This is a genomic window from Vibrio sp. MACH09, from assembly GCF_033238805.1.
In the GTDB taxonomy this organism is placed as follows: Bacteria; Pseudomonadota; Gammaproteobacteria; order Enterobacterales; family Vibrionaceae; genus Vibrio.
Genome location: NZ_BSFZ01000001.1, coordinates 2,997,882 through 3,055,408 on the forward strand (window position 1 = coordinate 2,997,882; position 57,527 = coordinate 3,055,408).

65 protein-coding genes (2 of these 65 cut by a window edge) are annotated in these 57,527 nt (G+C 43.3%); 16 read left to right on the plus strand and 49 right to left on the minus strand.

Annotated features, from left to right (window positions below):
• The 31 genes from secY to fkpA all read right to left on the minus strand — a co-directional run.
• Positions 1-1,089: the 5' portion of a preprotein translocase subunit SecY gene (secY, locus tag CHJ_RS13410; RefSeq protein WP_171754179.1), read on the minus strand. 246 nt of this gene lie to the left of the window's left edge; the window shows 1,089 of its 1,335 coding nt (coding positions 1-1,089); it begins with the start codon at positions 1,087-1,089; its stop codon lies beyond the left edge, outside the window.
• Between the two features lie 20 nt (positions 1,090-1,109).
• Positions 1,110-1,544 carry a 50S ribosomal protein L15 gene (gene rplO, locus CHJ_RS13415; protein ID WP_137358609.1) on the minus strand — a complete coding sequence of 145 codons (435 nt, stop codon included), beginning with the start codon at positions 1,542-1,544 and terminating at the stop codon, positions 1,110-1,112.
• Positions 1,545-1,549: 5 nt separating this feature from the next.
• Entirely contained in the window at positions 1,550-1,726 is a 177-nt protein-coding gene (rpmD, locus tag CHJ_RS13420; RefSeq protein WP_171754178.1) for a 50S ribosomal protein L30, read from the minus strand.
• Between the two features lie 7 nt (positions 1,727-1,733).
• Positions 1,734-2,237: a 30S ribosomal protein S5 gene (gene rpsE / locus CHJ_RS13425; RefSeq protein WP_171754177.1), complete on the minus strand. Its 504-nt coding sequence runs from the start codon at positions 2,235-2,237 to the stop codon at positions 1,734-1,736.
• Between the two features lie 15 nt (positions 2,238-2,252).
• Positions 2,253-2,606, minus strand: coding sequence for a 50S ribosomal protein L18 (gene rplR / locus CHJ_RS13430; protein WP_171754176.1), 354 nt, complete (start codon positions 2,604-2,606; stop codon positions 2,253-2,255).
• A 9-nt stretch (positions 2,607-2,615) separates the two neighbouring features.
• Positions 2,616-3,149 (minus strand): 50S ribosomal protein L6, encoded by a 534-nt coding sequence (gene rplF, locus CHJ_RS13435; RefSeq protein ID WP_171754175.1) that lies wholly within the window; start codon positions 3,147-3,149, stop codon positions 2,616-2,618.
• A gap of 10 nt (positions 3,150-3,159) precedes the next feature.
• On the minus strand, positions 3,160-3,552 hold the full coding sequence (gene rpsH / locus CHJ_RS13440) for a 30S ribosomal protein S8 (protein ID WP_171754174.1): 393 nt from the start codon (positions 3,550-3,552) through the stop codon (positions 3,160-3,162).
• A 29-nt stretch (positions 3,553-3,581) separates the two neighbouring features.
• Positions 3,582-3,887 (minus strand): 30S ribosomal protein S14, encoded by a 306-nt coding sequence (rpsN, locus tag CHJ_RS13445; protein ID WP_038228838.1) that lies wholly within the window; start codon positions 3,885-3,887, stop codon positions 3,582-3,584.
• A 17-nt stretch (positions 3,888-3,904) separates the two neighbouring features.
• Complete coding sequence (gene rplE, locus CHJ_RS13450; protein ID WP_317917913.1) at positions 3,905-4,444, minus strand: 50S ribosomal protein L5; 540 nt, start codon at positions 4,442-4,444, stop codon at positions 3,905-3,907.
• 23 nt (positions 4,445-4,467) lie between these two features.
• A complete protein-coding gene (rplX, locus tag CHJ_RS13455; protein WP_171754172.1) occupies positions 4,468-4,785 on the minus strand; it encodes a 50S ribosomal protein L24 in 318 nt (105 codons plus the stop codon).
• A gap of 13 nt (positions 4,786-4,798) precedes the next feature.
• Complete coding sequence (gene rplN, locus CHJ_RS13460; RefSeq protein WP_017029093.1) at positions 4,799-5,170, minus strand: 50S ribosomal protein L14; 372 nt, start codon at positions 5,168-5,170, stop codon at positions 4,799-4,801.
• Between the two features lie 168 nt (positions 5,171-5,338).
• Positions 5,339-5,593, minus strand: coding sequence for a 30S ribosomal protein S17 (gene rpsQ / locus CHJ_RS13465; RefSeq protein ID WP_171754171.1), 255 nt, complete (start codon positions 5,591-5,593; stop codon positions 5,339-5,341).
• Positions 5,593-5,784 (minus strand): 50S ribosomal protein L29, encoded by a 192-nt coding sequence (gene rpmC, locus CHJ_RS13470; protein ID WP_021019650.1) that lies wholly within the window; start codon positions 5,782-5,784, stop codon positions 5,593-5,595. Before rpmC ends, rpsQ begins: the two co-directional genes overlap by 1 nt.
• Positions 5,784-6,194 (minus strand): 50S ribosomal protein L16, encoded by a 411-nt coding sequence (gene rplP, locus CHJ_RS13475; RefSeq protein ID WP_084888990.1) that lies wholly within the window; start codon positions 6,192-6,194, stop codon positions 5,784-5,786. Before rplP ends, rpmC begins: the two co-directional genes overlap by 1 nt.
• An 11-nt stretch (positions 6,195-6,205) precedes the next feature.
• The gene (rpsC, locus tag CHJ_RS13480) at positions 6,206-6,904 is read right to left on the minus strand and encodes a 30S ribosomal protein S3 (RefSeq protein ID WP_023402469.1); all 699 of its coding nucleotides are present in this window, start codon (positions 6,902-6,904) and stop codon (positions 6,206-6,208) included.
• An 18-nt stretch (positions 6,905-6,922) separates the two neighbouring features.
• A complete protein-coding gene (gene rplV / locus CHJ_RS13485) occupies positions 6,923-7,255 on the minus strand; it encodes a 50S ribosomal protein L22 (protein ID WP_026026743.1) in 333 nt (110 codons plus the stop codon).
• Between the two features lie 10 nt (positions 7,256-7,265).
• Positions 7,266-7,544: a 30S ribosomal protein S19 gene (rpsS, locus tag CHJ_RS13490; protein WP_001138114.1), complete on the minus strand. Its 279-nt coding sequence runs from the start codon at positions 7,542-7,544 to the stop codon at positions 7,266-7,268.
• A 19-nt stretch (positions 7,545-7,563) separates the two neighbouring features.
• Positions 7,564-8,388, minus strand: coding sequence for a 50S ribosomal protein L2 (rplB, locus tag CHJ_RS13495; RefSeq protein ID WP_171754170.1), 825 nt, complete (start codon positions 8,386-8,388; stop codon positions 7,564-7,566).
• 15 nt (positions 8,389-8,403) lie between these two features.
• Positions 8,404-8,706, minus strand: coding sequence for a 50S ribosomal protein L23 (rplW, locus tag CHJ_RS13500; protein ID WP_171754169.1), 303 nt, complete (start codon positions 8,704-8,706; stop codon positions 8,404-8,406).
• The gene (gene rplD / locus CHJ_RS13505) at positions 8,703-9,305 is read right to left on the minus strand and encodes a 50S ribosomal protein L4 (RefSeq protein WP_171754168.1); all 603 of its coding nucleotides are present in this window, start codon (positions 9,303-9,305) and stop codon (positions 8,703-8,705) included. Before rplD ends, rplW begins: the two co-directional genes overlap by 4 nt.
• Positions 9,306-9,321: 16 nt before the next feature.
• Positions 9,322-9,951 carry a 50S ribosomal protein L3 gene (gene rplC / locus CHJ_RS13510; protein WP_171754167.1) on the minus strand — a complete coding sequence of 210 codons (630 nt, stop codon included), beginning with the start codon at positions 9,949-9,951 and terminating at the stop codon, positions 9,322-9,324.
• A gap of 14 nt (positions 9,952-9,965) precedes the next feature.
• Positions 9,966-10,277, minus strand: coding sequence for a 30S ribosomal protein S10 (rpsJ, locus tag CHJ_RS13515; protein ID WP_031495630.1), 312 nt, complete (start codon positions 10,275-10,277; stop codon positions 9,966-9,968).
• Positions 10,278-10,724: 447 nt separating this feature from the next.
• Positions 10,725-11,909 carry an elongation factor Tu gene (tuf, locus tag CHJ_RS13520; RefSeq protein ID WP_317917914.1) on the minus strand — a complete coding sequence of 395 codons (1,185 nt, stop codon included), beginning with the start codon at positions 11,907-11,909 and terminating at the stop codon, positions 10,725-10,727.
• A 143-nt stretch (positions 11,910-12,052) separates the two neighbouring features.
• Positions 12,053-14,149, minus strand: a complete 2,097-nt coding sequence (gene fusA, locus CHJ_RS13525; protein ID WP_171752719.1) for an elongation factor G — start codon at positions 14,147-14,149, stop codon at positions 12,053-12,055.
• A gap of 150 nt (positions 14,150-14,299) precedes the next feature.
• The gene (gene rpsG, locus CHJ_RS13530) at positions 14,300-14,770 is read right to left on the minus strand and encodes a 30S ribosomal protein S7 (protein ID WP_045957025.1); all 471 of its coding nucleotides are present in this window, start codon (positions 14,768-14,770) and stop codon (positions 14,300-14,302) included.
• 112 nt (positions 14,771-14,882) lie between these two features.
• The gene (gene rpsL / locus CHJ_RS13535; RefSeq protein WP_004399892.1) at positions 14,883-15,257 is read right to left on the minus strand and encodes a 30S ribosomal protein S12; all 375 of its coding nucleotides are present in this window, start codon (positions 15,255-15,257) and stop codon (positions 14,883-14,885) included.
• 203 nt (positions 15,258-15,460) lie between these two features.
• Entirely contained in the window at positions 15,461-15,742 is a 282-nt protein-coding gene (gene tusB, locus CHJ_RS13540) for a sulfurtransferase complex subunit TusB (protein WP_317917915.1), read from the minus strand.
• Positions 15,743-15,755: 13 nt separating this feature from the next.
• Positions 15,756-16,112 carry a sulfurtransferase complex subunit TusC gene (gene tusC, locus CHJ_RS13545; protein WP_317917916.1) on the minus strand — a complete coding sequence of 119 codons (357 nt, stop codon included), beginning with the start codon at positions 16,110-16,112 and terminating at the stop codon, positions 15,756-15,758.
• The gene (gene tusD / locus CHJ_RS13550; RefSeq protein ID WP_317917917.1) at positions 16,109-16,501 is read right to left on the minus strand and encodes a sulfurtransferase complex subunit TusD; all 393 of its coding nucleotides are present in this window, start codon (positions 16,499-16,501) and stop codon (positions 16,109-16,111) included. The genes tusC and tusD overlap by 4 nt, the downstream gene beginning before the upstream one ends.
• On the minus strand, positions 16,498-17,202 hold the full coding sequence (locus CHJ_RS13555; protein ID WP_216613363.1) for a transcriptional regulator: 705 nt from the start codon (positions 17,200-17,202) through the stop codon (positions 16,498-16,500). Before CHJ_RS13555 ends, tusD begins: the two co-directional genes overlap by 4 nt.
• A gap of 171 nt (positions 17,203-17,373) precedes the next feature.
• On the minus strand, positions 17,374-18,159 hold the full coding sequence (fkpA, locus tag CHJ_RS13560; protein WP_171752724.1) for an FKBP-type peptidyl-prolyl cis-trans isomerase: 786 nt from the start codon (positions 18,157-18,159) through the stop codon (positions 17,374-17,376).
• 133 nt (positions 18,160-18,292) lie between these two features.
• Between fkpA and CHJ_RS13565 the strand changes: the two genes are divergently transcribed.
• The gene (locus CHJ_RS13565; RefSeq protein WP_171752725.1) at positions 18,293-19,270 is read left to right on the plus strand and encodes a WD40 repeat domain-containing protein; all 978 of its coding nucleotides are present in this window, start codon (positions 18,293-18,295) and stop codon (positions 19,268-19,270) included.
• On the plus strand, positions 19,270-19,497 hold the full coding sequence (locus CHJ_RS13570) for a SlyX family protein (protein WP_171752726.1): 228 nt from the start codon (positions 19,270-19,272) through the stop codon (positions 19,495-19,497). The genes CHJ_RS13565 and CHJ_RS13570 overlap by 1 nt, the downstream gene beginning before the upstream one ends.
• A gap of 90 nt (positions 19,498-19,587) precedes the next feature.
• On the opposite strand, the gene CHJ_RS13575 is transcribed toward CHJ_RS13570, so the two are convergent.
• The 5 genes from CHJ_RS13575 to kefG form a co-directional block, all read right to left on the minus strand.
• Entirely contained in the window at positions 19,588-20,532 is a 945-nt protein-coding gene (locus CHJ_RS13575) for an isoaspartyl peptidase/L-asparaginase family protein (protein WP_317917918.1), read from the minus strand.
• Between the two features lie 89 nt (positions 20,533-20,621).
• Positions 20,622-21,218 carry a peptidylprolyl isomerase gene (gene slyD / locus CHJ_RS13580; protein ID WP_317917919.1) on the minus strand — a complete coding sequence of 199 codons (597 nt, stop codon included), beginning with the start codon at positions 21,216-21,218 and terminating at the stop codon, positions 20,622-20,624.
• Positions 21,219-21,329: 111 nt separating this feature from the next.
• Positions 21,330-21,530, minus strand: a complete 201-nt coding sequence (locus CHJ_RS13585; protein ID WP_317917920.1) for a YheV family putative zinc ribbon protein — start codon at positions 21,528-21,530, stop codon at positions 21,330-21,332.
• Between the two features lie 42 nt (positions 21,531-21,572).
• Positions 21,573-23,369, minus strand: a complete 1,797-nt coding sequence (gene kefB / locus CHJ_RS13590) for a glutathione-regulated potassium-efflux system protein KefB (protein WP_171752730.1) — start codon at positions 23,367-23,369, stop codon at positions 21,573-21,575.
• Complete coding sequence (kefG, locus tag CHJ_RS13595) at positions 23,353-23,934, minus strand: glutathione-regulated potassium-efflux system ancillary protein KefG (RefSeq protein ID WP_171752731.1); 582 nt, start codon at positions 23,932-23,934, stop codon at positions 23,353-23,355. Before kefG ends, kefB begins: the two co-directional genes overlap by 17 nt.
• A 239-nt stretch (positions 23,935-24,173) precedes the next feature.
• Between kefG and CHJ_RS13600 the strand changes: the two genes are divergently transcribed.
• Both CHJ_RS13600 and CHJ_RS13605 read left to right on the plus strand, forming a co-directional pair.
• On the plus strand, positions 24,174-26,078 hold the full coding sequence (locus CHJ_RS13600; RefSeq protein WP_317917921.1) for an ABC transporter ATP-binding protein: 1,905 nt from the start codon (positions 24,174-24,176) through the stop codon (positions 26,076-26,078).
• A 14-nt stretch (positions 26,079-26,092) separates the two neighbouring features.
• Positions 26,093-26,566, plus strand: a complete 474-nt coding sequence (locus CHJ_RS13605) for a TIGR02444 family protein (protein WP_317917922.1) — start codon at positions 26,093-26,095, stop codon at positions 26,564-26,566.
• 49 nt (positions 26,567-26,615) lie between these two features.
• Here the strand turns inward: CHJ_RS13605 and CHJ_RS13610 are convergent, their stop codons facing one another.
• Positions 26,616-27,212 carry a LysE family translocator gene (locus CHJ_RS13610; protein ID WP_171752734.1) on the minus strand — a complete coding sequence of 199 codons (597 nt, stop codon included), beginning with the start codon at positions 27,210-27,212 and terminating at the stop codon, positions 26,616-26,618.
• A 127-nt stretch (positions 27,213-27,339) separates the two neighbouring features.
• On the opposite strand from CHJ_RS13610, the gene CHJ_RS13615 reads away from it, so the two are divergent.
• From CHJ_RS13615 to crp, 5 genes are all read left to right on the plus strand, one after another.
• The gene (locus tag CHJ_RS13615; protein WP_171752735.1) at positions 27,340-28,725 is read left to right on the plus strand and encodes a PLP-dependent aminotransferase family protein; all 1,386 of its coding nucleotides are present in this window, start codon (positions 27,340-27,342) and stop codon (positions 28,723-28,725) included.
• Positions 28,722-29,705 carry a hydrolase gene (locus CHJ_RS13620; protein ID WP_317917923.1) on the plus strand — a complete coding sequence of 328 codons (984 nt, stop codon included), beginning with the start codon at positions 28,722-28,724 and terminating at the stop codon, positions 29,703-29,705. The genes CHJ_RS13615 and CHJ_RS13620 overlap by 4 nt, the downstream gene beginning before the upstream one ends.
• Positions 29,702-29,914: a YheU family protein gene (locus CHJ_RS13625; protein WP_171752737.1), complete on the plus strand. Its 213-nt coding sequence runs from the start codon at positions 29,702-29,704 to the stop codon at positions 29,912-29,914. The genes CHJ_RS13620 and CHJ_RS13625 overlap by 4 nt, the downstream gene beginning before the upstream one ends.
• 69 nt (positions 29,915-29,983) lie before the next feature.
• Complete coding sequence (locus CHJ_RS13630; RefSeq protein WP_317917924.1) at positions 29,984-30,853, plus strand: phosphoribulokinase; 870 nt, start codon at positions 29,984-29,986, stop codon at positions 30,851-30,853.
• A gap of 246 nt (positions 30,854-31,099) precedes the next feature.
• Complete coding sequence (gene crp, locus CHJ_RS13635) at positions 31,100-31,732, plus strand: cAMP-activated global transcriptional regulator CRP (RefSeq protein WP_171752739.1); 633 nt, start codon at positions 31,100-31,102, stop codon at positions 31,730-31,732.
• Between the two features lie 473 nt (positions 31,733-32,205).
• Here the strand turns inward: crp and groL are convergent, their stop codons facing one another.
• Positions 32,206-33,852, minus strand: coding sequence for a chaperonin GroEL (gene groL / locus CHJ_RS13640; protein ID WP_171752740.1), 1,647 nt, complete (start codon positions 33,850-33,852; stop codon positions 32,206-32,208).
• Positions 33,853-33,924: 72 nt separating this feature from the next.
• Entirely contained in the window at positions 33,925-34,215 is a 291-nt protein-coding gene (locus CHJ_RS13645; RefSeq protein WP_171752741.1) for a co-chaperone GroES, read from the minus strand.
• Between the two features lie 213 nt (positions 34,216-34,428).
• On the opposite strand from CHJ_RS13645, the gene CHJ_RS13650 reads away from it, so the two are divergent.
• Positions 34,429-34,680, plus strand: a complete 252-nt coding sequence (locus tag CHJ_RS13650) for a DUF3624 domain-containing protein (RefSeq protein ID WP_171752742.1) — start codon at positions 34,429-34,431, stop codon at positions 34,678-34,680.
• Between the two features lie 45 nt (positions 34,681-34,725).
• Here the strand turns inward: CHJ_RS13650 and CHJ_RS13655 are convergent, their stop codons facing one another.
• The 5 genes from CHJ_RS13655 to argC all read right to left on the minus strand — a co-directional run bounded on the left by CHJ_RS13655 (position 34,726) and on the right by argC (position 41,605).
• On the minus strand, positions 34,726-36,210 hold the full coding sequence (locus tag CHJ_RS13655; RefSeq protein WP_317917925.1) for an alkaline phosphatase: 1,485 nt from the start codon (positions 36,208-36,210) through the stop codon (positions 34,726-34,728).
• 322 nt (positions 36,211-36,532) lie between these two features.
• Entirely contained in the window at positions 36,533-38,401 is a 1,869-nt protein-coding gene (gene argH / locus CHJ_RS13660; protein WP_317917926.1) for an argininosuccinate lyase, read from the minus strand.
• Positions 38,402-38,495: 94 nt separating this feature from the next.
• A complete protein-coding gene (locus CHJ_RS13665; protein ID WP_171752744.1) occupies positions 38,496-39,707 on the minus strand; it encodes an argininosuccinate synthase in 1,212 nt (403 codons plus the stop codon).
• 96 nt (positions 39,708-39,803) lie between these two features.
• On the minus strand, positions 39,804-40,592 hold the full coding sequence (gene argB / locus CHJ_RS13670; protein ID WP_171752745.1) for an acetylglutamate kinase: 789 nt from the start codon (positions 40,590-40,592) through the stop codon (positions 39,804-39,806).
• 8 nt (positions 40,593-40,600) lie between these two features.
• Positions 40,601-41,605 carry an N-acetyl-gamma-glutamyl-phosphate reductase gene (gene argC / locus CHJ_RS13675; RefSeq protein ID WP_317917927.1) on the minus strand — a complete coding sequence of 335 codons (1,005 nt, stop codon included), beginning with the start codon at positions 41,603-41,605 and terminating at the stop codon, positions 40,601-40,603.
• Positions 41,606-41,761: 156 nt separating this feature from the next.
• Between argC and argE the strand changes: the two genes are divergently transcribed.
• From argE to CHJ_RS13690, 3 genes are all read left to right on the plus strand, one after another.
• Positions 41,762-42,895 (plus strand): acetylornithine deacetylase, encoded by a 1,134-nt coding sequence (gene argE / locus CHJ_RS13680; RefSeq protein WP_171752747.1) that lies wholly within the window; start codon positions 41,762-41,764, stop codon positions 42,893-42,895.
• 235 nt (positions 42,896-43,130) lie between these two features.
• A complete protein-coding gene (gene ppc / locus CHJ_RS13685) occupies positions 43,131-45,764 on the plus strand; it encodes a phosphoenolpyruvate carboxylase (protein WP_171752748.1) in 2,634 nt (877 codons plus the stop codon).
• Between the two features lie 445 nt (positions 45,765-46,209).
• Complete coding sequence (locus CHJ_RS13690; protein WP_171752749.1) at positions 46,210-46,749, plus strand: PadR family transcriptional regulator; 540 nt, start codon at positions 46,210-46,212, stop codon at positions 46,747-46,749.
• Positions 46,750-46,876: 127 nt separating this feature from the next.
• Here CHJ_RS13690 and metF read toward each other — a convergent pair whose 3' ends face one another.
• The 3 genes from metF to CHJ_RS13705 form a co-directional block, all read right to left on the minus strand.
• Positions 46,877-47,764, minus strand: coding sequence for a methylenetetrahydrofolate reductase (metF, locus tag CHJ_RS13695; protein WP_171752750.1), 888 nt, complete (start codon positions 47,762-47,764; stop codon positions 46,877-46,879).
• Positions 47,765-47,950: 186 nt separating this feature from the next.
• A complete protein-coding gene (locus CHJ_RS13700) occupies positions 47,951-50,356 on the minus strand; it encodes a bifunctional aspartate kinase/homoserine dehydrogenase II (protein ID WP_317917928.1) in 2,406 nt (801 codons plus the stop codon).
• A complete protein-coding gene (locus CHJ_RS13705; protein ID WP_317917929.1) occupies positions 50,357-51,523 on the minus strand; it encodes an O-succinylhomoserine (thiol)-lyase in 1,167 nt (388 codons plus the stop codon).
• Positions 51,524-51,781: 258 nt separating this feature from the next.
• On the opposite strand from CHJ_RS13705, the gene metJ reads away from it, so the two are divergent.
• On the plus strand, positions 51,782-52,102 hold the full coding sequence (gene metJ, locus CHJ_RS13710) for a met regulon transcriptional regulator MetJ (RefSeq protein ID WP_171752753.1): 321 nt from the start codon (positions 51,782-51,784) through the stop codon (positions 52,100-52,102).
• A 51-nt stretch (positions 52,103-52,153) separates the two neighbouring features.
• Here metJ and CHJ_RS13715 read toward each other — a convergent pair whose 3' ends face one another.
• Positions 52,154-53,413, minus strand: coding sequence for a malic enzyme-like NAD(P)-binding protein (locus tag CHJ_RS13715; RefSeq protein WP_171752754.1), 1,260 nt, complete (start codon positions 53,411-53,413; stop codon positions 52,154-52,156).
• A gap of 231 nt (positions 53,414-53,644) precedes the next feature.
• Positions 53,645-53,863: a 50S ribosomal protein L31 gene (gene rpmE / locus CHJ_RS13720; protein WP_171752755.1), complete on the minus strand. Its 219-nt coding sequence runs from the start codon at positions 53,861-53,863 to the stop codon at positions 53,645-53,647.
• Positions 53,864-54,157: 294 nt separating this feature from the next.
• On the opposite strand from rpmE, the gene priA reads away from it, so the two are divergent.
• A complete protein-coding gene (gene priA / locus CHJ_RS13725) occupies positions 54,158-56,359 on the plus strand; it encodes a primosomal protein N' (RefSeq protein WP_317917930.1) in 2,202 nt (733 codons plus the stop codon).
• 182 nt (positions 56,360-56,541) lie between these two features.
• On the plus strand, positions 56,542-57,527 hold the 5' portion of the coding sequence (gene cytR / locus CHJ_RS13730; protein ID WP_171752757.1) for a DNA-binding transcriptional regulator CytR. Its footprint extends 19 nt past the window's final position; the window shows 986 of its 1,005 coding nt (coding positions 1-986); it begins with the start codon at positions 56,542-56,544; its stop codon lies off the right edge, out of view.

Genomic DNA, 57,527 nt, shown 5'->3' on the forward strand with positions numbered 1-57,527 from the left:
TGTCTGCTCACCTGGGCGGATGCCGGGTACGAACGCACCAGACTTCTTCAAGTTATCTGCTGTTTCACGCGGGTTAAATACTAACGCCGTGTAGAAGAAACAGAAGAATATAATCGCTGCTGCATAAAGCATAACGTACAGAGGCTGACCTGGGCTAAGAGCCAAAGACACATCAGTTAACCAACCGAATGTGCTGCTCTCACCGTTCTGACCAAACCATTGTGCGATTGTTCCTGGGAACAAAATAATACTTGATGCAAAAATTGCAGGTATTACACCAGCCATGTTTATCTTAAGTGGCAAGTGCGTACTTTGTGCTGCAAATACTTTACGACCTTGTTGACGCTTCGCATAGTTAACGACGATACGACGTTGACCACGCTCCATGAAAACAACGAAATAAATTACAGCAAAAGATAAAACCCCAATTAACAACAGAAGAAGTACGTGCAATTCACCTTGACGCGCTTGCTCAATTGTCTGTCCAACTGCCGATGGCAGTCCAGCCACGATACCCGAGAATATAATTATCGAGATACCGTTGCCAATTCCGCGCTCTGTAATTTGTTCACCTAACCACATCAAAAACATGGTGCCGGTTACTAAACTAACGGTAGCAAGCAGGGTAAACATGGTTTGGTCGATAACGACCAGATTGTCGACCATGTTTGGTAAACCTGTTGAAATACCAATCGCTTGGAATGTAGCTAACACAAGCGTGCCGTAGCGTGTATATTGGCTAATCTTACGACGCCCTGCTTCACCCTCTTTCTTGAGTTCAGCTAACGCTGGATGAACTACAGTTAGCAACTGGATAACAATTGACGCCGAAATATACGGCATGATACCCAGTGCTAATATAGATGCACGCTCTAGAGCACCACCAGAGAACATGTTAAACATCTCTATGATAGTGCCTTTTTGCTGTTCGAACATATTGGCAAGTACAGCTGCGTCAATACCAGGTAGCGGTACAAAAGAACCTGCTCTGAATACTAATAACGCTATTACTACGAATAGTAAACGCGACTTTAGCTCAGCCAAGCCGCTCTGAGTACTACGAAAATCTTGTCCTGGTTTCTTAGCCATCTGTACCTCGTTTCTCGAGATTATTCCTCGATTTTACCGCCTGCAGCTTCGATTGCAGCTTTAGCGCCTTTAGTCACGCGAAGACCTTTAACAGTCACAGCTTTGCTAAGTTCACCAGAAAGAACAACTTTTACAAATTCGATGTTCTTAGTGATTACGTTAGCAGCTTTAAGGCTGTTTAGATCAACAACGTCACCAGTTACTTTCGCTAGCTCAGCTAGACGAACTTCAGCAGATACTAGACTCTTACGAGAAGTAAAGCCGAATTTTGGTAAACGTTGTTTCAAAGGCATTTGACCGCCTTCAAATCCTGGACGAACACTGCCGCCAGAACGTGACTTTTGACCTTTGTGGCCACGGCCACCTGTTTTACCAAGGCCAGAACCGATACCACGACCTACGCGCTTCTTAGAAGGCTTAGAACCCGCAGCCGGTGATAGAGTATTCAAACGCATTCTGATTACTCCTCAACTTTAACCATATAGTAAACTTTGTTGATCATTCCGCGTACGCACGGAGTGTCTTCAAGTTCAACTGTATGGTTGATGCGACGAAGGCCCAAACCTTTCAAGCACAACTTGTGCTTAGGTAAACGACCGATTGAGCTTTTAGTTTGAGTTACTTTGATAGTTGCCATTGTGTTCTTACTCCGAAATAGATTCAACAGTTAGACCACGTTTAGCAGCAACCATTTCTGGTGACTTCATGCCGCTCAAACCATCAATAGTAGCGCGCACAACGTTGATCGGGTTCGTAGAACCGTATGCTTTCGCAAGTACGTTGTGTACACCAACAACTTCAAGTACTGCACGCATTGCACCACCGGCAATGATACCTGTACCTTCAGCAGCAGGCTGCATGTAAACTTTAGAGCCAGTGTGACGACCTTTCACCGCGTGGTGTAGTGTTCCGTCATTAAGTGCGATAGTAACCATGTTACGACGCGCTTTTTCCATTGCTTTTTGAATCGCTGCTGGTACTTCACGAGCTTTGCCGTAACCGAAACCAACGCGACCATTACCGTCACCAACTACTGTTAGTGCAGTAAAGCTAAAGATTCGACCGCCTTTAACCGTTTTAGAAACACGGTTAACAGCGATTAACTTTTCGTTAAAATCTGTAGCTTGAGCTTGTTGTTCTTTAGCCATCTTCCAAACCCTACCTTAGAATTTAAGACCAGCTTCGCGAGCAGAATCTGCTAGCGCCGCTACTCGGCCGTGGTATTGGAAACCAGAACGATCGAATGCAACACCAGAGATGCCTTTTTCGATAGCGCGCTCAGCAATAGCTTTACCTACAGCTTTAGCAGCGTCAACGTTACCAGTATTCTTCACTTGCTCACGGATCGCTTTTTCTACAGTAGAAGCTGCTGCGATAACCTCAGAGCCATTCGGCGCAATAACCTGTGCATACACATGACGCGGAGTACGGTGTACAACTAGGCGATTAACGCGAAGTTCTGCAATCTTACGACGTGCACGTGTAGCACGACGGATGCGAGATGCTTTCTTATCCATAGTGTTACCTTACTTCTTCTTAGCTTCTTTAGTACGCACATATTCATCTGCGTAACGAACACCTTTGCCTTTATAAGGCTCAGGCTCACGGTAAGAACGAATGTCAGCCGCTACTTGACCAACAAGCTGCTTATCACAACCAGTTAGTACAATTTCAGTTTGGCTTGGACACTCTGCTTTAACACCTTCAGGTAGAGCGTGCTCTACTGGGTGTGAGAAGCCAAGAGTTAAGTTAACAGATGCGCCTTTAACAGCAGCACGGTAACCTACACCTTTAAGAGTCAGCTTCTTCGTAAAGCCTTGTGTAACACCAACAACCATGTTGTTCACTAGTGCACGAGCAGTACCTGCTTGAGCATTAGCTTTAGCAACACCTTCCACAGGAGCGAAAGTTAAGTTGTTATCTTCCTGAGCGATAACTACAGCGTCGTTAAATACGCGAGTTAGTTCACCCTTGCCACCTTTAACAGTGACTTCTTGGCCGTTAAGCTTCACCTCTACGCCAGCTGGAATAGCGACAGGTGCTTTAGCAACACGAGACATAGTCTACTCCTTACGCTACGTAGCAGATGATCTCACCACCAAGACCTGCTTTACGAGCAGCACGGTCTGACATCAGACCCTTGGAAGTGGACACTACAGCAATACCCAAACCACCCATCACTGATGGAAGCGAGTCTTTGTTCTTATAGACACGCAGACCAGGACGTGAAACACGTTGGATTTGCTCGATTACAGGTTTAGCTTGGAAGTACTTAAGAGTAACTTCTAGCTCTGGTTTTGCTTCGCCTTCAACAGCGAAGTCAACGATATAACCTTCAGCTTTTAACAAAGTAGCAATCGCAACTTTAAGCTTTGAAGAAGGCATTTTCACAGCAACTTTATTTGCTGATTGACCGTTACGAATGCGGGTCAGCATATCCGAAATCGGATCTTGCATGCTCATAATATTTACTCCAAATGATTAAGTGGCAATTACCAGCTAGCCTTACGAAGTCCCGGAATCTCGCCTTTCATGCAAGCTTCACGAACCTTAATACGACTCAAACCGAATTTACGTAGGTAACCGTGTGGACGACCAGTTTGGTTGCAACGGTTGCGCTGACGAGATGCACTTGAATCACGTGGAAGAGATTGCAATTTAAGAACTGCATTCCAACGATCTTCTTCAGATGCGTTTACATCGCTGATGATAGCTTTTAGTGCTGAACGCTTTTCAGCGAATTTAGCAACTAGCTTTGCACGTTTTACTTCACGTGCCTTCATTGATTGTTTAGCCATAACAGTAACCCTTCACCTTATTTGCGGAATGGGAAGTTAAAGGCAGCCAGCAGAGCTCGGCCTTCCTCATCGTTTGCAGCAGACGTCGTGATAGTAATATCAAGACCGCGCACACGATCGACTTTATCGTAGTCGATTTCCGGAAAGATGATTTGCTCGCGAACGCCCATGCTAAAGTTACCGCGTCCGTCAAAAGACTTAGCGCTAACACCACGGAAATCACGTACTCGGGGTAGAGCGATGTTAATCAAACGCTCTAGAAAATCCCACATACGCTCGCCACGCAAGGTTACTTTACAACCAATTGGGTAGCCTTCACGAATTTTGAAACCAGCAACTGATTTACGCGCTTTAGTGATAAGTGGCTTTTGACCAGAAATGATCGCCATATCAGAGGCTGCGTTCTCAAGTAGTTTCTTATCGTTGATTGCTTCACCAACGCCCATGTTTAGGGTGATTTTATCAATCCTAGGGACTTGCATGACGCTTGTATAGCCGAACTCTTTGGCAAGTTCAGCGACTACAGACGACTTGTAGTAATCATGCAGTTTCGCCATAGTAGAACTCCAAATTACTTCTATTAGTTAGAAACGATTTCGTTATTAGACTTAAAGAAACGAACTTTCTTACCATCTTCAATACGGAAACCGATACGGTCTGCTTTACCAGTTGTAGCGTTAAAGATTGCAACGTTAGAAACATCAATAGCTGCTTCTTGTTCAACGATGCCACCTTGTTGACCTAGAGCCGGAACCGGCTTTTGGTGTTTCTTAACAAGGTTGATTCCTTCAACGATAACTTTACCAGTAGTTAGAACCTTAGTTACTTTACCTTTCTTGCCTTTGTCTTTACCGGCAAGAATGATTACTTCGTCATTACGACGGATTTTAGCTGCCATTTCTGGATGCTCCTTACAGAACTTCTGGAGCCAGTGAGACAATTTTCATGAATTTCGCGTTGCGAAGTTCACGAGTCACTGGACCAAAGATACGTGTACCGACTGGTTGCTCAGTTGTGTCGTTTAATAACACACAAGCATTACGGTCGAAGCGAATGACAGAACCGTCAGGGCGACGTACGCCTTTACGGGTGCGCACCACTACCGCCTTCAGAACATCACCTTTTTTTACTTTACCGCGAGGAATTGCTTCCTTCACTGTAACTTTGATGACGTCACCGATATGTGCATAACGGCGGTGTGAGCCACCCAGAACCTTAATACACATTACCTTGCGCGCGCCAGAGTTATCCGCCGCGTCAAGTGTACTTTGCATTTGGATCATGTTAGTGCTCCGCTAATTAATTAAATAGACCCTCTCGGGTCGGGCTGCCTTTTAATAAGGGCTGCGAATTGTACCACCCTTTTTTGTGATTGGGTAGACAAAAAACAGGCGGCCCCAAAAAAAATTTGGAGCCGCCATTTTCGCTATACGAATAAGTAAAAAACTAAATTAGCTTTTTGCTTTTTCGATAACTTTTTCCAAAGTCCAAGACTTAGTCTTAGACAGTGGACGACATTCACGAATTTCAACAGTATCGCCTAGGCCACACTCGTTGTTTTCGTCATGTGCATGTAGTTTAGTCGTGCGCTTTACGAACTTGCCGTAAATTGGGTGTTTCACCATACGCTCGATAGCTACAACGATAGACTTATCCATCTTGTCGCTAACTACACGGCCTTGCATAGTACGGATTTTGTCGCTCATTATGCGCCTGCCTTCTCAGTCAAAACAGTTTTCACACGTGCGATATCACGACGTACAGCTTTTAGAGTATGAGTTTGCTGTAGCTGACCAGTTGCAGCTTGCATACGCAAGTTGAACTGCTCGCGCAGTAAATTCAATAGCTCTGCGTTAAGCTCTTCAGCGCTTTTTTCGCGTAGATCTTGTGCTTTCATCACATCACCTGCTTAGTTACAAATGTTGTTTTGATTGGCAGTTTACGAGCCGCTAGGCGGAACGCTTCACGTGCCAACTCTTCAGGTACACCATCCATTTCGTACATTACTTTTCCAGGTTGGATTTGGGCTACCCAGTACTCTACGTTACCCTTACCTTTACCTTGACGAACTTCAAGTGGTTTTTCAGTGATAGGTTTGTCTGGAAAAATACGAATCCAGATTTGACCTTGACGCTTAACGTGACGCGTCATCGCACGACGTGCCGCTTCGATCTGACGAGCAGTAATACGGCCACGGCCAACTGCTTTAAGACCAAATGTACCGAAGCTTACATCAGTACCTTTAGCTAGACCGCGGTTGCGACCAGTCTGAACCTTACGGAACTTAGTACGTTTAGGTTGTAACATCAGTCGTCTCCTTATTTACGGCCTTTACGCTGCTTCTTAGGCTTGTCAGCCTTTGGCTCTACTGCGTTAGCAGCTGGCATTCCGCCTAGAATTTCACCTTTGAAAATCCAAACTTTAATGCCGATCACACCGTATTGGGTGTGAGCCGAAGAAGTTGCGTAATCGATATCAGCACGTAGTGTGTGTAGTGGCACACGGCCTTCACGGTACCATTCAGTACGCGCGATTTCAGCGCCGCCTAGACGACCGCTTACTTCAACCTTGATACCCTTCGCACCTAGGCGCATTGCATTTTGTACCGCGCGCTTCATAGCACGACGGAACATAACACGACGCTCTAGCTGAGACGCGATGCTATCAGCCACTAATTGACCATCTAGCTCAGGCTTACGTACTTCAGCGATGTTAATCTGCGCTGGTACACCTGCGATTTTAGCTACAGCTGTGCGTAGCTTCTCAACGTCTTCACCTTTCTTACCGATAACAACGCCTGGACGAGCAGTGTGAATAGTCACACGAATACTCTTAGCAGGACGCTCGATAACGATACGTGAAAGAGACGCTTTTGAAAGTTCCTTAGTTAGGAACTGACGTACCTTGAAGTCGCCGTCTAGGTTGTCAGCGAAATCTTTGGTATTAGCAAACCATGTAGCATTCCAAGGCTTAACGATGCCAAGACGAATACCATTTGGATGTACTTTCTGACCCATTGCTTACTCTCCTAGTCTCTAGCGATCAGCTACAACGATGCTGATGTGGCTTGAACGCTTCAAGATACGATCCGCACGACCTTTAGCACGAGGCATAATACGCTTCATGATAGGGCCTTCATCTACGAAGATTTTAGCGACATTTAGATCGTCAATGTCTGCACCTTCGTTGTGTTCCGCATTTGCGATTGCTGACTCAAGAACTTTCTTAATTAAAACAGCAGCTTTTTTGTTGCTGAATGTAAGTATTTCTAGAGCTTGGTCAACAGATTTACCGCGAATTTGGTCTGCAACTAAGCGAGCCTTTTGAGGCGAAATACGAGCAAAGTTATGTTTAGCTAGTGCTTCCATCATCTACTCCTTATTTCTTTTTCGCTTTCTTATCAGCAGCGTGGCCGCGATAAGTACGAGTTGGTGCAAATTCACCCAGTTTGTGACCGATCATTTCATCAGTTACAAATACTGGTACGTGCTGACGACCATTATGGACAGCGATGGTCAAACCGATCATCGTAGGGATGATCATTGAACGACGGGACCAAGTCTTAATAGGCTTTTTGTCTCCGCTTTCCACCGCTTTCTCTACCTTCTTCAGCAAGTGTAGGTCAATAAAAGGACCTTTCTTGAGAGAACGTGGCATGGCGATTCCTCTTTATAGATTATTTATTACGACGACGTACAATGTACTTGTCAGTGCGCTTGTTCTTACGAGTCTTAAAGCCTTTAGTAGGCTGACCCCAAGGAGATACTGGATGACGACCACCAGAAGTACGGCCTTCACCACCACCGTGTGGGTGGTCTACTGGGTTCATTACCACACCGCGAACGGTTGGACGAACACCACGCCAGCGGCTAGCACCAGCTTTACCTAGTTCACGAAGCATGTGCTCAGAGTTACCAACTTCACCGATCGTTGCACGACCTTCAGAAAGTACTTTGCGCATCTCGCCAGAACGTAGGCGTAGAGTTACATATGCACCGTCGCGAGCGACGATTTGTGCGTATGCACCTGCAGAACGAGCAATTTGTGCACCTTTACCAGGTTTCAATTCAACACAGTGAACTGTAGAACCTACTGGGATGTTGCGCATTGGCAGAGTGTTACCTGCTTTAATAGGCGCATCAACACCAGATTGTAATTGGTCACCCGCTTGGATGCCTTTTGGTGCAATGATGTAGCGACGCTCACCGTCTGCGTACAGAACTAGAGCAATATTTGCGCTACGGTTTGGATCGTATTCTAGACGCTCAACTTTCGCTGGGATACCGTCTTTAGTACGTTTGAAATCAATCAAACGGTAATGATGTTTATGACCACCACCGATGTGACGTACTGTGATACGACCGTTGTTGTTACGACCGCCATTTTTAGAGTTTTTCTCTAAAAGTGGAGCGTATGGCTTACCCTTATGTAGGTCAGCGTTAACAACTTTAACTACGTGACGACGACCAGGGGAAGTCGGCTTACATTTAACAATAGCCATTATGAACTACTCCTGTTATTCCGCACCGCCAACGAAGTCAAGATCCTGACCTTCTTTCAAAGTAACGTAGGCTTTTTTCACGTCTGAACGACGGCCTTCACGTTGACCTTGACGTTTGGTCTTACCCTTAAGAACAAGAGTATTTACAGACTTAACTTCAACTTCAAATAGCTTTTCTACAGCTGCTTTGATCTCTTTTTTAGTTGCATCTTTTGCTACTTTGAAAACGATAGTGTTCGCTTTCTCTGCAGCCATAGTTGCTTTTTCAGAGATATGTGGAGCACGTAGAACTTTTAGTAGACGCTCTTCAGTGATCATGCCAGCATCTCCTCAACTTGCTTAACTGCATCAGCAGTTATTAGAACCTTGTCAAATGCAATCAGACTTACTGGATCAATCGCAGCAACGTCACGAGCATCAACTTTATAAAGGTTACGAGCAGCTAAGAATAGATTTTCATCTACTTCGCCAGTTACGATTAGAACATCATTAAGCTCAAGTTCTTTAAGCTTAGCTACTAGCTCTTTAGTTTTTGGTGCTTCTACAGAGAAGTTATCAACAACGATTAAACGCTCTTGACGAACTAGCTCAGAAAGAATGCTTTTCATAGCACCGCGATACATTTTTTTGTTAACTTTTTGGCTGTGATCCTGTGGTTTCGCAGCAAAAGTAACACCACCTGTACGCCAGATTGGGCTACGAATTGTACCAGCACGCGCACGGCCAGTACCTTTTTGACGCCAAGGCTTAGCACCGCCGCCAGATACTTCAGAACGAGTTTTTTGAGCACGAGTACCTTGACGAGCACCTGCTGCAAAAGCAACAACTACTTGATGTACAAGAGCTTCGTTAAACTCACGTCCGAAGGTAGTTTCGGAAACAGTTAGCGCATCAGCACCTTTAACTATCAATTCCATTACTTACTCCTAGACGTTATGCTTTAACAGCTGGTTTTACGATCACGTTGCCACCTGTTGAGCCTGGTACTGCACCTTTAATAAGAAGCAGATTGCGCTCAGCGTCAACACGTACGATCTCAAGGTTTTGAGTCGTAACACGCTCAGCACCCATGTGACCTGCCATTTTCTTGCCTTTAAACACGCGACCTGGAGTTTGACATTGGCCAATTGAACCCGGTGCACGGTGAGACAAAGAGTTACCGTGAGTCATATCTTGAGTAGAGAAATTCCAACGCTTAATTGCGCCTTGGAAGCCTTTACCTTTAGATGTACCAGTAACGTCTACTTTTTTAATTTCATTGAAAAGTTCTACATTTAGCTCAGCGCCAATTTCAAACTCTTCTCCGTTTTCCAAACGGAATTCCCAAAGACCGCGGCCAGCTTCAACACCTGCTTTCGCAAAGTGACCTGCTTCTGACTTAGTTACACGGTTAGCTTTCTTAGCACCAGAAGTTACCTGAATTGCTGCATAGCCGTCGTTTTCAAGAGTTTTAACTTGAGCAACGCGGTTAGCTTCTACTTCAACAACTGTAACTGGGATAGAAACGCCTTCTTCGGTAAATACGCGGGTCATACCCACTTTACGTCCGACTAGACCAATCATTCTTCTAATCTCCCTTAACCTAAGCTGATTTGAACATCAACACCAGCAGCAAGGTCTAGACGCATTAGAGCATCTACAGTCTTGTCAGTTGGTTCTACGATGTCGATCAAACGCTTGTGAGTACGAATTTCGTACTGATCACGTGCGTCTTTGTTTACGTGAGGAGAGATAAGAACAGTGAAACGTTCTTTACGCGTTGGTAGTGGAATAGGACCACGAACCTGTGCACCGGTACGTTTTGCTGTTTCTACGATTTCCGCTGTTGACTGATCGATTAGTTTATAATCGAATGCTTTAAGACGGATACGAATACGTTGGTTCTGCATGAGACAGAGCTCCAATAATAAATAAATTACACAAACAATATCGCCACTCACTCCTAATAACATAGGGGAATGCCGATTGATTCATGTGAAACCGTAGCCTCCAAAATTAGGAAGCGTTGTCAGCTAAATTTGAATTAACTCTAAGGTCAATATTTTATTAACTGCGAACATAAGCTGAGTATACGTTACTAGACGCTTTCTATTTAAAGAAAGTGCTACTCCTCAGTGCTCATTGGTTCACAACTGACTTAAGCCAGTGCGCGGTATTATACAGATCACAAAACCGGATGCAAGGGATGGAGGTAAAATAATCAAAAAGGAGGGTATTTAAAGGTTTTCAGAAAAAATGGAGAGTTTGGAATCGTGAGATTGTGTAGTACTAGCAATAAAAAAGGAAGCCGAAGCTTCCTTTTTTATCAATGCGATTTATCGCAAAATCTTTAGCAATTAAGCGAAGATTTTAGCAACAACACCAGCACCAACTGTACGGCCACCTTCACGGATTGCGAAGCGTAGACCTTCATCCATCGCGATTGGAGCGATTAGTTCAACAGTCATTTGGATGTTGTCACCTGGCATTACCATTTCTACGCCTTCAGGTAGAGTGATGTCGCCTGTTACGTCAGTTGTACGGAAGTAGAACTGTGGACGGTAACCTTTGAAGAATGGAGTGTGACGTCCACCTTCGTCTTTAGACAGAACATAAACTTCTGACTCAAACTTAGTGTGCGGAGTGATTGAACCAGGAGCTGCCAATACTTGACCACGCTCAACGTCTTCACGCTTAGTACCACGTAGTAGTGCACCAACGTTCTCACCAGCACGACCTTCGTCAAGAAGCTTACGGAACATTTCAACACCAGTACAAGTAGTAGTGGTAGTTTCTTTGATACCTACGATAGCAACTTCGTCACCTACGTTTAGGATACCGCGCTCGATACGACCAGTTACAACAGTACCACGACCTTGAATTGAGAATACATCTTCAATTGGTAGTAGGAACGGTTGGTCTACTGCACGCTCTGGCTCTGGGATGTATGAATCTAGCGCTTCTGCTAGTTCAACAATCTTGTCTTCCCACTCTTTTTCGCCGTTTAGTGCGCCAAGAGCTGAACCTTGGATTACTGGTAGGTCATCACCTGGGAATTCATATTCAGAAAGAAGTTCACGAACTTCCATTTCTACTAGTTCTAGTAGTTCTTCATCATCAACCATGTCACATTTGTTCATGAATACGATGATGTAAGGGATACCAACCTGACGGCCAAGTAGGATGTGCTCACGAGTTTGAGGCATTGGGCCATCAGTCGCAGCTACTACTAGGATACCACCGTCCATTTGCGCAGCACCTGTGATCATGTTTTTAACATAATCGGCGTGTCCTGGGCAGTCTACGTGTGCGTAGTGACGTGATGGAGTATCGTACTCAACGTGTGAAGTTGCGATTGTGATACCGCGCTCACGCTCTTCTGGAGCGTTATCGATTGATGCGAAGTCTTTCGCTTCACCGCCGTACACTTTTGAAAGAGTAGTACAGATAGCAGCAGTTAGAGTTGTTTTACCGTGGTCAACGTGGCCGATAGTACCAACGTTTACGTGCGGTTTCGTACGTTCAAATTTTTCTTTAGACACGATCGTGTTCCTTTCTAGTTATGATTCGCATCGGAATAAGCTCCGAAGCGCGCCAGAATTTGCTATTTTATGCGCCAACACGCGTTAGCGCAATATTTGAACTCATTGTTCTTCCAAAAAAGAAGAAAAATGTGCCCCGTTTTTTAACCACGCTCTGCAATGATGGCATTTGCTACATTTTTCGGCACTTCAGCGTACTCACTAAACTCCATTGAGTAAGAAGCACGACCTTGTGTCGCAGAACGTAAATCAGTTGCGTAACCGAACATGACAGACAACGGAACTTGTGCACGAATTATCTTCAGGCCAGCTGTCCCCTCGTCCATACCTTCGATGATGCCACGACGACGGTTAATATCACCGACAACATCACCCATCCAGTCTTCTGGAGTAGTTACTTCAACTTTCATCATAGGCTCAAGCAAAACAGGTTGCGCTTCTAGTGCACCTGTTCTGAAAGCCATAGAGGCAGCGATTACAAACGCCATCTCACTTGAATCTACTTCATGGTATGAACCATCATATAATGTCGCTTTGATATCCAGAACCGGATAACCAGCAAGCACACCATTGTTCATCTGCTCTTCAACGCCTTTCGCGACAGAACCGATGAACTCTTTTGGTACCACACCATCTGCAATTTCATTAACGAAGACAAAACCTTCGCCAACTTCTGATGGTTCAAGTTTCAGCCATACATGACCGTATTGACCTTTACCACCATGCTCGCGGATAAATTTACCTTCCGCTTTAGCGGTTCCACGAATCGTTTCACGGTAAGCCACTTGCGGGTTACCGACGTTGCAGTTAACGCTAAACTCGCGTTTCATACGATCGACAATAATATCTAAGTGCAGTTCACCCATACCAGAAATCAGGGTTTGGCCTGTTTCTTCGTCCATATCGACACGGAACGATGGGTCTTCTGCTGCTAGTTTACCTAGTGCAATCGTCATTTTATCTTGATCAGCTTGAGAGCTAGGCTCTACAACGATCTGAATAACTGGGTCTGGGAACTCCATTCGTTCAAGAACAATTTTATGGTTCTGATCGCACAGTGTTTCACCGGTAGTGACCTCTTTTAAGCCGATAATAGCGGCGATGTCACCAGCCCGAACTTCTTTCACTTCTTCACGCTTATTCGAGTGCATTTGCACAATGCGCCCCAGACGTTCACGCTGCTTTTTAACAGAGTTATAAGCGGTTTTACCACTTTCAACAATGCCAGAATAAACTCGAATGAAAGTTAACGTACCCACAAATGGGTCGGTAGCAATTTTAAATGCTAACGCTGAAAACGGTTCTTTGTCATCGGCATGACGTTCGATTTCATTCTCATTCTCATCGATGCCTTTAATAGCAGGAACATCGACCGGAGAAGGAAGAAACTCAACCACAGCATCAAGAACGGCTTGTACACCTTTGTTTTTAAAAGCACTGCCACAAGTTGCCAGTACGATTTCGTTGTTAAGGGTACGAGTACGAAGACCTTGTTTGATTTCAGCTTCTGTTAGCTCACCTTCTTCAAGGTACTTATCCATCAACTCTTCACTTGCTTCCGCGGCAGCTTCAACAAGTTCAGTGCGGTACTCTTCCGCCATTTCTTGCATGTCAGCTGGAATGTCTTCATAAGTGAAGGTCATGCCTTGATCGGCTTCATTCCAGTTAATTGCTTTCATCTTGATAAGGTCAACAACACCTTTAAACTCATCTTCGGCACCAATGTTTAATTGGATTGGAACTGGGTTTGCACCAAGACGATCTTTAATCTGGTCTACAACACGTAGGAAGTCAGCGCCTGTACGGTCCATTTTATTAACGAAAACCATACGGGGAACACCATACTTATCAGCTTGACGCCAAACTGTTTCAGACTGAGGTTCAACACCTGAAGCACCACAGAACACAACAACAGCACCATCAAGAACACGGAGAGAACGTTCCACTTCGATAGTGAAATCTACGTGTCCAGGAGTATCGATAATATTGATGCGGTGGTCAGAGTACTGCGCTTCCATACCACGCCAAAAAGTCGTAGTTGCAGCCGATGTAATCGTGATACCACGTTCTTGTTCTTGCTCCATCCAGTCCATGGTAGCGGCACCATCGTGAACTTCGCCAATTTTGTGAGAAAGGCCAGTGTAGAACAGAATACGTTCACTTGTGGTAGTTTTGCCGGCATCTACGTGAGCAACGATACCGATATTACGGTAGCGCTCAATAGGAGTTTTACGAGCCACGATTGAATCCTCTTTACTTAGAGACTTAGGGACTATTGCTATGTCTAAATGATGACTAAAAAATCAAACCCCTAGATATAGCAATAGTTCCTAGCATATGCATAGGAACTAAAGAAGTGCTGCAGGGATCCCCGCAGCACTATAAAGGTATTACCAACGGTAATGTGCGAACGCTTTGTTAGCGTCAGCCATGCGGTGAACGTCTTCACGTTTCTTAACCGCAGTACCTTTGTTCTCAGACGCGTCTAGCATTTCAGCAGCTAGGCGTTGAGCCATAGATTTTTCACCACGCTTACGCGCAGCTTCAACCAACCAACGCATAGCAAGAGCGTTACGGCGAACCGGACGAACTTCTACAGGTACTTGGTAAGTTGAACCACCCACACGGCGAGATTTAACTTCTACCGCTGGACGAACATTTTCAAGAGCTTCTTCAAATACAGCTAAGTGATCTTTACCAGATTTCTCAGCCATAGTGTCTAGTGCAGTGTAAACAATTTTTTCTGCAGTAGATTTCTTTCCGTCAACCATAAGGATGTTGACGAATTTTGCCAGCAATTCAGATTTGAATTTAGGATCTGGTAGGATCTTACGCTGACCAATTACGCGACGACGTGGCATAGGAATTTCTCCGTTGTCTTCTTCAGGTTATCCAAAACTTTTCAGTTTTTTCAAAAATATAAATAATTAATGTTTGGCCTTACTTAACGCTTTGCTTTAAAACAGAGAAACATTAAGACTTAGGTCGTTTAACACCGTACTTAGAACGACCTTGCTTACGGTCATTTACGCCTGCACAGTCAAGTGCACCACGTACTGTGTGGTAACGCACACCTGGAAGGTCTTTAACACGACCACCACGGATTAGAACAACTGAGTGCTCTTGAAGGTTGTGACCTTCACCGCCGATGTACGAAGTCACTTCAAAACCGTTTGTCAAACGTACACGACAAACTTTACGAAGTGCTGAGTTAGGTTTTTTAGGTGTAGTTGTGTAAACACGAGTACATACACCACGTTTTTGTGGGCACGCTTCTAGTGCTGGCACGTTGCTTTTAACAACTTGCTTTGCACGAGGCTTACGTACCAACTGGTTAATAGTTGCCATTAACTAGCTCCTGATTGCTGAAAATTTGCTTTGTGAAAAATCTATCCCGAATGTACATAGTACAATTAGGGACGCAAAATTCTATTCATGGATGAGAGGTGTGTCAAGGTATTTCGGATCAAAAACGTACACTAGGATCAGAGTGTGTCGTCTATTTCTTATTCAGGCTAGGGAAGCGGATAACGATAATGTCACCGTAGCGGTTAATCCCAGGTGAGAGATTGGCTGTGTTCTACTGTTAATTCAACAAAACCAGCAAAATCAATCACCATGATTTTACTGTCATTGCTCAACATTAAACCACGGGCATTTGCGTCTTCTGCTAACACGAACTGCTTACACTTTGCCTTTGCCATTAATGAATGTGCTTTATGTGTTGGTAATGCGGCATATACTGCATCTTCCAGCAACAAAATGGCATCACCTTGGTATAAATACATGAGTACATCAGAGAGGTGTCGGTGCTGTTTAACAATATGTAACATAGTGACGCTCGTATTAGAAAGAGAGAAGTTTAGCGCAGTGATGCAGTTTATCGGCTATCTCTGCTTTGGATAATCGTTCAACAGGAAGCAACAATGGCAGATCGTTGATACCTTGTTCTAACAGAGAATCGCGACAAACAAACACATTTTCAATGTCGTACAGTTCCATCAGCTTAAATGCTGCGGCATAGTCTCTCGAGAGAATACCGTCGGTTTGCTGATTCGCCACTAACTGAGTAACCCCTTCTGCAATAAAAAATACAGAGATATCTTCACTAAAAGCCGACGTTGCCAAAAGGGCATCTAATCCTTCACGTCCTTGACTAGAGCTATGAGGATGGGTTCGAAATACAAAGGCTATATTATTCAAAACTGCACCACTCTGTCTTGAGAGATAAGCGCTTCAGCAAGGCTACCTAACCCAGCTTGAGCAAAGCCGTCGGCAAGGTTGTAATGGTCTCGATGATGTAAACTCGATTCTTCAGAACTTATTACACCACGGCGCAATGCAGCTGCAACACAGGTTTCTAAGCGAATATTGTGTTGAGAAGCTAATGCTTGCCATGCCGCAGTAAGATCAAATTCATCATTAGCAGGAACAACAAGGCTGGAGCCATTATTGACTCCTTCTTGATAAAAAAACACCAAATCGAGTTGATGTCCTTTTTCTATTAGCGCACAGGCGAATTGATAGGCATTCCTTGCTGATTGCGAACCATAAACAGCGCCATTAACCAGCAAGGTGTAGCTTAAACTCACTTTTCGCCATCCTCTGTTTTACGCTGACGAATATAGAGGTAAACGGTGTGCTTCGAAATATTAAGACGATCAGCAACACGGTTAATGGCATCTTTGATATCAAAAATACCCTTGTCGTAAAGCTCCATCACTATTTGGCGATTTTTAGTATTGTTTGAAACCGACTTATTGGCATTGATATCTTCAATAGTATGTTCAACGGTTTGATCAACCAGTTCTACTACATCGCTAGCGAAGTTAACTGAAGAAGCGGCTTCTTTTGCTTCTTCTGTCGGCATAAATGATTGTAATACTTGTGAGAAAGGCGCATCTAAATTGATGTTGATACATAGCAGACCAATAACTCGCTGATTACCATTACGGATAGCAATAGTAATAGACTTCATTAGCACACCACCTTTCGCTCGCGTGAAATAAGCGCGTGAAAAGTTACGCTCCGAGCCTTCAATATCTCTCAGCATTTTTAGTGCTAAGTCTGTAATAGGAGAACCCACTTTACGTCCAGTATTCTCACCATTGGCAATTTTTATTGCGGATGTATCCAGGCTTTCTAATGAATGGAGGACAATTTCACAAAATGGGCCAATTAATCCGGCCAAACCATCAACAACAGCCTCATAGGATTGCAAGATGATAAGATCGTGCTCACTAAAGGGCTCTACTACAATGGATTCTATCTCCATTAATGCATCTGCATGCATCACTTCTGATGTTGTCACAACTAACAGCCTCTGACTATAAATCAATAATTTGTTACAAGTTTATCAGAAAATTTGAGCATCGCATCGTTAAAGATCAACTCTGCTGTTTTTGCCTATAAAAAAAGCTCGGAAAAACCGAGCTTTTTATCCACGAGATTAATCGTTAATTCATTATTGTGTAACGGCTTCAGCCACTTCACCATTGTCGATGCCGATCAACTCAACTTCGAATACCAAGGTAGAATTGCCCGGGATAGTTGGCGTGTCTTGAGGACCGTAAGCCAACTCTGGTGGAATAACAAACTTAAACTTAGAACCTACAGGCATAAGTTGAACACCTTCCGTCCAACCAGGAATAACGCGGTTTAGAGGGAAAGTAGCCGTCTGTTCTCTATCGTACGAACTATCAAACTTAGTCCCATCGGTAAGTGTACCGACATAGTGCACTTCAACTGTGTCTGTTTCAGCGGGTTTATCGCCTTCAGCAGGTGTTAATACTTGATACAACAAACCAGAGTCTGTCTTAACCACACCTTCTTGCTTTTCAAATTCAGCACGGAAGTCTTCACCAGCTTTAATTGTAAGCGCTTGTTTCTCTTTTGCTTGTTCTTCTATTTTTGCTGCTACTCGTTCATCCAAAGAGGCCAACGTTGCTTTGATTTCTTCTTCAGTTAGCGCCGCTTTTTCAGAAAATGCGTCTTCGATACCTTTCAGTACCATTTCTTTTTCTAGTACAACGCCAATTTCAGCTGGCTGCACTAAACTGCTCTCTAAATAGTTCGCAAATGAAATACCGATAGCGTAAGCCGCTTTATCATCATCGGTTTTGAACACCATTGCACTTTCTGCTTGTTCTACTTTTGCTGCTTCTTCTACTTTTGGGGCTTCTTCTTTCTGACAACCTACTGCAAGCATAACGGTTGCTGCTAGTAGAGACACTTTAAAAAAAGGTTTCATTTACTTCTCCAATATAATGGCGCTGCCATTTTTTGTTTTACACCACTTAAATTAACACTATGTGTGCAAATAGTCTGTTGTATCAATATACTAGGAATATACCCTAAGACACAAACCGGAATCGTTAATTGAGATGCGTATATTCTCTCACATTATAATTACTAGCTTTGTCATCACTTTGTTAACTGGTTGTCTTTATTCCAACAATGATGATCAACGCTGGGAAATTGAGCCAAAAGGAACCACAAGCTTTGCGTTAAGCCGCGATGCCCGGTTTGCTTTGCTTTATTCTAAAGAGCACCAATTAGTTCTCTGGGACCTACTACAAAACGAAGAGCTGGCTGCATTAGGAAAACAAGATCCTGAAGGAAATACCGTTTCACATATTCGTATTTCTGACAATAAACAGTTTGCGGTTACAGCAACTCAATTAAATTTCGCAGTTTGGGACCTGTCATGGGCACAAGCCGAAGGACTTTGGTCAATTTCAGATGGCTTAATTCGCGATATAGATATTGCCAGTAATGGAGAGCAAGTATTACTCGGTTTATCTAATGGTAAAGCTATCTACGTGAACTTAGTCACCGGACGCCGCTTAGAGTTCCTTGCCCACAGAGAAAAAGTCAATACCGTGGCAATATCGTCTAATGGTCGGTTCGCGTTAACAGGAGGTAATGATTACAACGCCTACTTCTGGGATACAAAAACAGGCCAAGCCCGCTATATATTTAAGCACAATGCAAGGATAAATCGGGTGGCGCTGCATCGAGATGGCAAGTTTGCTTTTACCTCTGATGGCGCAAAAGACAGTTTTATTTGGGATCTAAAAACCGGAAAGAAGATCACTGAACTTAAATCGTTTTCACGTCAGTTAGTCTTCTCAACCGCTCGTTTTTCAACAGATGGCAACTATCTAGTCACTGGCTCGCCAGCAGGTAGGGTCATGCTTTGGGATACTAAAACCGGAGAAAGTCTCGATGGCTGGGAAGTTGAACCATTAAAAGATACTCGTCCTCCTCGCGCAGTCGTGTATGATGCCGCTTTTGATCATCAAAATAGAGTGATATCTGCAACATCAGCGGGTATTGCCCAAGCATGGAAAATAGAATAATGACCGAATTATCCAAATCACAACTCATGAGCCGAATGGACGATCTTGAATGCAAGCTTGCTTTTCAAGAGCAAGTGATCGATGAACTCAATGAAGCATTAAGCCAACAACAGTTGCTTATTTCCAAAATGCAGCAGCAGATGAAATATGTCGCTGGCAAGGTGAAAAATATGGACACATCCAACCTTGCAGACGCATCAGAAGAGACGCCTCCTCCTCACTATTAATCAGCCTAACAAGAGTTAGGCTCGTAAGCTTAACGTTTTGCCATCAATTGAACATGGGGTTTTATGCTTCAAAAGCTAGCATGCGTTGTTCTACTCATCGACAAATATCTTCACGTCCAGTTGACCACTCACATCCACACTTGCTCGGTACATACCTAAACTGTTCATGGCATTATGTATATTACCTTGTGCATCAAGGGCAATTAATCCACCTTCCCCTCCCATCAACTTAAGATCCCCTTGGATCACCACTTCACTGGCGGTGTATACATCTTCGCCCAAATAACGCATTCGTGCTGCGACATCACTAGCGACGGTTTTTCTAATAAAATACTCACCCATACCCGTTGTTGAAATCGCGACATTATTATTTTCCGCAAACGTGCCACAACCAATAATTGCAGAGTCACCAACTCGGCCATATTTCTTATTGGTGATGCCACCAGTACTTGTGGCAGCAGCTAAGTTACCTTGTTTATCTAATGCTACAGCGCCAACGGTACCGTACTTATTATCATCAGGATAACGAGATTCAGAAAGGGCAAACATCCCTTTCTTCTTCATTGATTGAAGTTGTTCATAACGTCGCTCGGTAAAAAAGTAATCTTGTTCGACATAATCATGGCTATGCTCAAACGCAAATTGCTCCGCGCCCTCACCCGAAAGAAAAACATGCTCACTGTTATTCATAACATCTTTCGCAAGAACAATGGGGTTTTTAATATGACGAACAGCAGAGACCGCTCCTGCCATCATCTCTCTCCCATGCATGATCGACGCATCCATCTCGACCATTTCATTGTGTGTCAGTACCGACCCTTTGCCTGCATTAAACAGAGGACTGTCTTCTAACACTTTTACTGCGGCAACGACCGCATCAGCCGCGTCATGTCCCTGCTGCAATAATGTATGGCCTGCAAGTACCGAATTTTTAAGAACCTGACGCAGCTCTTCATCCAGTTCTTTCGTCAACTTTTCTTTTAATATGGTGCCAGCACCGCCATGAATAGCGATGGAGAATGGTGAATTAGACATGATTATTCAGGACTAAGCCTGTCTCCTTGATGAAGATTCTAAGTAAACAGAAAGAAAAAAGCCTTCCAACAGGAAGGCTCTTTTGGCAATTAATGTGAGCAGCCACAACCGCCGTTACCGCCGCCACCGCAGCAGCCGTCTTCTTTTCCTTTGCCTTCGCCATGGCCTTCACCACCACAGCAACCGCCTTCATGATCGTGACCATGACCGCCACAACCACCTTCTTTATGAATGTGACCATGCTCAATTTCTTCTTCTGTTGCAGCGCGTGTCGCAATAACTTCAACATCAAAAGTTAATGTTTGACCCGCTAGCATATGGTTACCATCAACCACCACTTCATCGCCATCGACTTCTGTCACTTCAACAGGAATTGGGCCTTGGTCTGTATCAGCTAGAAAACGCATACCCACTTCAATTTCATCAACGCCTTGGAATACATCTGCTGGAACACGTTGAATAAGCGCGTCATTATGTTCACCATAAGCATCATCAGGAGAGATAGTTGCTGAGAACTTATCGCCAGCCACTTTTCCTTCAAGTTGGTTTTCTAGACCTGTGATTAGGTTATTATAACCATGAAGATAATCTAGTGGAGCTTCATTAGTTGCTTGATCAACGACAACACCATCTTCAAGCTTTACTTGGTATGCAAGGCTTACTACTACATTCTTTTCAATATTCATTTTTGCTCCAAAAGAGATCTAAGCTTGGCTTGAGGTTCAGTAAACCAAGAAAACTATTTTATCTCGAAAACCGAGTTGACATTATTATGGGGATCATTTGCTGAAACTCAATTACTCTGGCTTAAAAATGCCAATTAAATCCTGCTCCGCATGTTCAGATTCTTGAACTGTGCTAGGTTTTCTCTTATCTGTATGACCACACTCTACACACTCAACTAACTCAATATTGTTCTCAACCCACCAGCGTAAGGTATCCTGAGCAGCACACTTAGGGCATGCCGCGCCCGCTATAAATCTTTTTTTTATGTTCACGCTATCTTTCCTTTAACCACATCTCTGTTTATTCAGACTCAATCACTTCCAATGATTATTGGACTGATTATCACTTTCCATATCCCGACCAAATACTTCTTCTAACTCTTTTCTTGTCTCTTTTGAACGCTGAGCAAGATTTTTTTCGTCCATATGCAGTGGTAACAACTCTTCTAACATAGTTGTATCGAGCTTATTAAAAAACGTTTCTGCTCTTTTTGCCTGATAGGGGTGCATGCCTAGCTCCACTAAAAGTTGCCTTCCTAGATCCAGAGCACTTAAAAAGGTCTCCCGTGAATAGTTGGGCACACCATTATTAAGCAGTTGGTATGCTTCTACTCGGCTTCTTGCTCGAGCAAGAATTTTTAAATGAGGGAAATGTTGATGGCATATATTGACTATTTCCAATATTTCATCGGGGTTATCTGTGCAAGCAACCAGTGCTTCTGCTTTCTCTGCACCTGCCGCCCTTAACAGATCAAGCTTACTGGCATCACCATAAAATACTTTATAGCCATATTTTCTTAATAGTTGAACTTGGCTAGGGTCACTTTCTAATACCGTAATACGAATTTTATTGGCATACATTAAACGGCCAATAACCTGACCGAAACGACCAAAACCGGCAATGATAACTCTAGGATTACGATTAATAACATCACTGCCACTCGCATCATTAGAACTGTTAATGGTGGCTGTAAACCATTTTTCCTGTGCTATCAGTAATAACGGGGTTGTGACCATGGATAGACTCACCACAACCAGCAGAAAAGCACTTAATTCTGCATCTAATATATTTTCCGCTTGTGCTGCCGTGAACAGTACAAAAGCAAACTCTCCCCCTTGGCTCAATATAGCGGCCATACGACTTCTCGCTTTTGCTCGAATCGAAAATAGGCGAGCCAGTACATACAAGACCATACTTTTAACCGCGACCAATGCAATGACGGCAGTAATCACTTCCAGAGGATGCAGAGCAAGAAGCCCTAAGTTAACTGCCATACCGACAGCAATAAAAAAGAGCCCTAGGAGCAAGCCTTTAAATGGCTCTATCGACACTTCTAACTCGTGTCGGTATTCACTTTCGGCAAGCAATACACCCGCCAAAAATGTGCCTAATGCCATAGATAACCCGAGTTTCTGCATAAAGACGGCGATACCAATAACCAGTAATAGAGCCGCAACAGTAAACAGCTCTCGAACGCCACTCATCACAACATAACGAAACAGAGGCCGAAGTAAAAAATGACCGCCAATCAGCAGCACAATTATAGAGACTATAGTGGTAATAGAATCGAACCAGTCACCTTCTCCACCAGCCCCTGCCAATAAAGGTAAGATCGCTAGCATAGGAATAACGGCGATATCTTGAAACAGCAATACAGCAAAACCTGACTGGCCAGTTTCACTGCCCGCTAACCCCTGCTCTTCTATTACTCTTAATGCTATGGCCGTAGAAGAGAGCGCTAGCCCCATACCCACTACCAAGCTACTTTGCCAGCTAACAGAGAAGAGCAAACATACACCACTAATGATGGCTGTGGTTATTAATACTTGTGCCCCACCCAGCCCTAATATGGGGTTACGCATCTGCCACAGTTTTTTAGGGTTTAACTCCAATCCAATTAAGAACAGCAACAACACCACACCAAACTCAGAAAAGTGCAGTATGGCATCCACATCATCAATTAAACCAAAGCCCCACGGGCCTATAGCCACACCTGCTAATAAATAGCCAAGTACAGAACCTAATCCCATTCTCTGCGCAAGAGGAACCGCAACCACCGCCGCGGAGAGAAAAACAACGCTACTGGTTAAAAAATCATTCGCTAGCGCCATTAATAACCTCTCCTTGCTGAGCATACGGGTTTTGTAACCATAAACGATAACTCTCTGCGTGCTGGTAGCGTTCAATATCAGAAATATTCCGTGCCCAATGCAGTACTAATGGTTCTATCCATGTCATCCGACACAAAGAGGCCGTCAATTCAAAAGGCTGTAAGATCTCTTCCATCGGATATTTGTTATAGCCAGATGCGGCAAACGCTTTTTCCGCCCCTCCGGTCGTGATAACCGAACGCCAATATTTGCCTTTTAATTGGCTACTATCACCAAAGGCAAAGCCTTTACCTAATACTCTATCTATCCACTCTTTTAATAGCGCGGGACAAGAATACATAAAGAGTGGATGTTGAAATACAATAATGTCATGGGAAAGAAGCAGTTGATGCTCTCGCTGAACATTAATAAAAAAGTCTGGATATTCAGCATATAAATCATGAACAGTGACGTGTTCGAGATCTTGTACCTTTTTCAGCATCACACTATTAGCTTTAGATGAATCGAGTTCAGGATGAACAAAAATCAGTAAAATGCGTGGTGGAGATGTAACCGGCTTATTCATTCTTTAACTTATCTCCCTGTATTGTTCTATCAATCAAGCGACTCATTGGGGCTAAACACGCTATTTTAATTCATTGTTGTTATGATTATGTAACACTCATCATATCTTATAAGCTTCACTAACCTCAAGGAGACTATACTGGCGGCTCTTTGTTGTACAAAATTCGTTAATAATCGACTTTTACTGTTATAACGCCTAATATTCCCGCGTTAAATTCAATTCTCTCAAAAAAGATTTCTATGATTACGTTCTCAGATATTCAGTTACTGCGTGGTGGAAAGCCACTACTAGACCAAACATCAGCCACCATTCACCCCGGTGATAAAGTGGGTTTAGTGGGAAAAAATGGCTGTGGAAAGTCTACCTTATTCGCATTAATGAAAAACGAACTATCCATTGATGCTGGTACGTTTAAACAGCCTTCACACTGGGAACTGGCTTGGGTTGCACAAGAAACCCCAGCACTTGAAAGAGAAGCGTTAGATTATGTTGTCGATGGTGACAGAGAGTACCGCCGGTTAGAAGCAGAACTTGAACAAGCAGAAATTGCCGACAACGGCACTTTAGTCGCCGAGATTCACGGAAAAATTGAAACCATTGGCGGCTATAGCATTCAAGCTAGAGCTGCGGAGCTACTTAATGGTTTAGGTTTTAGTCAGCAGCAGATGAACTGGAATTTAACCCAGTTCTCCGGTGGCTGGAGAATGCGACTAAACCTTGCACAAGCTCTACTATGCCGTTCTGATCTGCTGCTTCTCGATGAACCAACCAACCACTTAGATCTAGATGCCGTTATGTGGCTTGAGCGCTGGCTACAAAATTATCCGGGTACGCTTATCTTGATCTCTCACGACCGAGATTTTCTCGATCCTATTGTTTCTCGAATTGTTCATATAGAAAATCAAAAAATGAATGAGTACACAGGCAACTACTCATCCTTTGAAAACCAACGTGCGCAAAAGCTGATATTACAACAAGCCATGTATCAAAAGCAGCAAAAGCAGATGACGCACATGCAAAGCTATATTGATCGTTTCCGCTATAAGGCGTCTAAAGCGCGCCAAGCTCAAAGCCGTATTAAAGCGCTTGAGAAGATGGAAAAGGTATTGCCAGCTCAGTTTGATAACCCATTTAGCTTTGAATTTAGAGAGCCGTCCGCGTTACCTAATCCAATTTTAATGATGGACGAGGTTTATGCCGGCTATGGCGATAACCTGATATTAGAGAAGATTCGACTCAATCTCGTTCCCGGCAGCCGTATCGGCTTACTTGGTCGAAATGGTGCCGGTAAATCTACCTTAATAAAGTTACTGTCTGGCGAGTTAAACGCCAAAGGTGGTGAACTCACCTATTCTCAAGGGGTGAAAATTGGCTATTTTGCTCAGCACCAGTTAGAAACCTTGCATCCAGAAGAAACGCCTTTGCAGCATATGATGCAAATTGCCCCTCAAAAAACGGAGCAAGAGTTACGTAATTACCTTGGTAGCTTTGGTTTTGTTGGTGATAAAGCCTTGGATAAAGTCGCTCCTTTTTCCGGTGGCGAAAAAGCTCGCTTAGTATTGGCACTCATTGTGTGGCAGAAGCCCAACTTACTACTGCTTGATGAACCGACCAACCACTTAGATTTAGATATGCGTCAAGCGCTTACGATGGCACTGCAGACCTTTGAAGGCGCGATGGTTATCGTCAGTCACGACAGGTATTTATTAAGAGCGACTACGGATGATCTCTATCTTGTTCATGATCGTCAAGTTGCGCCATTTGATGGTGACTTACAGGATTACTATAAATGGCTAACAGATCAAAATAAGGCTGAGAAACGAGAAGCTCAGCCAAACGTCAGTACAAAAGAGAACAGCAACAGCGCCGCAGCAAAAAAAGAACAGAAGAGACGTGAAGCTGAGTTAAGAAAACAGACCGCACCATTACGCAAGAAACTGCAACAACTAGAAAAAAAGATGGATAAGCTCTCTGCAGCGTTATCCTCTTCTGAGCAAGAATTATCCGACCCGTCACTGTACCAAGATGAAAATAAAGCTAAACTTAATCAGGTACTGGCGCTTCAAGCTTCTTCAAAATCAGAACTTGAAGAAGTAGAAATGGAATGGATGGATGTTCAGGAAAGCCTAGAGCAGATGGAATAGGATATAAACAATTAATGACAAAACCCGCTTCTTTCTCACTGACTATAGAACGTCTATGGCAATTTAGTTTGCAGTATTACAGTGTCAAAGGAGTTAAAGAAGCGTGTTTATCACTACAGAATAAGCATCACGGTAACGTCAATTTGCTGCTTTCCCTTAAATGGTTAGATGAACAAGGCTTCACCTTTAAACAAACTGACTGGCAAACAGTGCAACACTGCCTGCACAGCACCGAAAACTTACTTCAGCAATATCGTGAAATGCGTAAAAAAGCCAAAGCGTATCTTCCTAGCTCTCTATATCGTGAATCGCTAGAATTTGAACTACTGCTAGAGAAACAGCAGCAATCAGATCTCGTCGATTGCATCAATGAACTTAATATTTATGCCATCAACACCAATGACAGCAGCTCTCTTTCTCTTACGCACGATTACTGTCAGCAACTTAATGCGGAATATCTCTACTCCGCTTTCACTCGGGTTGACTGATCTTTTTTATTTCTCCATCAACAGTGTGTCTCTGTTTTCGGTTGATAAACTACCAAATAAACACCACACACAATGCCGTTAGCGTCCCCATACATTGATTAAACCTTCTCATCGACTTTTCACCTGATAACCAGCGGCCAATAAGCGTTCCGAAGCCAACCCAAATCGAAGAGGTATGCAGTTGAGTTACCCAAAAAATAACCGCGATACATAGGATAGACCACCAATAATTTGCTCCTGTAAGGGAGAATGATCCGATGGCAGTGACCATCATCATCCACGCTTTTGGATTCAAATATTGAAAGAGCGCGGCTTGTAGACATGACATGGGCTTTGCTTGTATTGAGTCATCACTCGTTTTGCTATCCGCCATAGCAATTTTCCACGCAAGATAAAGTAAGTAAGCACTTCCTAGCCATTTCATTATCTCTTGTATGACAGGGTAAGTTTGGAACACCACTCCCAGACCAGAAGCCAGTAATATCACCATGCTCATGAGGCCTAAGCCAATACCAACAAAATGAGGAATGGTCTTTTTATAGCCAAAATTCGCACCAGAAGCCGTTAACATGACGTTATTGGGCCCTGGAGTTCCTGTCATCACAATGGCGAATAGGGCCACTGAGATAAAAAATTGCCATTCCATAAAGAGTTCTCCCTGAAAATTAAATTGTACCGATACAATTTACAAATATTTATTGATTTTTCTACATTACAGTTACAAAATGACCTTAACAATTGCCTAAATAAAGATCAAAGGATTTATTGTCACCATGACAATCATAGATATCACTCTTGTTGATAACGAGTCTTCGCCAAAATATAAGCAGATAGCCGATGCCATCGCCGACAAGATAGAGTCTGGCCAACTGACATCAAATGATAAGTTACCAACTCACCGCGCATTAGCAGATAGTATTGGCGTTACGGTAGGAACGGTGACAAGAGCTTATGCCGAGATAGAGCGTAGAGGTTTGGTTGAAGCACGAGTCGGCGCAGGAACATTTGTTGTTGATAAGCAGAAAGTCTATTGGGCATTTGACCAACAAGATGACAATGGCGAGTGCAATTTCGGATTTAATATCCCACCATTGCTTGATCGTAGTGACATGATCAAAAATGCTTTAGATGCAGTGACCAGTTCGCCACAAGCACTTAACCAGTTTATGTTGTACCAAAAACCGACCGGGATCGACTCCCATCGAGAGATAATTGCAGGCTGGCTAACGAGTAATGGTCTCAATATGAATAGCCAACAGATGCTCTTTACCTCTGGTGCTCAGCATGGGGTACAAATGGTGCTTGATGCCTTTACCAGAGCAGGTGACACCATACTAGTGGAAAAGCTGACCTACCCCGGACTCATTAGCTTAGCTCGACAAAAGCAGCTTTCTATCAAAGGCGTAGAAATGGATCAGGAGGGCATAACGCCGCAAGCCTTAGACTCAGCCTGCCGACAAAACCAAGCACGATTTATTTACCTTACTCCTACGCTGCAAAATCCGACTACCGCAATAATGTCTCTAGAACGACGAAAAGCGATTCTCGATGTATGCAAAAAACACAATTTAATCGTTCTCGAAGATGACGTTAACGGGCTATTGCCAATTGATAGACCCCCTGCTTTAGTTAATTTAGATCCGGAGCAAGTTATTCATATCGGAGCCGTCTCTAAATGTTTGGCTCCCGGTTTGAGAGTAGGATATTTGCACGCGCCAGCAAAACTCTACCAGCCATTAAGTATTGCATTACAAAACCACAGCTGGATGGTTAGTCCATTACTGACAGCACTTACTTGTGAGCTTGTTCAATCAAAACAGTATGATTTAATCGTCAATGAAATTCGCAAAGAGATGGCAGAGCGACTCGCATTAGCTCTTGAATACTTAAGCGAGTTTTCTCCGCGTTTTCAAACCAGTTGTTATCATATGTGGCTAACTTTACCAGAACAGTGGCGACTGACGGACTTTGTCACTCAAGCTAAACGCTGTGGGGTGATCGTAAAATCAGCAGAACTGTTCACTCCCCCTGCCGCTGCCATCGTTCCAGCAGTTCGGCTTGCGCTAAGTTCTCCAATAAATCAGCAGCAAATGAAAATAGGTCTTGTTAAACTACAAGAATTATTACAATCGCCACCGATTAGTGACTTCGATTTATGAGCCAATTTAACCCAGTTATCGGCCTGAGCAACCCTCATATACAGACGATATTGCCAAGATTTATTCGAAAAAAACCACTTTTTCAAGCTAAGTGGCAAAGTATAGAGACCGACGATGGTGACTTTTTAGATCTAGCGTGGAGCGAAGATTGGCAAAGCCAGCAAGCAAAGGATAAGCCTATTTTTGTTCTTTTCCATGGCTTAGAGGGTAGCTTTCATAGCCCTTACGCTAACGGCCTAATGAATGCATTTGCACAGTCTGGCTGGTTGTCGGTCATGATGCATTTCCGTGGCTGTAGCGGCAGGCCTAATAGGTTAGCAAGAGCTTACCACTCCGGAGAAGTTGAAGATGCGCGTTTTTTTCTCACTCATCTCAATACCCTATTCCCTCACCAGATTAAAGTAGCTACAGGCATTTCACTGGGCGGAAATATGTTGGTGAACTATCTCGCCAAATATCAGCATCAGCCCCTGCTTTCCGCGGCGACTGTCGTCTCTGCACCACTCGATCTAGCAGCATGCTCACAACGAATTGAACAGGGGTTCTCCAAGGTATATCGAAATTACCTACTCAGTTCGTTGAAAGCAAACGCCATTCAAAAACAGCACAAACTGCATCACGCCATTGGCATTACCACAAAAAACATCCAAGCAATAAAAACCTTGTATGATTTCGATGATAAACTTACTGCACCACTGCATGGTTTTAGCGATGCTAATGACTATTATCAACGCTGTTCTGGTATCAAGGAGCTCAACAATACGGCGATCCCCTTACAGGTAATTCACGCAAAAGACGACCCATTTATGACCGAGAAGGTCATTCCTGACTTCAAATTAAACAGTAATATTCATTACCGATTATGTCAGCATGGTGGTCATGTTGGATTTATGACCGGCACAATTAACAAACCAAGCTTTTGGTTGGAAGATTACCTGCCATACTATTATCAGCATTACTTACAAGAAGAGAGATCATGATTGTTCCATGGCAACAAATAGCTCCTGAAACATTGGAAAACTTAATCAAAGAGTTCGTCTTAAGAGAAGGAACGGACTACGGTACTGAAGAAGCGACGTTGGAAGATAAAATTCAGCAAGTACATCTTTTACTACAACAAGGTGAAGCCGTTGTGCTTTTCTCTGAACTTCACGAAAGTGTGGATATAAAACTAAAGCGTGAACTATGATTGTTTATTGTTCGACTTTAATGCCATAGACTAAAATAGAATCAGATCTTCATAACGACAAGGAATGTCATGTCAGCAAAACACCCAATTATCGCAGTAACAGGTTCTTCAGGAGCTGGTACTACAACCACATCTGAAGCTTTTCGTAAGATGTTCAGTATGATGGATATCAAACCAGCTTGGGTTGAAGGTGACAGCTTTCATCGCTTTACACGACCAGAAATGGATATAGAGATCCGCAAAGCCAGAGAGCAAGGTAAACACATCAGTTACTTTGGGGCTGAGGCGAATGACTTTCCAGCCTTAGAGAAATTTTTCAGAAAGTATGGTGACGAAGGTGTCGGTCAGGTTAGGCGCTATTTACACTCATTTGATGAGGCGGTCCCTTACAATCAAATGCCAGGCACCTTTACTCCATGGCAAGATCTACCAGAAAAGAGCAACGTATTGTTTTATGAAGGCCTACATGGGGGAGTGGTCGATGGTGACATTAACGTTTCTCAGCATGTTGATCTGCTCATCGGTATGGTGCCCATAGTTAACTTAGAATGGATTCAAAAATTTGTCCGAGACACTCGTGATAGAGGTCATTCACGCGAAGCCGTTACCGATTCCATCGTTCGCTCAATGGATGATTACTTAAATTACATCACACCTCAATTTTCCCGTACCCATATCAACTTTCAGCGCGTACCGACCGTTGATACCTCAAACCCATTAAACGCGAAAGGTATCCCTAGTCTTGATGAGAGTTTTGTGGTGATTCGATTGCGTGGAATGAAAAATGTCGACTTTCCATACCTGCTAGCAATGATTGATGGCTCATTTATGTCAAGGCATAACACCTTAGTTATCCCCGGAGGAAAGATGAGCTTTGCAATGGAACTAATCATTAGACCGATATTGCAACAGCTAATTGAAACCGGCAAAATCGGTTAATTATTGTACAAACTTTTAGTTTACTTTTAATACCGTGATCATGTGCACATTTTTGCGTAACATATCACAAATTCAGGGCGATCAAAATCAAGAAATCGTCTGCAAAAAAGGATACTATTCTTAACCGATAGATAAAGAAGTAGCTTGCAGCTTCGAATAATTAAACCTATGCTAACCGCAAAGTTTATTGACGAGGCAGCAAAGGAACGCTGCTGAACAGACCCTGCATAAAATAGTGAGATAATTATGGTTCTAGGTAAACCTCAAACCGATCCAACTTTAGAATGGTTTCTTTCACACTGTCATATTCATAAATATCCATCCAAAAGTACGCTGATTCACGCTGGTGAAAAAGCGGAAACTTTATATTACATAGTGAAAGGCTCCGTAGCTGTGCTTATCAAGGATGAAGAAGGAAAGGAGATGATTCTTTCTTACCTAAATCAAGGTGACTTCATCGGTGAACTAAGCTTATTTGCAGAAGAGCAAGATCGTACCGCTTGGGTACGTGCGAAATCCCCTTGCGAAGTTGCGGAAATTTCTTTTAAGAAATTCCGTCAGCTGATCCAAGTAAACCCAGACATTTTAATGCGTCTTTCTGCTCAAATGGCTAACCGTCTTCAGGTTACAAGCCAAAAAGTAGGTGACCTTGCATTCCTAGATGTAACAGGACGTATTGCGCAAACACTTTTAAACCTTGCCAAGCAACCTGATGCAATGACCCATCCAGACGGCATGCAAATTAAGATCACTCGTCAAGAGATTGGTCAAATTGTTGGCTGTTCTCGTGAAACAGTAGGTCGAATCCTGAAGATGCTAGAAGAGCAAAACCTAATTTCTGCGCATGGTAAAACTATTGTGGTTTACGGCACGCGCTAGATATTAATAATCTAAGCACAACACCAAAAACGCAGCATTATTGCTGCGTTTTTTTATGGCATCTCTTTCTCTCTGTATCCATCACAAATTTCTTTTCCATTTTTAATCACCAATCTAGATCCCTGCGAATAGATAGTTAGCAGCCAAAGCCTAACAGTAAACTCATTTTAGCTGATCTATTTGCAGTAACAATCTTCCCAGCATAAACCAGATACGACAGTCTAGACAGATTTAAAAACCATACAGGCTATTGATTTATAAAAATAATTACCTTTAGATCGACCATCAAATAACTTTATAATCAAATTATTTGATAATCAACAAACCTCATTTTTAGCAAAAAAGTAAACCATTATTCATAACAACGCAGCTGAGAAATCAGTATTCCCCGCATAAAAAAACCGAAGCCAAAGCTTCGGTTTTTTGTTCACAATATTACTGTCAGCGGTAAACCGCTATCAATAACTCTTGGCTTACATCATGCCTGGCATGCCGCCCATACCACCCATGCCGCCCATATCAGGCATTGCTGGAGCATCTTTAGCTGGCATATCAGAAACCATAGCTTCAGTCGTAATCATTAGACCTGCTACCGATGCAGCAAACTGAAGTGCACTACGAGTTACTTTTGTTGGGTCAAGGATACCCATTGCAATCATATCGCCGTATTCACCTGTTGCAGCGTTATAACCGTCGCTACCTTCACGTGCTTTAACATTGTTTGCAACTACTGACTCTTCGTCACCTGCGTTAGCAACGATTTGACGTAGTGGCGCTTCCATTGCACGTAGAGCAACGCGAATACCTACGTTTTGCTCTTCGTTTGCACCTTCAAGGCCAACAACTTTAGACGCTGCGCGGATAAGTGCAACACCACCACCGGCAACAACACCTTCTTCTACTGCTGCACGAGTTGCGTGTAGAGCATCTTCAACGCGATCTTTCTTCTCTTTCATCTCAACTTCAGTCGCAGCGCCTACTTTGATAACCGCAACACCACCAGCAAGTTTTGCAACACGCTCTTGTAGTTTTTCTTTATCGTAGTCAGATGTCGCTTCTTCAACTTGTTGACGAATTTGAGCAACACGGCCGTTGATCATCTCTTCTTCACCAAGACCATCAATGATAGTTGTGTTCTCTTTAGTGATTGTCACACGCTTAGCTTGACCTAGATCTTCAAGCGTTACTTTTTCAAGCTCAAGACCAATCTCTTCAGAGATAACCGTACCAGAAGTTAGTACCGCGATATCTTGTAGCATTGCTTTACGACGGTCACCAAAACCAGGGGCTTTAACAGCCGCTGCTTTCACGATGCCACGCATGTTGTTCACCACCAATGTAGCTAGAGCTTCACCTTCAACATCTTCGGCAATAATTAGAAGAGGACGAGACGCTTTTGCCACTGCTTCCAGAGTAGGAAGAAGTTCACGAATGTTAGAAACTTTCTTATCAATAAGTAGAATAAATGGGCTTTCAAGTTCTACCGCACCAGCTTCTTGATTAGTGATGAAGTATGGCGATAGGTAACCACGGTCAAACTGCATACCTTCAACAACGTCTAGTTCATCATGAAGAGCTTGGCCTTCTTCAACAGTGATAACACCGTCACGACCTACTTTTTCCATCGCTTCTGCAATGATGTTACCCACAGTCTCATCAGAGTTAGCAGAGATAGTACCTACTTGAGCAATAGCTTTAGTATCAGTACAAGGAACAGATAGTGTTTTAAGCTCTTCAACAGCAGCGATTACCGCTTTGTCGATACCGCGCTTAAGATCCATTGGGTTCATGCCCGCTGCAACGGCTTTAAGGCCTTCAGCAATAATGGATTGTGCAAGTACTGTTGCAGTCGTTGTTCCGTCACCAGCAGCATCATTAGCTTGTGAAGCAACTTCTTTAACCATTTGTGCACCCATGTTTTGAAACTTGTCTTCAAGTTCAATTTCACGAGCAACAGAAACACCATCTTTAGTAATGGTTGGAGCACCAAATGATTTATCTAGAACAACATTACGTCCTTTAGGACCTAGCGTTACTTTTACAGCATCGGCAAGAACATTAACGCCTTCAAGCATTTTTACTCGTGCGTCATTACCAAATTTTACATCTTTAGCAGCCATTTTGATTTCCTTTCCTAAAATCTATTTTTACTTTAATTTGTCGTTTAAGAGTGAATGTCTTAACGCTTACTTCTATTCAACGATAGCCATGATGTCATTTTCAGACATAACAAGAACTTCTTTACCATCAATCTTTTCAGTTTTCGTACCGTAACCTTCAGCAAAGATAACTACGTCACCCACTTTAACGTCTAGTGGCATAACAGAGCCGTTTTCTAGAATACGACCTTTGCCAACAGCAACTACCGTACCGCGAGTGGATTTTTCAGCTGCAGAGCCAGTTAACACGATGCCACCAGCAGATTTAGATTCAACTTCTTGGCGCTCAACGATTACACGGTCATGTAAAGGACGAATATTCATCTGTATTCTCTCCTGATATTGTTTATTTAATGAAAGTGCTGATTAATCAGCTTGTGACAGAGATGTGGGGGCGCAAATATATTTACCAAGGGCAGAGCCGCTTTTTTTTTGTGAAAGGAATCTCCTTTTTTGCCTTATCTTATCGATTGACTGCATTGCCTAAGTAAAAGCAGTGGTTCAGAATAAAAACATCTCTATCAGGCGAAGATAAATATGGCTTGTAATATCTGTAATGGTAATCATTGGTTCTGGCAAAAAATAGGCCGCTGCAAGCGATGTATGGATCAGCTCACTACTCTGTCGGTATTATGTTGGGTGGTGTGGTGGTTTACCTGCAAAGAGAACCCTAGTAGCGTGGAATCTATAGCTCTAATCTTTGCGGGTTTCGCTTTTAATGGTTTGTTGTTTTTGCATTTGTGGTTCCGTTTCGTCATCTTTCCGATGCGAAAACGAAATAAGAAGTGAGCCATTAACGGCTCACTTCTGTCGGTGCTTAATAAATAGATTTCTCTACTTCGCCAAGCTCAACGCTTCATTCATCACATGGTAAATGTAATTTTGTTCGATGACACCTTGGAATAAATAGGCTTGCGGGCCTCGAGCAAAAATTGCAACATCTTCACCAGAGTGAGTTTCAGATGACAACTTAATTAAAGATTGCTGCTTGTAATCCAATTGAGTCACCTGCTGCTGAGTCAAATCTGTACGAGCTCCATCCACTGCACCGGGTCCGTTTCCATAGGTTAACGTAGTGTATTTTTTACCTTGCTTATCGACACTGTACTTACCTTTAGACTTAGATAATCCCAAAATATTGTTACCACGCTGAGAATAACCGTTCATAACTAAAGTGTGAGCATGGTCTGCCGTAGCAATGATTAAGGTATCATCTAAGTTAGTGTTCTCTAGTGCCACTTTAATTGCGTCATCAAAAGCAATGGTATCCGCAAGTGCTCGCTTAGCGTTACCGTCATGGTGAGCATGATCAATCCTTCCGGCTTCCACCATCAACACATAACCTTCTTTATTCTTTGATAAGATCTCAATAGCTTTTGCGGTCATTTCAGCTAGAGAAGGTTCACCGTCACGTCGATCTTCTTCGTACTTCATATGACTACTTTCAAACAGACCCAATACGCGAGAGGTATCGCTACCTAATTGGTCAAACTGAGCTTTGTTGTAGACATACTGGCCTTCCGGATAACGAGACTGCCAATCAGCAATAAGGTTTTTGCCATCTTTACGTTTGCCCTTTTTACCTTCAGGATCAATCATATCGTTTGGAATGAACTCGCGTCGTCCTCCGCCCAATGCAACCTGAATGCCATCACCCTTATCAAACTGGATAAACTGGCTGGCAATATCTTGGCAGCCCTGATTTTTAGCAATATTTGGCACATCATGTTCCCAGTTACGATCAGCGCTATGAGCGTAGGTAACCGCAGGAGTAGCATGAGTTAATCTTGCCGTAGAAACAACACCCACAGACATTCCGCGCTCGGCGGCCATTTCCCATGCGCTGGTCGCTTCATTACCTAATGCCGTGTTACAGAAGCCACGTTGAACATTATCATTCACATTCAGCGTACCCGCTTTAGTTTTTACACCAGTCACCATTGCAGAGGCTGTACCAGCAGAGTCAGGAATCTGCATATCCGTATTGTAGGTTTTCACCAAAGCGGCATGAGGGAGGCTTTCCATAGACAAATTATACTCTTCACCCATCATCCCTCGACGTTGACCTTCAAAGATACGCGCCGCCGTTATGGTGCCGACACTTAAACCATCGCCAATAAACAGAATGACATTCTTAGCAGGTTTATCGATGGCTTTTGTCGCTTTGGCTTTTTCAATATCGCTCTCGGCTTGGCTATACCAAGCATCATTTTTTTGCGGTACTTCAACAGAATGGCTGCTACCTGTACCACTATTACTGCATGCAGATAGTGACAATACAATGCCACCCATAACAAGGGACAAATGACTTCCTTTCACTGATATTCTCCAAATTAATTATGTTGTTATGAACAGCAGAGAGACTAGATGGGGAATGATGAATTTAAATATCAGTTTCATTAAAGTTCGTTGAATAATTTATGAAGCAGAGATGACGAGAAAGAAATTGAAACGGTAAAGTCACAGATAGGCCAGAAAGAAAAAAGCCCCTAAACCAATATTGGTTAGGGGCCTTCTTAGATTCATCTAAGAAAAAGCAGTGGTACTAATTAAGACCGCCTTCCTTAGAAAATGTTCCCAAAAAGATCATCAAATTTTAATAAAATTTAAGCATTTACTAATGTACTTAAAAATCAATTAATTACGCAACACTTGAACGAGCAATTAAACGATCCGATAGTTCGATCTCCACCGCCACTTCATCGCATGCGTGGATCCTTGGGCACTGTTCACAATCTTTTAGTACTTTTTCTGGTAACAAACTCTTTGATGTCGCAATAAAGTTCTGGCGAATGAAAAACTCTGGCGTTCGCGTTAATACAAACACTTTTTCGATCGCCATCTGCTTGGCTTTTTCAATCACATATTGAACGATGGTCGCACCGTGATCGTGCCATCCTGCTTCAATACTCAATGAGCGTATCTCAGCCAAACCCGAATCATACACGTACAAGGATGCACAACCGATAACCGTACCCTGATGTTCTAGAACCGCGAACGAACCAATGCTTCTATTTAGTTCACTACGAGAGATGGGTAAATTCTCACCAATACTTGCACCGTAAGTCACCATGCTCTCTAGTACATCAATATCCGTTAAACGTGCGCCCCTTACTTTAACACCGGAGGTATCGCGCTTACTTAATCGTTGCTGAGCCTGAGATACCGCATATTGAACTTGTTTTGGTGATACCCCGCCCAAGGCAGAACGTTTCTCAAGACAAGACTCAATGGTTAAAATGCTATAAACATCTTGTTCGATGCTAGCAGAAAATGCTTGTAACTCTTCAAGAGTCAGCTCTTCTAATGCACAACCTTTCTCTATCGCTCCAACTACCGCCACTCCAACAATATGGTGCGCTTCACGGAATGGAATGCCTTTCGCGACAAGGTAATCTGCTAATTCGGTAGCATTGGCATAGCCTTGTTTAGCCGCTTCCAAGGTACGCTCTTTATTAACATTCAAACCTTCAAAGCAGAGTACCGCCATTTCAATGCAGTCGTTCCATGTATCTAGTGCATCAAATAAGCCTTCTTTATCCTCTTGCATATCTTTGTTATACGCTAAAGGTAACGCTTTAACCGTCATCATCATCGCTGACATTGCACCGTATACTCGACCACATTTACCACGGATCAACTCAAGTGCATCAGGGTTTTTCTTTTGTGGCATCAGAGATGAACCTGATGTCACCGTATCTGCCAGCTCAATAAAGTTGGACTCACCTGAGTTATAAAAAATCATATCTTCAGCCAGACGAGACAAGTGCAACATAGAAATTGAAGCAATGGACATTAACTCCATGACATGGTCGCGATCCGATACAGAATCTAAACTGTTACGGGTTGCTCGGTGAAAGCCCAAATCTTTAGCCAGCTCTTCACGATCCATTGGATATGCGGTTCCCGCTAATGCACCTGAACCCAAAGGACAGGTATCAAGACGATGAATAGCATCACCTAAACGAGAGTGGTCACGTTCAAACATCTCGACATAGGCTAAACACCAGTGAGCAAAAGTCACGGGTTGAGCGCGTTGCAAATGCGTATATCCGGGCAGTACTGTATCTTGATGCATTGCCGCCACTTCAACCAAGTGGTTTTGTAATCGGTCTAACGCAATAAGAAGTTGTTGCCCCTGTTGACGACACCAAAGTTTTAAATCTGTGGCGACTTGGTCATTACGAGAACGGCCAGTATGGAGCTTTTTACCTAAGTCCCCTACTTTTCCAATTAGCTTCTGTTCAACCCAGCTATGAATATCTTCGGCATCCGACTGTAAAATCTGACGAGGATCTTGCTGCACTTCACCATGAAGTTCATTAAGCGCAGACTCTAATGTCTGCTGCTCTTGCTCAGACAGTACATTGACTGACAATAATGCTTTTGACCACGCAATCGAGCCAACAATGTCTTGCTCAGCCAATCGGTAATCAAAGCGCAATGAATCATTGAATTCTTTAAACCGAGTATCTGCTGCTTGGGTAAATCTTCCGCCCCATAATGCCATTGTTTATCTCCTGCTCGCTTTCCGCGTGTTCTTTAATTATGTCTTTTATCTGATAGACGCCGTGCCTATAGGCACGGCGGCCAATACTGAATGGTTACTTTTGAGTGTTTAGAGTACGAATTCGACTAGCTAACGAGTAAAGACGGATAAATCCAGCGGCATGACTTTGGTCATACACATCATCTTCACCAAATGTTGCAAAACGCTCACAGTATAAACTGTTATTAGAACGTTTTTGAGTCGCTGTTGCATGACCTTTATAAAGCTTAATCACCACCTCACCGTTAACATCTTGCGCCAGTTCTTCTGTTGCAGCAAGAATAGACTTACACAAAGGCGTAAACCAACGGCCATCATAAATTAGGTGTGCGGCTTTGATTCCAAGTTCTTCACGGAACTCATAAGAGCTTTTATCCAAAACAAGCTGCTCTACAGAACGCAACGCTTCCATCATTATGGTGCCACCGGGAGTTTCGTAACAACCACGAGATTTCATCCCTACTAGACGGTTTTCAACGATATCAATACGACCAATACCGTGTTTCGCACCTTTTTCATTTAGGTACATTAAAGTGTTGTATGGTGTCATTGCTTCACCATCCACTTCTACAATTTCACCTTTCTCTACTTTAATAGAGACATACTCCGCTTCATTTGGCGCTTGCTCAGGACTGTTTGTCCATGCCCAACAATCGTCATTAGGAGCATTCCATGTCTCTTCAAGTACGCCACCCTCAGTGGAGATGTGCCAAGCATTGGCATCACGCGAATAAATTTTAGTTAAAGAAGCAGAACAAGGAATATTACGCTCAGCCAGATAGTCTAAACACTCTTCACGGCTGACTAAGTCCCACTCACGCCAAGGAGCAATAACATGCAAATCAGGGGCAAGCGCTGCGAAAGCACTCTCAAAACGTACCTGATCATTTCCTTTACCTGTACAACCATGAGCTAGCGCATCTGCATTCACTTTACGAGCACATTCCACTTGCGCTTTGGCAATAATTGGACGCGCCATAGAGGTACCAAGAAGGTATTTACCTTCGTACACGGCACCGGTTTTCAATGATGGGTAGATATAATCCGCCACCATCTGCTCTTTTAAATCCGCGATATACACTTCAGATGCACCAGAAGCGATAGCTTTCTCTTCGACACCTTCAAGTTCTTCATCACCTTGGCCAACATCGGCAACAAAAGCGACAACTTCACAATCATAATTCTCTTTAAGCCACGGAATGATTACTGATGTATCTAGACCGCCGGAATAGGCTACGACTACTTTATTTACTTTAACTTGACTCATTTTTCTCTCCTAATCCCGTTACTGCACTGGCGGTCAGTTACTCGGGTTATAAATCCATTTATCTATTTAATATCCAATTTGCTTATACAAATCTGTTTACTGAGGTAAGAACTGGGTACCAATGCTCTTACCTGAAAATAATTCGGTTAATTTTTCAGGGTAGCGCCATGTTGCCACTTCAATCGGCCTACCTAGTTCATTGGCCGCCTGTAAAGCAGCCTGAACTTTCACTATCATGCCGTCTGTAATCACTTTCCCTTGAATCAAGCTATCTGCTTCGCTTTGGCTTAAGTTAGCAAGTAAGTGGCCTTTTCCATCCAATACACCGCTAACATCAGATAGCAGCACTAACTCTGCATCCAAAGAGCCAGCAACGGCTACCGCTGCTTGATCGGCATTTACGTTCATCATCTGGCCCTTATCAGTCAAACCGATAGAGCTGATGATAGGCACTGAACCTAGGTTCAAAATAGCCTGAACCATGGCAGAATTTCCGGGTGTTGCTTTACCCACTGCACCGAGCTCTTCATCAAGTTGCTCAACCTTACATAGGCCGCCGTCAGCTAGGCATAAACCAACCGCGTTCAAACCGTTTTTTATCGCTTCGCCTTGTAATAACTTATTGGCGGTTCCTGCCAGCGCTCCCGCGATTTCTGGAATTTGCTCATAAGGTGTAACACGTAGGCCATTTTTCTTTACGGTATCCAGTTGTAGCTTCTTCATCAGCTCATCAACCAAATATCCACCACCATGTACAATCACTAGGTCGCGCTCGGCTTGTCGTTGGTACTCTTTAATGGCGTGAAAAAGCTTTCCAAGGGTGTCCGTGCTCGAAAGTGCAGCGCCGCCCAACTTAATCACTAATGGTTTTAGTTTTTTGGTCATTTTCATTCTCACAAAAGTGAAGTAAGCGGCATAAAGCCGTTACGAAGGTTTAAACACTGCATCGCATGACTCGATGCACCCTTTAAAAGATTGTCTATTGCTGATACTACGATGATGTGCTCACCTTGGACCTTCCAGCCGATGTCGCAATAAGGTGTGTTCTCTACATCTTGTATCGCAGGTAATTGTTGATATTTCACCCGAACAGCAGGTTGATTCTTATAGGCTTTATCGAAAGCATTATTAACGTCAGCTTCCGACACCCCATTGGCCAACTTCATTGTAATCGTGGCCAAAATGCCTCTTTTGAAATTACCAAGGTGGGGAGTAAATATGACATCACAACCAAGGTGATTGGCTATCTCAGGTTGATGACGATGGGTAAACAGTCCGTATGGTTGTAAACTCACTTCGCAAAAACTGTTTACCATGCTGGCTTTACGGCCTGCGCCTGACACGCCACTAACTGCATTGATGACAGGCCACTGGTTTAGATCGAGAAAATTCATTTCAACAAGTGGTTTGATGGCCAGTTGGGACGCAGTGGGATAGCAACCGGCAACAGCGATAAGATCAGACTGCTTGATCTGCTCTTCATTCCACTCAGCTAATCCATAAACCGCTTTATCCAACAAATCTGAATGTTTATGCTCAAAACCGTAATAGTCTTGATAAAAATCACTGTGATTCACACGATAGGCACCCGATAGATCAAATACCTGACACCCTTCCGCCAAGAAGACCGGGGCAAGATCATGGCTCACTTCATGTGCAGTAGCTAAGAAAACCACATCAGACGATTTAGCAACAGAATGAACATCAGTAAGTGCTTTGACAGGCATATCCACAACGCCAGCAAGCTTATTGTGTAAGCTCCCGACAGATTTATCTGCGTCTATACTATTGGCGGAAACATACAAACCTGTTAGCTTGAGCTCAGGGTGTTTTGTTACTAAAAGAGCGAGTTCTGCTCCTGTATAACCGCTAGCGCCGATAATTGTGGTTTTTAACATCTCATAACACTCATAAAATTAGAAAAATAAGCAAAGTCTAAAATGACTATTAATACCTAAAAAGTATCATTATCCGGTTTTTTATTCATAAATAATGATTTAATATGCTTTGTATCGTCTTATCGGTTATCTGTCAATAGGGGAAGTGAAGATAATATGAAAATACCTAAGTTTACTGATGTCTATAGAGGGCTCATTTCTACCTCATCAATTAGCTCTACAGACCCTAGCTGGGATGAAGGAAACAGCAAAGTTATCGAACTTTTAGCCAATTGGCTTAAGGACTTAGATTTCGATGTTGAAGTAGAAAAGGTGGCAAAAGGCAAATTTAACTTACTTGCTAAACGAGGAAGCGGTGATGGCGGGCTACTTTTAGCAGGCCATACTGACACTGTTCCATTTGATCAAGGACGTTGGAATTTTGATCCTCATGCTCTCACCGAATCAAATAACCGCTTTTATGGGTTAGGCACTGCAGATATGAAGGGCTTTTTTGCTTTTATTATTGAAGCTGTAAAAAAAGTGGATTGGAAAACGCAAACAAAACCTGTTTATATTCTTGCCACCTGTGATGAGGAGACCACCATGCTAGGTGCTCGTCATTTTACAGAGCAGACAACAATACAACCGGACTACTGCATTATTGGTGAGCCAACTAGCTTGGTACCAATTCGCGGACATAAAGGGCACGTCGCCAATGCGATTCGGGTAACAGGCAAATCAGGCCACTCCTCAGATCCTTCCCTTGGCGTCAATGCTATTGAGATCATGCATGAGATACTGTTTTCGTTAATGCAGCTTAGAGATAAGCTAGTGAAAGAGTACCATCATCCAGGGTTTGCTATTCCATCCCCCACTCTTAATCTTGGTCATATTCATGGCGGAGATAGCGCTAACCGCATCTGTGGCTGTTGTGAACTTCATTATGATGTTCGACCGTTACCGGGAATTAGCCTAGATGGTTTGGATAATATGTTACGAGGTGCGTTAAAAGAGTTAGAAAGCAAATGGCCAGATAGAATCACCATTACTCCGCTTCATGAGCCTATTCCCGGCTATGAGTGCTCAGACAGCCCATTAATAACCGGAATGGAGAACATATGCGGAGTTGACTCAGAAACCGTCAACTACTGTACGGAAGCTCCATTTTTACAGCAGCTCTGTCCCACTCTTGTTCTCGGTCCTGGCTCAATAGATCAAGCCCACCAGCCTGATGAGTTTTTAGCTTTTGAGTATATTGAACCAACAACCAATATCCTCGCAAAAGCGATTAGGCAGTACTGTTTTTAACCTTGATCATCTGAAACTGTAATAATATCACTGCTTTTCTCCATATCTCACAAGTGATTCTGAAATTTTATTTCAGAATCACTTTATGAAAACGATTAACAAATGACCATAATCAAATAAAGTGAATTAAAACCATTATGAGATGCGCTTTATTTGACTCAGTAGGCAGAAATTAGCTAGATTGTTTAGATATCAAGGACAAGACACTGTAATTTAATTACCAGGCAGGAATAGAATGAACGAACAATACTCTGCTTTAAAAGGCAATGTGCGTATGTTGGGCCAACTACTTGGCACAACCATTAAAAATGCACATGGCGATGAGATGCTGCAACAAGTTGAGCGTATTCGCCAACTCTCTAAGTCAGCAGAACGCGATAATGACACCCAAGCACGAGATGCTTTAATCAAAGAGATTTCAGCATTAACAGACGAACAGCTAAACCCTGTTGCCCGTGCGTTTAATCAGTTCCTCAACCTAACTAATATCGCTGAGCAATATCACACCATTTCAAGACATTGCGACGCCAATGTTTGTGAACCAGACGCGATCAACTCGCTGTTTTCTAAGCTGACTGAAAATAAAATCAGCAAACTGGATGCCGCCCAGTCAATAAAAGATCTGAATATTGAACTGGTACTGACTGCTCATCCGACGGAAATTGCCCGTCGTACCATGATCAATAAGCTGGTGAAGATAAATCGCTGTTTATCTCAATTGGAGCTTACTGATCTATCCAGTAAAGAGCGTCGTAATAATGAACGTCGTTTAGAACAGTTGATTGCTCAATCTTGGCATTCAGATGATATGAGAAAGCAACGCCCTTCTCCATTAGATGAAGCTAAATGGGGTTTTGCCGTGGTAGAAAACTCACTATGGCAAGCGGTGCCTGACTTTCTAAGAGAGTTAAACCACAAAGTCACTGAATATTTAGGTGAAGGACTCCCTATTGATGCGCGTCCGGTGCACTTTTCATCATGGATGGGAGGCGATCGCGACGGTAACCCGTTTGTAACCCACACCATCACTCACGAAGTATTGCATTTATCTCGTTGGAAAGCGGCGGATCTCTACCTTAATGACATTCAAGAGTTAGTCAGTGAACTGTCGATGATCGACTGCACCGATGAACTGCGTGAACTTGCTGGTGATGCTCACGAACCTTATAGAGCAATTTTAAAAGAGATTCGAACTCAGCTAATCGACACACTAGAAGTGTTAGATGCCAAGATCAACGGCACTGAAGTTCCAAACAAAGCGATTATTACTCACATAGATCAGCTTTGGGTTCCTCTCTACGCGTGTTACCAATCGCTACATCAGTGCGGAATGGGCGTCATTGCTGATGGCTCACTGTTAGATACACTTCGCAGAGTTAAAGCATTTGGCATCCACCTTGTTCGCTTAGATATTCGACAAGAAAGTACTCGCCACTCAGACGTATTATCAGAGCTCACTCGATACTTGGGTATTGGCGACTACAACCAGTGGAGCGAGAACGACAAGATATCCTTCCTTGTTAATGAACTAAGCTCAAAACGTCCACTTTTACCTCGTGACTGGCAGCCTTCAGAACCGGTTCAGGAGGTTTTGGACACCTGTAGGACGATTGCAGGTCAATCTCGCGATGCATTTGGTTCATATGTCATATCCATGGCAAAAACAGCCTCTGATGTATTAGCGGTCCATCTGCTATTACGAGAGTCTGGTTGTCAGTTCCGCATGGATGTTTGCCCACTGTTTGAAACCTTAGATGATCTCAATCACTCAGAAACCGTGATTAAGCAGCTACTCAGTATCGATTGGTATCGTGGCTTTATTCAGGGTCATCAAATGGTGATGATTGGTTACTCTGACTCAGCTAAAGACGCCGGCGTTATGTCTGCTGGTTGGGCGCAGTACAGTGCGATGGACGCATTAGTTGAAGTGTGCGAACAAGAAGGTATTGAACTCACTCTTTTCCACGGCCGTGGAGGAACAATAGGTCGAGGAGGTGCGCCAGCACATGCCGCACTACTGTCTCAACCACCGAAGAGCTTAAAAGGTGGCCTTCGCGTTACTGAGCAAGGAGAAATGATTCGCTTCAAACTTGGTTTACCTGATGTCGCCGTAAATAGCTTTAACCTCTACGCCAGTGCAATACTTGAAGCAAATTTACTACCACCACCTCAGCCAAAGCAGGAATGGCGTGACCTGATGGACGTGCTGTCAGAAGTCTCTTGTGAGTCATACCGAAAAGTAGTACGAGGAGAACCGGACTTTGTTCCTTACTTCCGAGCAACCACCCCGGAGCAAGAACTCGGCAAACTACCACTTGGCTCTCGTCCATCAAAACGAAACCCAAATGGTGGGGTAGAGAGCTTAAGAGCGATTCCATGGATCTTCTCTTGGAGTCAAAACCGCTTAGTTCTGCCAGCTTGGCTTGGTGCCGGTGAATCCATTCAGTACTCTATCGATAAAGGGCATCAAAACCTATTGGAAGAGATGTGTCGTGAATGGCCATTTTTCTCTACCCGCTTAGGTATGCTAGAGATGGTTTACTCGAAATCCAATATTGAGATTTCTCGTTATTATGATCAGAGATTAACTGACAAGTCATTGTGGCGCTTAGGCGATCAATTAAGAGCGCAGCTACAAAGTGATATTAAAACGGTATTGAATGTCGAGAACAACGAGAACTTAATGCAAAGTAACCCTTGGGGACTTGAGTCTATTCGCCTTCGTAATATCTATGTACTGCCGATGAACATTCTGCAAGCAGAGCTATTATATAGAACTCGTCAAACAGAGAACCCATCACCGGAACTCGAAGAAGCACTAATGGTAACCATTGCAGGCATTGCCGCTGGCATGCGTAATACCGGTTAAGCTGAATCGATAACCGTTAAACGGGCAAAGCTAAATAATCTGTTTTTTAGCTTTGCCCTCTCCAACAATACCCACCAGTGTGACTCGATAAATAGACGTTCACAGTGGCAACTCTTGCCTTATTCAAAACAGAAATTTCTCTTATTGAGAGGTTTGTCAGCTTTTCAAGCAAAATGCGCTCACCGAATATTCCTTGGTGCATATTTAATGGTATGCTTATGCCCCTCTGTGCCGCCATATATACTATACTAAATTCATAAAGGCACAGATTAGAAAGAGATTCACTCTTTCAATTCCTAGGTGATTAACGGCAAATGTGAAGGTGATATGACCATTCAAGTTAATTTGAGTGGACTAGTTTAAACTGCAATTATATTCGTGACATAGAAGCACAAACGCAGTTAAACAATAAATTTACAATTTACTTTTTAATTGGATTTAAGACATGTCATTACCACACGTAATCTTAACCGTTCTAAGCACTCGTGATGCTACCGGATACGACATAACAAAAGAGTTTTCATATAGCATCGGATACTTCTGGCGAGCAAGCCACCAGCAAGTATATAGAGAGCTAAATAAAATGGCTCAAAATGCACTCGTCACATGTGTACTTCAACCTCAAGAAGGAAAACCAGATCGTAAGGTTTATTCCATTACTGATGAAGGTCGAAAAGCATTAGGCGAATGGTTTGAGCAGCCAACAATTCAACCCACTGTTCGAGATGAGTTTAGTGCTAAATTAATGGCTTGTGCTATTGAACCAAGCGCGACATTCGAAGAACAAGTATCAGCATTGATTGAAGAATCAAAGCAGTTAATCAAGCACTATAACGAGATTGAAGCTGAGCAATATGCAAACCCTGCTAGCTTAGATAAGTCTGCTCGTTTGGAAAGATTAACACTTCGTCGTAACCTATTTATGCGTGAAGCATGGGTGAGTTGGGCGGAAGAGGTTCAAGCTGAACTTAAAAGCATGAGCTAAAAAGCATGAACTAATGCGGTTCTACTAGCAATCAAGGCTCATAAGTCATGCTTACGAGCCTTGATTACTCTTTTTCACAATAAGCTAAAACCATCATTGTTCGAATAATGGGTAGCTTACCCTACTATTATACGGTCGGTCTTACCCCAAGGGTATGACATAATGCGTAAGTCATCTCAGCTCGATTCAAAGTATAAAAGTGGAAATCTTTTACCCCTTCCCGGCTCAAAATTCTTACCATATCTATCGCCTGACTAGCCCCCAACAATTGACGAGTGGTAGGATCTTCATCTAAGCCTTCAAACTGTTGTGCCATCCATCCCGGAATTTTTACATTGTTCATTTTGGCAAAGCGCGAAGCTTGCTGAAAATTCGATACTGGCAAAATACCCGGTACTATTTCAACATCAATTCCTGCCGAGACGCAGCGATCACGAAATCTTAGGTAACTTTCAACATCAAAGAAAAACTGCGTGATAGCACGATTCGCTCCGGCATCCACTTTACGCTTTAAATTAAGTAAATCTGATTGCGCACTTTTCGCTTCTGGGTGCACCTCTGGAAAAGCAGCCACTGAAATATCAAAATCGTGTTGCTCTTTAAGTAACTCAACCAAATTAGACGCATACATTTCTGGAACACCACCACCAGCCGGAATATCACCACGTAGTGCAACAATGTTTTTAATCCCATTTTGCCAATAGTCATTCGCAATGGTAATCAACTCATCACGACTCGCATCAATACAGGTTAAATGCGGTGCGGCAACAAGACCTGTCTGGTCTTTGATCTCTTTTATGATGGAGTGTGTTCTGTCTCGTTCACCAGAATTTGCACCATAAGTAACCGAAACAAATTTAGGCTGTAATTTTTTAAGGCGATGAACTGAGTTCCACAGCGTCTCTTCCATCTTTTCGCTGCTTGGCGGAAAAAATTCAAACGAGACATTAATATCACCTAACTCAGCAATATTTTGATTTAATGCATCTAGGTGGCTGGCGTGTGTATAACTCATGGCTTGCTCCCTGCCCTTAAAATAAGAAATTCGCTAATTTCATTCGACGTTTAGACGTCCATATGTCTGTAGAATGAATTGAATTGTGATCAATGTCAACATGTAAATAACAACAAATCGACAGATTGAGGCGACCAGCCTTTCAAAAAAGAAATGCTGGCCTCAGATGTTAGACATCCATATTGATTAAAATAAACTCGACAAGCGATTAATATCCGATTGAATAGCACCAGCGGTTACTGCTCGTCCTGCTCCTGGCCCTCGAATGACTAAAGGGTTGTCTTTATACCAGTGACTCTCAATAGCAAAAATATTGTCACATGGCAGCAAGTTGGCAAGGGCGTGATCTCGATTAAGGGCTTCAATGCCAACAGATGCTTGACCATTCTTCTCCAGCCTAGCCACATAACGCAGCACTTTATCTTCACGCTGCGCTTTGGCTAACCGTTTAGCCAAAATATCACTCAATAGCTCACTCTGGTCAAAAAACTCATCAATAGTCAGATCGTTCAGCTCTTCAGGAACCAAGCTTTCAACTTTGACATTCTCAGGTTCAATACTTAACCCTGACTCTCTGGTTAAAATAACCAACTTCCTCATCACATCAGAGCCATCCAGATCCGTTCGAGGGTCAGGTTCAGTTAAGCCTTGTTGCCACGCTAATTCCATTAACTCATGAAACGCTATCGAACCATCAAACTGCTGAAATAACCAAGAGAGTGTCCCAGAGAAAATACCCGACAGAGCAACGATATTGTCTCCACTTTCACGCAAATCCCGCACGGTATGATTTACCGGTAATCCTGCACCTACCGTAGCATTATATAACCAGTGGCGACCTGTTTTTTGAAAGGCATTCTGAGTTTTATAATAAAACTCGCTAGAAGAAGAGCCTGCTACTTTATTAGCAGAAATCAGGTGTAATCCTTTTTCTGCAATATCTGGATACTTATGAGCAATCTGATGACTTGCCGTCACATCAAGAACAATCACTTCATCATACTCTTGCTGATGCGAGAGCTTCTCTATCCAATCATGCCCATCATGTTCTATTGCCTCGTCTTGGTACTGATTAAGTGCGGCATGAACATCAAGTCCTTCTAGGTTCATAAAGTAGCGCTGACTAGTGACAACCGCGATCAAATCAAAACTCATACCGCGACGTTTTTCCAGCTCTTCTTTCTGCTTAGCAAACAACTCTAACCAGCTAGAACCTATATTACCTTTGCCACACAACACTAAGCCGACTCTCTTCTGTGCTTGGAAAAGCTGTCGATGGATCCCTTGCACCAATTGAGAGCTGTCGACCTTTCTCAATACAGCCACCACACTTAATCCTGATTCGGCTTGGCAAATAAATTCCACCGGACAATTTTTAAGTTGCTGATAAAAACCGTGACTGTGAATCGGGTTACCCGTTACGCCAGCACCCACTGCCCCGACCATGCTGTAGCCTTCTCTTAGACGAATCTCTCCCTCTATTGCCGCGTCTTGAAGAAACGCCAATGCACCACCTACAAGCTCGGAGGTATAGGCTAGCAATATCTCCCCTTGATCAGGCTGAATATCAAACGCTAAAGGTTGCAGTTGTGCTCTCTGTAAGCTGCTTAAGATCTCGCCCTGCGCTCGATCAAAGTCGTGCGCATGACCAATATTAAGTTCAATCAATAACACTTCGTCTAATGACGTGATGATTTTTGCGCCACGGCCAGAGGCAAGTACACGTTCGATTCTTGTTGAGCCTGCTTCAGGTTGATAGCTGCATCTTAGGTCAAGATCCATAGCGCTCTGTGCCACAGGTTGTAATGTCCGGCTATGCAATACAGGAGCCGCAAGCCGAGCAAGTTCACTCGCTTCATCTAACCTTAACAAAGGCAACAAACAGGCATCTTTCACTTTACGCGGATCAGCACTGTACACACCGGCGACATCACTCCAAATCGTCACTCTGCAAACATCAGCAAGTGCACCGATAATGGTGGCGGAATAATCCGAACCGTTTCGTCCCAACAGTACCGTTTCGCCTGACGCGCTCTGCGCCATAAAACCAGTAATAACCAACTTATGATGAGAATGCTGTGCTAACGTCTCAACCAGCAAAGGTCTAGAGCGTTTTCTATCCACTTCAGGTTGCGTGCCTTTTTCTGCACGCAGAAACAGCCTTGAGTCCAACGCGATAGCAGGTTGTTGCTTCTGGTTAAGCAGTGCAGTTAACAGTCGAGCTGACCATATTTCACCATGACCAAGAACATTCGCGACTTGTCCGTCCGACAGTGGTGCCATAAGTTCACCAATCGCAGAGACTTCGCTATTTAATTGTTGTAAAAGAGGCACGCAATCATCCATTAACTCCTCAATCAATTGCGATTGAAACTGCCGCAAGTCCATCAACAACTCATGGGCTAATCGGCCATCTTTATTAAGGGCAGCTAACCACTCTAATAGTTTATTGGTGGTGTCTCCCGCTGCAGACACCACGATTAAATCCTCTTCCGTTGAGTACTCTGATAGTAAAGTCACAACGCGTCGGTAACATTCGGGATCCGCTAGACTACTGCCACCAAACTTGTGCAACTGACGTACTTGGCTCATCTAAGCTTCTCCCTCAACTACAGCGAATGCATGCTGTAAATCGGCAATAAGATCTTGGCTATCTTCAAGGCCGATAGATAATCTCAACAGTTGCTGGGAAATTCCCGCCTCTTGTAACGCTTGCTCTCCCATTGCTCGGTGGGTCATTGAAGCTGGGTGACAAATCAAGCTTTCGACACCGCCCAACGACTCTGCAAGAGAGAATAGTGTCAACTCATTAACAAAAGTTTTTAACTGATCGTCTGTACCGGAATACTCAAAGCTCAGCATGGAACCAAAGCCACTCTGCTGTTTTTTCGCAATATCATGGCCCGGATGATCTGGCAGACTAGGATGGTATATTTTTGCGACTTGTTTTTGAGTTTGCAAAAATTCCAGCACCTTTTGAGCGCCCTCTTCATGAAGCCTCATTCTGGCACCAAGAGTTCGTATTCCCCTTAGTGTCATGTAACTGTCGAATGGAGTCCCCGTCGCACCTATGCAGTTTCCCCACCACGCGAGCTCTTCAGCATGTTGTTCACTTTTCGTGATCACGACACCACCAATAACATCGGAGTGGCCATTGATATACTTGGTCGTTGAGTGAACAACAAAGTCAGCGCCTAGTTCTAATGGCTTTTGGTATATCGGTGTCAAAAAGGTATTGTCCACTGCCACTAGCGCTCCAACCTTACGCGCTTTTTCACATATTTCTGCAATATCAACAACCCGAACCAGTGGATTAGACGGCGTCTCTAATAAAATTAATTTAGGCGATTTTTCTAATGCAGCATCAAGCTGTGTACTATCTGATTGATCGATAAACTCAACGTTAAAATCCCCTTTATTCGCTCGTGTATTGAACAACCTATGCGTACCACCATAGCAATCATGTGGTGCAACGATGAGATCATTTGGCCCTAAGTAAGCGGACACAAGCAAGTTTAGAGCAGATGTTCCGCAGTTAGTGACCACGGCCCCTACACCCGATTCCAGCTCGTAAAGAGCCTGCTCTAGCAGACTTCGATTTGGATTTCCGGAGCGGGTATAGTCATACTTAGGAACATCGCCAAAATGAGGAAAACTATAATTAGTAGATAGATAGATAGGAGGAACAACTGCTTGGTGTTGCGTGTCAGATTCTATTCCAGTGCGAACAGCAATTGTTGCTGGCTTCCGTTTAGTCATAAGATGGTTTTCCTTTCCATATATCTTTACTGAGTGCGTCAATTAACGCGTAATGTAAACTATAGTTTATTTGTTGCTACTGAGCTTATCTGTTATTACGCCATTTGTTATCATGAGGCTTATTATTAAGCACTTTACTTGCCATTAGCTAGGACGTCAATACCTCTAGACGTCTATATGTCTTTGCTTATGGCAGTAAATCCAGCTAAAATCGACAGTTATAATTATTATCTAGTATTTCATATTTAAAGGTGCGCAATGGCAGACTGGAATGGTGACTACATTAGTCCTTATGCAGAACATGGAAAAAAAAGTGAACAAGTTAAGAAAATCACGGTATCTATTCCATTAAAAGTATTAAAAGTATTGACGGACGAACGTACACGACGCCAAGTAAATAACTTGCGACATGCCACCAATAGCGAACTATTATGTGAAGCTTTTCTACACGCTTATACTGGGCAACCTTTGCCAACAGATGAAGATTTAAGAAAAGACAGACCGGATGATATTCCAACAGAAGCCAAAGCAATGATGACCGCCATGGGCATTGAGTTTGAAGCCTTCGATGAAGAATAATTAATAAAATGGCCGCTCCATGGAGCGGCCATTTTATTATCTGTGTACCCTTTAAAGCATATAGCCATCAGGCATATCAATTCTGGCCACACCAGAATCAACCGCCGCTTGTGCGACCGCTTTAGCCACGCGAGGAAGTAATCTAGGATCCATAGGTTTTGGTATAATGTACTCTTTACCAAACTCTAATGATGTCACTCCCGCCGCTTGTTTTACTTGCTCAGGAACGGGCTCTTTTGCCAACTGGCGAATGGCTTCAACTGCGGCAAGTTTCATTTCGATATTGATTTCACTGGCACGCACATCCAAAGCACCACGGAACAAAAACGGGAAGCAGATAACATTATTCACCTGATTAGGATAGTCAGAACGCCCCGTACCCATGATCAAATCATCACGCACACGATGAGCTAACTCTGGTTTAATTTCAGGATCAGGATTAGAACATGCAAACACTACAGGGTTATCTGCCATTAAATTTAATGCATCTTGGGGCAGCAAATCTGGACCGGATACACCTAAAAATAGATCTGCACCAGTAATTACATCTTCTAATGTTCTCTTATCTGTATTACTGGCAAACAATTTCTTATGCTCAGTTAAATCGTCTCGACGAGTATGGATAACGCCTTTACGATCAAGCATGTAGATTTTCTCACGTTGAGCTCCACACTTGATCAATAGCTCCATACAAGCCGTCGCTGCGGCGCCAGCCCCAAGACAAACAATCGTTGACTCTGATAACTCTTTACCCTGCAACTCGATAGCATTGAGCATACCCGCAGCAGTAACAATCGCAGTACCGTGTTGGTCATCATGAAAAACAGGCACATCACAACGTTCAATTAAACGACGTTCAATTTCAAAACAGTCCGGTGCTTTAATATCTTCCAGGTTAATGCCACCAAATGTATCCGCAATATTCGCTACTGTTTCTACAAACTCGTCAATGGTTCGGTGTTTTACCTGAATATCGATGGAATCTAAACCAGCAAAGCGTTTAAAAAGAAGGGCTTTACCTTCCATTACTGGCTTTGAAGCCATTGGCCCTAGGTTCCCCAACCCTAAAATAGCAGTACCATTAGAGATAACCGCAACCATATTCCCTTTGGCTGTATACTTATAAACGTTATTTGCATCTTGAGCGATCTCTCGAACTGGCTCAGCGACGCCTGGGCTATATGCTAATGCAAGATCTTCAACAGAGTCAGCCGGCTTAGTTAGCTCGACTGAGATTTTTCCTGCAACAGGATGAGAGTGATAACGGAGTGCTTTTTGACGAAATTCTTCTTGTTGATTGTCATCAGACATAGTGTACTTTTCCAAAGAGAGTAAAACTGAATAGTAAGAATATAGATTTTATTACACTTTTATAAAAAAGCGCGATTATTATTGAGAAAAAATATCAATCTCAACAATAACACTGACTACCATGAGCAAATCTATCTAACGAGCACACAAAACGAGTCACAACGGTAACTAAAGATCGAAAAAAGGACGCCTAAGCGTCCTTTTCTAAATTCGGGAATAATACTTAAAGTATTACTTCTTGCTTGATAGCGCACCGAAACGTTTGTTGAAGCGATCAACACGACCACCAGTATCAACGATACGTTGCTTACCAGTGTAGAATGGGTGGCACTTATCACATACGTCTAGGTGGATAGAATCTTTACCTAGAGTAGAGTTAAATTCGAAAGAGTTGCCGCAAGAACAAGTTGCGTTAACTGCTTTATATTCAGGATGGATACCTGTTTTCATGGGAAAACCTCATATATAGGCCGTGTCGCTATCCGATTCTAAGCCGGACACCACACGTGTGTTCAAAAGTAAAAAGCATAGCAATGCTACACCATTAAGGCGCAGTATATTAATGAATAGCTTAGTTCGGATCAACCTATTTGAGTTTTTTTTCATCAAATAACTTCGCTTCTAAACAATAAAGTGAGTCATGTTCAGAGCCACCACCACGATCATTTATACTCCGTCTCGTAATTCAACGCAGCTTCCACTACACTGTCCTCTCCAATTTTAGCCTTAATTTTACTGAAGTTTATGCGTCCAACTATCGCTCAAGTCTCTCTGCCTGTTCCGCTGGATAAACAGTTTGATTACAAGATTCAAGCCGACCAGTTTCCTGTTATTGGGGGAAGAGTCTCTGTTCCTTTCGGAAGGCAGACCCTTGTCGGCATTGTGACAGCCATGGTTAATCATTCAGAATATTCAGATCAGCAGCTAAAATCCATTAAGCAGGTATTGGACTTAGAACCTGTGTGGCCCAATTCACTATATGAACTGCTTATTTGGTGTAGCCAGTTTTATCAGTACCCTCTTGGAGAGTCACTGGCAAATGCTCTACCCAGTGCACTGCGAAAAGGAAAGCCGGCCAGCTTTGCTAATGTCGTCAACTGGAAGATAACAGAGCAAGGAAAAAATCAGTTAATGTCAGGCTTTGGACGAGCCGTAAAACAAGCCAAAGTGATGCATTTGCTAGAACATGAAGCGGTGTCTCACCAACAAATGTTGGACCAAGAGATTCCCAGTAGTGTACTTAAAAAGCTCGAAGAGAAAGGCTGGATTCAGTCGTATGAAAAGCAAGCGGCAAAGAATAACTGGTCACAAACTCTTGCCCTGCCAGAGTCACCATTAAAGCTGAATGAAGAACAAGCCATTGCCATAGCGACGGTGAACAGCAATAGAAACTTTGGCTGTTATTTGTTAGATGGGGTCACCGGTTCTGGAAAAACCGAAGTCTATTTAAATCTCATTAAGTCTGCACTAGAGAATGGCAAACAAGCGCTTGTTCTCGTGCCTGAGATAGGCTTAACGCCTCAAACCATTAGTCGCTTCAAGAAGCGGTTTAATGTTCCTGTAGAAGTTGTCCATTCTGGCTTAAATGATACCGAACGACTTAACGCTTGGCTGTCAGCTAAAGAGAATCAAGCAGGTATTGTTATCGGTACTCGCTCGGCGTTATTTACCCCCTTCTCTTCACTCGGCATTATTATTGTTGATGAAGAGCATGATACCTCGTACAAACAACAAGATTCTCTTCGATACCATGCTCGTGATGTCGCCATTATGAGGGCGCATAAAGAGAATATTCCTATTGTTCTTGGCTCTGCAACTCCGGCCCTAGAGTCTTTACACAATGCATTGACAGGAAAATACAGCCACTTAACGTTAACAAAAAGAGCCGGCAGTGCCGTCCCCGCGACGCATAAAATACTCGACGTAAAAGGACTGTTTTTAGAAAGTGGTTTATCTGCTCCTTTAATCGCGGAAATGCGCAAACACCTTGATGCGGGCAATCAAGTCATGCTGTTTCTTAACCGACGAGGCTTCTCTCCGGCGTTGATGTGCCATAACTGCGGTTGGATAGCCGACTGCCAGCGATGTGATGCTTACTATACTTATCACCACAATAGTCAGGAGATACGTTGTCATCATTGTGGTTCACAACGTCCAGTGATCTATCAATGTCAGCAGTGTCACTCTAACCATTTAGTTACCATGGGTGTCGGTACGGAACAGCTGGAAACTCAGCTCACATCTCTGTTTCCGGAATACAAAACCATTCGCATTGATAGAGACAGCACCCGAAGAAAAGGTAGCCTAGAACAAGCGCTGCAATCGATAAAAGACAAAGAGTTTCAGATACTGATTGGGACGCAAATGCTCGCCAAAGGACACCACTTCCCTGATGTGACTTTAGTTGGCTTATTAGACGTAGATGGTTCTCTCTACAGCAGTGACTTTAGAGCCTCTGAGCGATTAGCCCAGCTGTTTGTTCAGGTTTCAGGACGAGCAGGAAGGGCCAGTAAACCTGGCGAAGTGGTTTTACAAACCCATCACCCAGAGCATCCGTTGCTGCAAGCGTTACTGCACAAAGATTATAGCCATTTTGCGCATTCAGCATTAGCAGAGCGACAACAAGCACATCTGCCCCCTTTTACTTACCTCACTCTGTTTAGAGCAGAAGCAAGCCAAGCAGAAAAAGTTGAAGAGTTTCTTCGGCAAGTACGCCACACACTTGAAGTCAATCCGCTATTCTCTCAACAGGTAATGCTGCTTGGGCCAACGCCTGCACCAATGGCAAAAAGAGCAGGAAAATCACGTTGGCAGCTACTTTTGCAAGCCAGCGATAGAAAGACCATGCAGAAACTGCTGTTTAGTGCCAAGAGTGCGATTCAACTGCTGCCTTTGTCGAAAAAAGTGCGCTGGTCGTTAGATATTGAGCCTCAAGATTTAAGTTAATCTGAAGCAAAATAGTATCTCTCCAATTATTAAATGCATTTACGAGACAGTCATCACACATCCAATGCAAATTTTGTTACATTACCCGTAATTCGAATCTAGTTAAATCAATAAACTAGTTCAATAAACCGGATCGATAAGAGTGAATAATAGATCCACTTTTTTACAAGAGGTTACTTTTTATGGCGACAATGAAGGATGTTGCCCAGCTAGCAGGGGTCTCGACCGCCACTGTATCTAGAGCACTAATGAACCCTGAGAAAGTTTCATCTTCTACTCGTAAACGGGTGGAAGACGCTGTTTTGGAAGCTGGCTATTCCCCAAATTCTCTGGCACGAAACCTGAGAAGAAACGAATCAAAAACAATTGTTACCATTGTTCCTGATATCTGCGATCCTTATTTTGCTGAGATTATTCGCGGCATTGAAGATGCAGCAATGGAGAATGGTTACCTAATTTTATTAGGGGATAGCGGCCAACAACGCAAGCGAGAAAGTTCGTTTATCAACTTAGTATTTACTAAGCAAGCAGACGGCATGCTGCTACTGGGCGCTGACTTACCGTTTGATGTCAGTAAACCAGAGCAGAAAAACCTTCCTCCTCTGGTAATGGCGTGTGAATATGCTCCAGAGCTTGAACTACCAACCGTTCATATTGATAACTTAACGTCGGCATTCGAAGCCGTTAACTATTTGACTCAAATGGGTCATAAACGGATTGCTCAAATCTCCGGCCCAGAAAAAGCAGCGCTGTGTGAGTTTCGACATCAAGGTTACCAGCAGGCACTTCGTCGTGCAGGCATCACTATGAATGCCTCCTACTCCATTGCCAGCGACTTTACCTTCCAAGGTGGAGCCAAAGCACTGAGGCAATTGCTCGCCTTACGTGAACCGCCAACAGCCATTTTCTGTCATAACGACATGATGGCTATCGGATCGATTCAAGAAGCGAAGAAATTAGGTTTACGCGTTCCACAAGACATCTCCATCGTCGGTTTTGATGATATTGAGTTTTCTCAATACTGCGATCCTCCTTTAACCACCATCTCACAACCTAGATACGAAATTGGCCGTCAAGCAATGTTAATGATGCTAGAACTGCTTAAAGGGAGAGATGTCAGAGCGGGCTCTCGTTTATTAGAGACACAGTTAATTATTCGTAATAGCGC

Bases quoted from the DNA above. Each gene is read 5' to 3' on its own strand.
- argC (WP_317917927.1), bottom strand. From the start codon at position 41,605: ATGTTAAAAACCACAATTATCGGCGCTAGCGGTTATACAGGAGCAGAA.
- CHJ_RS13645 (WP_171752741.1), bottom strand. From the start codon at position 34,215: ATGAATATTCGTCCTTTACATGACCGTGTAATCGTTGAGCGCCAAGAA.
- crp (WP_171752739.1), top strand. From the start codon at position 31,100: ATGGTTCTAGGTAAACCTCAAACCGATCCAACTTTAGAATGGTTTCTT.
- CHJ_RS13610 (WP_171752734.1), bottom strand. From the start codon at position 27,212: ATGGAATGGCAATTTTTTATCTCAGTGGCCCTATTCGCCATTGTGATG.
- slyD (WP_317917919.1), bottom strand. From the start codon at position 21,218: ATGAATATTGAAAAGAATGTAGTAGTAAGCCTTGCATACCAAGTAAAG.
- rpsG (WP_045957025.1), bottom strand. From the start codon at position 14,770: ATGCCACGTCGTCGCGTAATTGGTCAGCGTAAGATCCTACCAGATCCT.
- CHJ_RS13630 (WP_317917924.1), top strand. From the start codon at position 29,984: ATGTCAGCAAAACACCCAATTATCGCAGTAACAGGTTCTTCAGGAGCT.
- rpsC (WP_023402469.1), bottom strand. From the start codon at position 6,904: ATGGGTCAGAAAGTACATCCAAATGGTATTCGTCTTGGCATCGTTAAG.
- rpsE (WP_171754177.1), bottom strand. From the start codon at position 2,237: ATGGCTAAAGAACAACAAGCTCAAGCTACAGATTTTAACGAAAAGTTA.
- CHJ_RS13715 (WP_171752754.1), bottom strand. From the start codon at position 53,413: ATGTCTGATGACAATCAACAAGAAGAATTTCGTCAAAAAGCACTCCGT.
- rplB (WP_171754170.1), bottom strand. From the start codon at position 8,388: ATGGCTATTGTTAAATGTAAGCCGACTTCCCCTGGTCGTCGTCACGTA.
- kefB (WP_171752730.1), bottom strand. From the start codon at position 23,369: ATGGCGCTAGCGAATGATTTTTTAACCAGTAGCGTTGTTTTTCTCTCC.
- ppc (WP_171752748.1), top strand. From the start codon at position 43,131: ATGAACGAACAATACTCTGCTTTAAAAGGCAATGTGCGTATGTTGGGC.
- argB (WP_171752745.1), bottom strand. From the start codon at position 40,592: ATGACCAAAAAACTAAAACCATTAGTGATTAAGTTGGGCGGCGCTGCA.
- CHJ_RS13665 (WP_171752744.1), bottom strand. From the start codon at position 39,707: ATGAGTCAAGTTAAAGTAAATAAAGTAGTCGTAGCCTATTCCGGCGGT.
- CHJ_RS13625 (WP_171752737.1), top strand. From the start codon at position 29,702: ATGATTGTTCCATGGCAACAAATAGCTCCTGAAACATTGGAAAACTTA.
- argE (WP_171752747.1), top strand. From the start codon at position 41,762: ATGAAAATACCTAAGTTTACTGATGTCTATAGAGGGCTCATTTCTACC.
- metF (WP_171752750.1), bottom strand. From the start codon at position 47,764: ATGAGTTATACACACGCCAGCCACCTAGATGCATTAAATCAAAATATT.
- CHJ_RS13605 (WP_317917922.1), top strand. From the start codon at position 26,093: ATGACAAAACCCGCTTCTTTCTCACTGACTATAGAACGTCTATGGCAA.
- rpsJ (WP_031495630.1), bottom strand. From the start codon at position 10,277: ATGCAGAACCAACGTATTCGTATCCGTCTTAAAGCATTCGATTATAAA.
- rpmE (WP_171752755.1), bottom strand. From the start codon at position 53,863: ATGAAAACAGGTATCCATCCTGAATATAAAGCAGTTAACGCAACTTGT.
- CHJ_RS13700 (WP_317917928.1), bottom strand. From the start codon at position 50,356: ATGAGCCAAGTACGTCAGTTGCACAAGTTTGGTGGCAGTAGTCTAGCG.
- rplX (WP_171754172.1), bottom strand. From the start codon at position 4,785: ATGGCAGCTAAAATCCGTCGTAATGACGAAGTAATCATTCTTGCCGGT.
- rplE (WP_317917913.1), bottom strand. From the start codon at position 4,444: ATGGCGAAACTGCATGATTACTACAAGTCGTCTGTAGTCGCTGAACTT.
- CHJ_RS13555 (WP_216613363.1), bottom strand. From the start codon at position 17,202: ATGCATGCAGATGCATTAATGGAGATAGAATCCATTGTAGTAGAGCCC.
- rpsL (WP_004399892.1), bottom strand. From the start codon at position 15,257: ATGGCAACTATTAACCAGTTGGTACGTAAGCCTCGTGCAAAGCAAGTT.
- priA (WP_317917930.1), top strand. From the start codon at position 54,158: ATGCGTCCAACTATCGCTCAAGTCTCTCTGCCTGTTCCGCTGGATAAA.
- rplC (WP_171754167.1), bottom strand. From the start codon at position 9,951: ATGATTGGTCTAGTCGGACGTAAAGTGGGTATGACCCGCGTATTTACC.
- rpsH (WP_171754174.1), bottom strand. From the start codon at position 3,552: ATGAGCATGCAAGATCCGATTTCGGATATGCTGACCCGCATTCGTAAC.
- rpsS (WP_001138114.1), bottom strand. From the start codon at position 7,544: ATGCCACGTTCTCTCAAGAAAGGTCCTTTTATTGACCTACACTTGCTG.
- rpsQ (WP_171754171.1), bottom strand. From the start codon at position 5,593: ATGAGCGACAAAATCCGTACTATGCAAGGCCGTGTAGTTAGCGACAAG.
- rpsN (WP_038228838.1), bottom strand. From the start codon at position 3,887: ATGGCTAAACAATCAATGAAGGCACGTGAAGTAAAACGTGCAAAGCTA.
- CHJ_RS13650 (WP_171752742.1), top strand. From the start codon at position 34,429: ATGGCTTGTAATATCTGTAATGGTAATCATTGGTTCTGGCAAAAAATA.
- CHJ_RS13705 (WP_317917929.1), bottom strand. From the start codon at position 51,523: ATGACTAAACGGAAGCCAGCAACAATTGCTGTTCGCACTGGAATAGAA.
- rplP (WP_084888990.1), bottom strand. From the start codon at position 6,194: ATGTTACAACCTAAACGTACTAAGTTCCGTAAGGTTCAGACTGGTCGC.
- rplF (WP_171754175.1), bottom strand. From the start codon at position 3,149: ATGTCTCGTGTTGCTAAAGCACCTGTCGCTATTCCAGCTGGCGTAGAG.
- groL (WP_171752740.1), bottom strand. From the start codon at position 33,852: ATGGCTGCTAAAGATGTAAAATTTGGTAATGACGCACGAGTAAAAATG.
- CHJ_RS13690 (WP_171752749.1), top strand. From the start codon at position 46,210: ATGTCATTACCACACGTAATCTTAACCGTTCTAAGCACTCGTGATGCT.
- CHJ_RS13600 (WP_317917921.1), top strand. From the start codon at position 24,174: ATGATTACGTTCTCAGATATTCAGTTACTGCGTGGTGGAAAGCCACTA.
- CHJ_RS13575 (WP_317917918.1), bottom strand. From the start codon at position 20,532: ATGTCTAATTCACCATTCTCCATCGCTATTCATGGCGGTGCTGGCACC.
- rplW (WP_171754169.1), bottom strand. From the start codon at position 8,706: ATGATCACTGAAGAGCGTCTACTAAAAGTTCTACGTGCTCCACATATC.
- CHJ_RS13565 (WP_171752725.1), top strand. From the start codon at position 18,293: ATGCGTATATTCTCTCACATTATAATTACTAGCTTTGTCATCACTTTG.
- tusB (WP_317917915.1), bottom strand. From the start codon at position 15,742: ATGTTACATATTGTTAAACAGCACCGACACCTCTCTGATGTACTCATG.
- rplO (WP_137358609.1), bottom strand. From the start codon at position 1,544: ATGCGTTTGAATACTCTATCACCGGCTGCGGGTTCTAAGCCTTCTAAG.
- fkpA (WP_171752724.1), bottom strand. From the start codon at position 18,159: ATGAAACCTTTTTTTAAAGTGTCTCTACTAGCAGCAACCGTTATGCTT.
- rplR (WP_171754176.1), bottom strand. From the start codon at position 2,606: ATGGATAAGAAAGCATCTCGCATCCGTCGTGCTACACGTGCACGTCGT.
- rplN (WP_017029093.1), bottom strand. From the start codon at position 5,170: ATGATCCAAATGCAAAGTACACTTGACGCGGCGGATAACTCTGGCGCG.
- CHJ_RS13615 (WP_171752735.1), top strand. From the start codon at position 27,340: ATGACAATCATAGATATCACTCTTGTTGATAACGAGTCTTCGCCAAAA.
- rpmC (WP_021019650.1), bottom strand. From the start codon at position 5,784: ATGAAAGCACAAGATCTACGCGAAAAAAGCGCTGAAGAGCTTAACGCA.
- rplV (WP_026026743.1), bottom strand. From the start codon at position 7,255: ATGGAAGCACTAGCTAAACATAACTTTGCTCGTATTTCGCCTCAAAAG.
- metJ (WP_171752753.1), top strand. From the start codon at position 51,782: ATGGCAGACTGGAATGGTGACTACATTAGTCCTTATGCAGAACATGGA.
- kefG (WP_171752731.1), bottom strand. From the start codon at position 23,934: ATGAATAAGCCGGTTACATCTCCACCACGCATTTTACTGATTTTTGTT.
- CHJ_RS13620 (WP_317917923.1), top strand. From the start codon at position 28,722: ATGAGCCAATTTAACCCAGTTATCGGCCTGAGCAACCCTCATATACAG.
- rplD (WP_171754168.1), bottom strand. From the start codon at position 9,305: ATGGAATTGATAGTTAAAGGTGCTGATGCGCTAACTGTTTCCGAAACT.
- rpmD (WP_171754178.1), bottom strand. From the start codon at position 1,726: ATGGCAACTATCAAAGTAACTCAAACTAAAAGCTCAATCGGTCGTTTA.
- argH (WP_317917926.1), bottom strand. From the start codon at position 38,401: ATGGCATTATGGGGCGGAAGATTTACCCAAGCAGCAGATACTCGGTTT.
- CHJ_RS13570 (WP_171752726.1), top strand. From the start codon at position 19,270: ATGACCGAATTATCCAAATCACAACTCATGAGCCGAATGGACGATCTT.